49 protein-coding genes and 7 tRNA genes are annotated in these 52,181 nt (G+C 48.5%); 4 read left to right on the plus strand and 52 right to left on the minus strand.

Annotated elements, in window-relative coordinates; translation table 11 throughout:
- Window positions 1–56 precede the first annotated feature (56 nt).
- Window positions 57–1,253: an IS256 family transposase gene (locus DW757_RS08890; RefSeq protein ID WP_008399502.1), complete on the plus strand. Its 1,197-nt coding sequence runs from the start codon at window positions 57–59 to the stop codon at window positions 1,251–1,253.
- A 303-nt stretch (window positions 1,254–1,556) separates the two neighbouring features.
- Here the strand turns inward: DW757_RS08890 and DW757_RS08895 are convergent, their stop codons facing one another.
- The 7 genes from DW757_RS08895 to DW757_RS08920 all read right to left on the minus strand — a co-directional run bounded on the left by DW757_RS08895 (window position 1,557) and on the right by DW757_RS08920 (window position 4,752).
- The gene (locus tag DW757_RS08895) at window positions 1,557–1,676 is read right to left on the minus strand and encodes a homoserine O-succinyltransferase (protein ID WP_008397418.1); all 120 of its coding nucleotides are present in this window, start codon (window positions 1,674–1,676) and stop codon (window positions 1,557–1,559) included.
- A 31-nt stretch (window positions 1,677–1,707) separates the two neighbouring features.
- Window positions 1,708–2,934: a site-specific integrase gene (locus DW757_RS08900; protein ID WP_008397419.1), complete on the minus strand. Its 1,227-nt coding sequence runs from the start codon at window positions 2,932–2,934 to the stop codon at window positions 1,708–1,710.
- Window positions 2,935–3,017: 83 nt separating this feature from the next.
- Window positions 3,018–3,215 carry a helix-turn-helix domain-containing protein gene (locus DW757_RS17920; protein WP_227910184.1) on the minus strand — a complete coding sequence of 66 codons (198 nt, stop codon included), beginning with the start codon at window positions 3,213–3,215 and terminating at the stop codon, window positions 3,018–3,020.
- 120 nt (window positions 3,216–3,335) lie between these two features.
- A complete protein-coding gene (locus tag DW757_RS17240; protein ID WP_147355633.1) occupies window positions 3,336–3,551 on the minus strand; it encodes a hypothetical protein in 216 nt (71 codons plus the stop codon).
- Window positions 3,552–3,585: 34 nt separating this feature from the next.
- A complete protein-coding gene (locus DW757_RS08910; RefSeq protein ID WP_118751517.1) occupies window positions 3,586–4,074 on the minus strand; it encodes a zinc-ribbon domain-containing protein in 489 nt (162 codons plus the stop codon).
- Window positions 4,075–4,093: 19 nt separating this feature from the next.
- Window positions 4,094–4,435, minus strand: a complete 342-nt coding sequence (locus DW757_RS08915; RefSeq protein ID WP_118751518.1) for a hypothetical protein — start codon at window positions 4,433–4,435, stop codon at window positions 4,094–4,096.
- Between the two features lie 119 nt (window positions 4,436–4,554).
- Entirely contained in the window at window positions 4,555–4,752 is a 198-nt protein-coding gene (locus DW757_RS08920; RefSeq protein ID WP_147355634.1) for a hypothetical protein, read from the minus strand.
- A 156-nt stretch (window positions 4,753–4,908) separates the two neighbouring features.
- Between DW757_RS08920 and DW757_RS08925 the strand changes: the two genes are divergently transcribed.
- Entirely contained in the window at window positions 4,909–5,127 is a 219-nt protein-coding gene (locus DW757_RS08925) for a helix-turn-helix transcriptional regulator (protein ID WP_118751520.1), read from the plus strand.
- 54 nt (window positions 5,128–5,181) lie between these two features.
- Here DW757_RS08925 and DW757_RS08930 read toward each other — a convergent pair whose 3' ends face one another.
- From DW757_RS08930 to metA, 4 genes are all read right to left on the minus strand, one after another.
- On the minus strand, window positions 5,182–6,228 hold the full coding sequence (locus DW757_RS08930) for a hypothetical protein (RefSeq protein ID WP_147355635.1): 1,047 nt from the start codon (window positions 6,226–6,228) through the stop codon (window positions 5,182–5,184).
- Window positions 6,229–6,967: 739 nt separating this feature from the next.
- Window positions 6,968–7,456 carry a BRO family protein gene (locus DW757_RS08935; RefSeq protein ID WP_347559980.1) on the minus strand — a complete coding sequence of 163 codons (489 nt, stop codon included), beginning with the start codon at window positions 7,454–7,456 and terminating at the stop codon, window positions 6,968–6,970.
- Between the two features lie 707 nt (window positions 7,457–8,163).
- A complete protein-coding gene (locus DW757_RS08940; protein ID WP_118751523.1) occupies window positions 8,164–8,358 on the minus strand; it encodes a hypothetical protein in 195 nt (64 codons plus the stop codon).
- A gap of 175 nt (window positions 8,359–8,533) precedes the next feature.
- On the minus strand, window positions 8,534–9,448 hold the full coding sequence (gene metA / locus DW757_RS08945; protein ID WP_118751524.1) for a homoserine O-succinyltransferase: 915 nt from the start codon (window positions 9,446–9,448) through the stop codon (window positions 8,534–8,536).
- 206 nt (window positions 9,449–9,654) lie between these two features.
- Between metA and DW757_RS08950 the strand changes: the two genes are divergently transcribed.
- Complete coding sequence (locus DW757_RS08950; RefSeq protein WP_008397429.1) at window positions 9,655–10,677, plus strand: ferritin family protein; 1,023 nt, start codon at window positions 9,655–9,657, stop codon at window positions 10,675–10,677.
- Here the strand turns inward: DW757_RS08950 and DW757_RS08955 are convergent.
- The 7 genes from DW757_RS08955 to dapF (DW757_RS08990) all read right to left on the minus strand — a co-directional run bounded on the left by DW757_RS08955 (window position 10,649) and on the right by dapF (DW757_RS08990) (window position 18,328).
- Window positions 10,649–10,849, minus strand: a complete 201-nt coding sequence (locus tag DW757_RS08955) for a hypothetical protein (protein WP_021966213.1) — start codon at window positions 10,847–10,849, stop codon at window positions 10,649–10,651. The two genes, DW757_RS08950 and DW757_RS08955, sit on opposite strands and share 29 nt — an antisense overlap.
- The gene (gene ligA, locus DW757_RS08960; protein ID WP_182433282.1) at window positions 10,846–12,843 is read right to left on the minus strand and encodes an NAD-dependent DNA ligase LigA; all 1,998 of its coding nucleotides are present in this window, start codon (window positions 12,841–12,843) and stop codon (window positions 10,846–10,848) included. The genes DW757_RS08955 and ligA overlap by 4 nt, the downstream gene beginning before the upstream one ends.
- Before the next feature lie 264 nt (window positions 12,844–13,107).
- Complete coding sequence (locus DW757_RS08965; protein WP_118751525.1) at window positions 13,108–14,007, minus strand: N-acetylmuramoyl-L-alanine amidase; 900 nt, start codon at window positions 14,005–14,007, stop codon at window positions 13,108–13,110.
- A gap of 132 nt (window positions 14,008–14,139) precedes the next feature.
- Window positions 14,140–14,949, minus strand: a complete 810-nt coding sequence (gene dapF, locus DW757_RS08970; protein WP_008397434.1) for a diaminopimelate epimerase — start codon at window positions 14,947–14,949, stop codon at window positions 14,140–14,142.
- Between the two features lie 84 nt (window positions 14,950–15,033).
- Entirely contained in the window at window positions 15,034–15,585 is a 552-nt protein-coding gene (locus DW757_RS08975; protein ID WP_008397435.1) for an ANTAR domain-containing protein, read from the minus strand.
- Between the two features lie 76 nt (window positions 15,586–15,661).
- A complete protein-coding gene (locus tag DW757_RS08980) occupies window positions 15,662–17,020 on the minus strand; it encodes a glutamine synthetase family protein (protein WP_182433284.1) in 1,359 nt (452 codons plus the stop codon).
- Window positions 17,021–17,461: 441 nt separating this feature from the next.
- Window positions 17,462–18,328 (minus strand): diaminopimelate epimerase, encoded by an 867-nt coding sequence (gene dapF, locus DW757_RS08990; RefSeq protein WP_021966209.1) that lies wholly within the window; start codon window positions 18,326–18,328, stop codon window positions 17,462–17,464.
- 303 nt (window positions 18,329–18,631) lie between these two features.
- Here dapF (DW757_RS08990) and DW757_RS08995 point away from each other — a divergent pair, with 303 nt between their 5' ends.
- Entirely contained in the window at window positions 18,632–19,492 is an 861-nt protein-coding gene (locus tag DW757_RS08995; protein WP_021966208.1) for an AraC family transcriptional regulator, read from the plus strand.
- A gap of 14 nt (window positions 19,493–19,506) precedes the next feature.
- Here the strand turns inward: DW757_RS08995 and ytvI are convergent, their stop codons facing one another.
- The 34 genes from ytvI to DW757_RS09175 form a co-directional block, all read right to left on the minus strand.
- The gene (ytvI, locus tag DW757_RS09000) at window positions 19,507–20,646 is read right to left on the minus strand and encodes a sporulation integral membrane protein YtvI (protein ID WP_015572941.1); all 1,140 of its coding nucleotides are present in this window, start codon (window positions 20,644–20,646) and stop codon (window positions 19,507–19,509) included.
- 97 nt (window positions 20,647–20,743) lie between these two features.
- Entirely contained in the window at window positions 20,744–21,934 is a 1,191-nt protein-coding gene (locus DW757_RS09005; RefSeq protein WP_118751527.1) for a pyridoxal phosphate-dependent aminotransferase, read from the minus strand.
- Window positions 21,935–21,991: 57 nt separating this feature from the next.
- Window positions 21,992–23,311 carry an O-antigen polymerase gene (locus DW757_RS09010; protein WP_118751575.1) on the minus strand — a complete coding sequence of 440 codons (1,320 nt, stop codon included), beginning with the start codon at window positions 23,309–23,311 and terminating at the stop codon, window positions 21,992–21,994.
- 350 nt (window positions 23,312–23,661) lie between these two features.
- Window positions 23,662–25,383, minus strand: a complete 1,722-nt coding sequence (gene ptsP, locus DW757_RS09015) for a phosphoenolpyruvate--protein phosphotransferase (RefSeq protein ID WP_118751528.1) — start codon at window positions 25,381–25,383, stop codon at window positions 23,662–23,664.
- A gap of 30 nt (window positions 25,384–25,413) precedes the next feature.
- Window positions 25,414–25,677, minus strand: coding sequence for an HPr family phosphocarrier protein (locus DW757_RS09020; RefSeq protein WP_015572938.1), 264 nt, complete (start codon window positions 25,675–25,677; stop codon window positions 25,414–25,416).
- 63 nt (window positions 25,678–25,740) lie between these two features.
- Window positions 25,741–27,126, minus strand: a complete 1,386-nt coding sequence (locus DW757_RS09025) for a CdaR family protein (RefSeq protein WP_118751529.1) — start codon at window positions 27,124–27,126, stop codon at window positions 25,741–25,743.
- On the minus strand, window positions 27,107–27,979 hold the full coding sequence (cdaA, locus tag DW757_RS09030) for a diadenylate cyclase CdaA (protein WP_118751530.1): 873 nt from the start codon (window positions 27,977–27,979) through the stop codon (window positions 27,107–27,109). The genes DW757_RS09025 and cdaA overlap by 20 nt, the downstream gene beginning before the upstream one ends.
- A 27-nt stretch (window positions 27,980–28,006) precedes the next feature.
- Window positions 28,007–28,954 (minus strand): hypothetical protein, encoded by a 948-nt coding sequence (locus tag DW757_RS09035; protein ID WP_008397452.1) that lies wholly within the window; start codon window positions 28,952–28,954, stop codon window positions 28,007–28,009.
- A complete protein-coding gene (locus DW757_RS09040) occupies window positions 28,951–29,379 on the minus strand; it encodes a hypothetical protein (protein WP_015544985.1) in 429 nt (142 codons plus the stop codon). The genes DW757_RS09035 and DW757_RS09040 overlap by 4 nt, the downstream gene beginning before the upstream one ends.
- A 234-nt stretch (window positions 29,380–29,613) precedes the next feature.
- On the minus strand, window positions 29,614–30,834 hold the full coding sequence (locus DW757_RS09045) for an ABC transporter permease (protein WP_008397454.1): 1,221 nt from the start codon (window positions 30,832–30,834) through the stop codon (window positions 29,614–29,616).
- Window positions 30,828–31,730 (minus strand): ABC transporter ATP-binding protein, encoded by a 903-nt coding sequence (locus tag DW757_RS09050; RefSeq protein WP_015572934.1) that lies wholly within the window; start codon window positions 31,728–31,730, stop codon window positions 30,828–30,830. Before DW757_RS09050 ends, DW757_RS09045 begins: the two co-directional genes overlap by 7 nt.
- The gene (locus DW757_RS09055; RefSeq protein WP_243033546.1) at window positions 31,727–33,187 is read right to left on the minus strand and encodes an efflux RND transporter periplasmic adaptor subunit; all 1,461 of its coding nucleotides are present in this window, start codon (window positions 33,185–33,187) and stop codon (window positions 31,727–31,729) included. Before DW757_RS09055 ends, DW757_RS09050 begins: the two co-directional genes overlap by 4 nt.
- A gap of 286 nt (window positions 33,188–33,473) precedes the next feature.
- Window positions 33,474–34,109, minus strand: coding sequence for an endonuclease III (gene nth, locus DW757_RS09060; protein WP_008397458.1), 636 nt, complete (start codon window positions 34,107–34,109; stop codon window positions 33,474–33,476).
- 248 nt (window positions 34,110–34,357) lie between these two features.
- Window positions 34,358–34,428, minus strand: a tRNA-Gly gene (locus DW757_RS09065).
- Window positions 34,429–34,759: 331 nt separating this feature from the next.
- On the minus strand, window positions 34,760–36,124 hold the full coding sequence (locus tag DW757_RS09075) for an NCS2 family permease (protein ID WP_015572930.1): 1,365 nt from the start codon (window positions 36,122–36,124) through the stop codon (window positions 34,760–34,762).
- A gap of 118 nt (window positions 36,125–36,242) precedes the next feature.
- The gene (gene hypD / locus DW757_RS09080; protein ID WP_118751532.1) at window positions 36,243–38,618 is read right to left on the minus strand and encodes a trans-4-hydroxy-L-proline dehydratase; all 2,376 of its coding nucleotides are present in this window, start codon (window positions 38,616–38,618) and stop codon (window positions 36,243–36,245) included.
- A gap of 120 nt (window positions 38,619–38,738) precedes the next feature.
- On the minus strand, window positions 38,739–39,668 hold the full coding sequence (locus tag DW757_RS09085; protein WP_118751533.1) for a glycyl-radical enzyme activating protein: 930 nt from the start codon (window positions 39,666–39,668) through the stop codon (window positions 38,739–38,741).
- A 74-nt stretch (window positions 39,669–39,742) separates the two neighbouring features.
- Window positions 39,743–39,815 (minus strand) — tRNA-Lys (locus DW757_RS09090).
- Window positions 39,816–39,826: 11 nt separating this feature from the next.
- A tRNA-Gln gene (locus DW757_RS09095) sits at window positions 39,827–39,899 on the minus strand.
- Between the two features lie 20 nt (window positions 39,900–39,919).
- Window positions 39,920–39,993, minus strand: a tRNA-His gene (locus tag DW757_RS09100).
- Between the two features lie 41 nt (window positions 39,994–40,034).
- Window positions 40,035–40,108, minus strand: a tRNA-Arg gene (locus DW757_RS09105).
- Window positions 40,109–40,213: 105 nt separating this feature from the next.
- Window positions 40,214–40,284 (minus strand) — tRNA-Gly (locus tag DW757_RS09110).
- Window positions 40,285–40,291: 7 nt separating this feature from the next.
- A tRNA-Pro gene (locus DW757_RS09115) sits at window positions 40,292–40,366 on the minus strand.
- Between the two features lie 401 nt (window positions 40,367–40,767).
- Window positions 40,768–41,262: a metallophosphoesterase gene (locus tag DW757_RS09120; RefSeq protein ID WP_008397469.1), complete on the minus strand. Its 495-nt coding sequence runs from the start codon at window positions 41,260–41,262 to the stop codon at window positions 40,768–40,770.
- Entirely contained in the window at window positions 41,259–41,867 is a 609-nt protein-coding gene (gene rdgB / locus DW757_RS09125; protein ID WP_015572927.1) for an RdgB/HAM1 family non-canonical purine NTP pyrophosphatase, read from the minus strand. Before rdgB ends, DW757_RS09120 begins: the two co-directional genes overlap by 4 nt.
- A gap of 110 nt (window positions 41,868–41,977) precedes the next feature.
- On the minus strand, window positions 41,978–43,753 hold the full coding sequence (locus tag DW757_RS09130; RefSeq protein WP_182433285.1) for a lectin like domain-containing protein: 1,776 nt from the start codon (window positions 43,751–43,753) through the stop codon (window positions 41,978–41,980).
- Window positions 43,743–44,915 (minus strand): class I SAM-dependent RNA methyltransferase, encoded by a 1,173-nt coding sequence (locus DW757_RS09135; protein WP_118751535.1) that lies wholly within the window; start codon window positions 44,913–44,915, stop codon window positions 43,743–43,745. Before DW757_RS09135 ends, DW757_RS09130 begins: the two co-directional genes overlap by 11 nt.
- 84 nt (window positions 44,916–44,999) lie before the next feature.
- Window positions 45,000–45,350 (minus strand): rhodanese-like domain-containing protein, encoded by a 351-nt coding sequence (locus DW757_RS09140; RefSeq protein ID WP_008397474.1) that lies wholly within the window; start codon window positions 45,348–45,350, stop codon window positions 45,000–45,002.
- Window positions 45,351–45,680: 330 nt separating this feature from the next.
- On the minus strand, window positions 45,681–45,884 hold the full coding sequence (locus DW757_RS09145; RefSeq protein ID WP_015544992.1) for a hypothetical protein: 204 nt from the start codon (window positions 45,882–45,884) through the stop codon (window positions 45,681–45,683).
- Between the two features lie 331 nt (window positions 45,885–46,215).
- Entirely contained in the window at window positions 46,216–46,923 is a 708-nt protein-coding gene (locus DW757_RS09155; RefSeq protein WP_015572925.1) for a C40 family peptidase, read from the minus strand.
- 228 nt (window positions 46,924–47,151) lie between these two features.
- On the minus strand, window positions 47,152–48,018 hold the full coding sequence (locus DW757_RS09160) for a carbohydrate ABC transporter permease (RefSeq protein ID WP_021965437.1): 867 nt from the start codon (window positions 48,016–48,018) through the stop codon (window positions 47,152–47,154).
- Window position 48,019: 1 nt separating this feature from the next.
- Entirely contained in the window at window positions 48,020–48,973 is a 954-nt protein-coding gene (locus DW757_RS09165; protein ID WP_021965438.1) for a sugar ABC transporter permease, read from the minus strand.
- A 154-nt stretch (window positions 48,974–49,127) separates the two neighbouring features.
- Window positions 49,128–50,462, minus strand: coding sequence for a sugar ABC transporter substrate-binding protein (locus tag DW757_RS09170; protein WP_243033549.1), 1,335 nt, complete (start codon window positions 50,460–50,462; stop codon window positions 49,128–49,130).
- A gap of 273 nt (window positions 50,463–50,735) precedes the next feature.
- Window positions 50,736–51,884, minus strand: a complete 1,149-nt coding sequence (locus DW757_RS09175) for a double-cubane-cluster-containing anaerobic reductase (RefSeq protein ID WP_008397487.1) — start codon at window positions 51,882–51,884, stop codon at window positions 50,736–50,738.
- Window positions 51,885–52,181: the final 297 nt, after the last annotated feature.

Genomic DNA, 52,181 nt, shown 5'->3' on the forward strand with positions numbered 1-52,181 from the left:
CCGTTTGGTAAAATTAAGTCACCACAACCAAATCTATCAAAGGAGGCTATAAAACCATGTCTGATAAGATTATACAGCTAAATGAGGACTTAATAAAGCACGATTTAAAGGATCTTGTCCGCAGCAGTGTTGAAGAGACTTTAAATGCCCTGCTTGATAAGGAAGCCGACGAATTAGTTAACGCTGAAAAGTATGAGCGTTCTTCTGATCGCCAGGGATATCGTTCCGGCCATTATAAACGGAATCTCCATACAGCTGCAGGCGAAGTGGAGCTGAAAGTTCCAAAACTCAAGGGCATTCCTTTCGAGACGGCCATTATTGAAAGATATCGCCGCAGAGAATCTTCCGTGGAAGAAGCTCTGATTGAGATGTATCTGGCCGGTGTTTCTGTACGCCGCGTTGAGGATATCACCGAGGCTTTATGGGGAACAAAAGTATCTCCTGGAACCATCAGTAACCTGAACAAAAAGGCTTATGAACATATCGAAACCTGGCGTACCCGTCCGCTTTCTGGAAGCTATCCTTATGTTTACGTAGATGGCGTTTACCTGAAACGCAGCTGGGGCGGCGAAATCCAGAATGTTTCTGTTCTTGTTGCCATTGGCGTCAGCCAGGATGGCTGCCGGGAGATCCTTGGTGCCGCTGAAGGGATGAAGGAAGATCGTGAAAGCTGGCGTTCTTTCTTCGTATGGCTGAAGGAACGCGGGCTTACTGGTGTTCGATTGATCATTGGCGACAAGAACCTCGGCATGCTTGAAACGATTCCAGAAGTCTTTCCGGATGCCAGATATCAGCGTTGTACAGTTCATTTTTACAGAAATATATTTTCTGTTACGCCCCGTAACAAGATGAAAACAGTAGCGCTTATGCTCAAGGCAATCCATGCACAGGAGAGCAAGGATGCTGCTCGTGAAAAAGCGCTCCAGGTATCGGAAAAACTCCGGTCTATGAAGCTTGCCAAAGCTGCCAAAAAGGTGGAGGACGGAATCGAGGAAACCTTGACCTATATGGATTTTCCTACGCAGCATTGGACCCGGCTCCGGACCAATAACGCGATTGAGCGTCTCAACCGTGAGATTAAACGCCGTACAAAAGCGATCGGCGCTTTTCCTGACGGGCAGAGCGCCTTGATGCTCGTATGTGCCAGACTGCGTCATGTAGCAGCAACAAGCTGGGGAGCCAGACGTTACATGAATATGGATCATCTTTTCAATCCAGAAGAGGATCAGCTGTCTGATATCATAGCCGGCTGACTACCGGCTGCCAAACGGCAAGATTTTAATTTTGCGAAAAACTATTGACACAATCGAAAAAAGTGCTGCTGTTTCAGGGCTCCATCTGTTCTGAGCTGTTCCCGCTGATCAGTATAACTGACAAATCCCCCCGGCAGGACTGGCATTCTCCTTTCCTGCCGGAGGGACTGATTTTCTGGCGTTTCCCTTTTTTAATTTTCTGCTTCCTCTTTCTCTGATGCCAGCTCCGCCTTTACCTTTTCCATCTCTTCAGACGGCAGCCTCTCCCGTATTCCACGGAACTCAGGGAGAAAAACGTATTTCTCAATCCTCCGACAAAAGATACGGAGTCACCTGATATACATAGAAATTCAGCCAGTTGGTGTAGAGAGTGTTGGCCACGTTGCTTGTATTTACAGGAATTTCAACCTTTACTACCCCCATATTTTTTCCCTCTACCCCATTTTTACCCCATTTATATCTGCTTTTCAAATTCTCTTTCAATATTTATTTCTCTGCTGTCTTCCAGAGAAATAAAATATTCACTTAGCCTGCTGATTGCCTTCTCTTCACAATGTTTAAATACGGAAGTATACAAATCCATTGTCATTTGTAATGTAGAATGTCCCAAATACGTCTGTATTACTTTTGGTGATATTCCGGCTTCAAAACATCGTGTTGCAAACGTATGCCGAAAGCAATGCGGAGTAAACATTTCAAACTGCTCAATCTCGCTTCTGACTGAATTAATCTCGTTTACAATTTTCTTAATGGCATCAATTAGAATCTGGTCACAAATAGGCGTTGCGTATTTTGTAGTGAACAGTAGATTTTCAAACCCCTTTTCCGGCTTTGCTGACTGCCTCGAGATAATATTATTTCTTTGAATCAACTGTTTTTTCAATGCAATTTCACATTGTTTATTTATTGGAACTTTTCTATTGCTTGTTTTTGTTTTTGGGGGATTAATATGAAATGTCTTTCCGGTATCTCCCTCTAACTTCTGATACAGCAGAGTCTTTTCTACATTGATTTCTTTCTTCTCTAAATCAATATCATCCCATGTTAAAGCACATAGCTCACCTTGTCTCAGTCCCGTATTGACGGCAACAGTAAAGAGATTATCATAAAATGTACCTTTACAGCAATCAAAAAAATCTATCTGTTCTTCCACTGAAAATACTCTTTTATTTCTTTTGTTGTGCTTTGGAAGCCTGATACCTTTTGCAGGATTCCGAACAGCATAATTGTCAAGAATTGCTTTATTATACATATCGAGCAACATAACCCTGACTTTGTTTTGTGTTTGAAACTGTAAGCCCTGCTTATCTAACTCTTTTAATAATGCCCTTATGTGCAGCTGTGTTATGTCTTTTAACCTCTTATGTCCTAATAGCGGTTCAATATGCTTTTTAAAAACCTGTTTATAATAGACTCTGGTATTATCACGTATTACATTGTATTTATAGATTTCCAGCCAATTATCAAACCAAACAGATAAAGTTAAAGAATCATCTAATATCACATTCCCGATTGCATCATTATATTTGGCTTCGTTTAGTTTTCTTTTTAAAGAAGACAAATTTCTATCATATAATTCTTTACGCTTACCAAATTTATCTACATATCTTGCAGAATAAATACCGTCTACTTTTTGCCTGATTCCAACTCCTAATTCTTTACCTTTTAAATCTTTTCCCATATTAAATCCTTTCTAACAGATGAGAAAAGACCTATATAACATAACTTATTTTAAATCTTCTTTTGCACCGTATCAATACTTATTTATTTAATATTTCTTAAAATCCGGTTAACTGTACTTCTGCTCAATGCTGTCTCCTTACAGATGTCCGCAATTTTCATCCCCCCCTTATACAACAATAGAACTGTTTCTCCTTTTTCATTTTGCTTAGATGGCCTTCCCCCATTTCTGCCTCTGGCTTTTGCTGCTTTTAGTCCTTCCTTGGTTCTCTGACTAATCAAATCTCTTGTGTCAAAAAGTAAATAGATTATGATACGTTTTTTGATACTATTTTGAGTATAAAAAGAGGCATACTTACGTACACCTCTGATTTATATCTGAATCATTTATTATGAATTTAATTATTCTTTTATAGTTGGATTATAGGCTTCATTTGCAAGCTTCCGATTAAGATTAGAATGAATACACTGTGAAGCATATATACACGTATTTTCATTTGAACAATATGTTGTATTAAATCCCTCTAATCTATTTTTATAAGTCATTCTAACTGTTCTAACAGTAACATTTTCTGCTGTTAATGAACATCTTCCATTTTTCTCTGATATTTTTCCCATTCTAGCACCCCCTATCAACTGAATTTCAATGATTTTAAAATTTAAATTTACAGTTCATACAAACCCTATCTACTTTATTCGTTAAAAATCCTGTAGCTAAAGACCATTTTCTTGGAACCATCTGAATCTGAGTTGATCCACATTTAGGACATTTAACGATAGTATCATTTATTTTATCACTATTTTTAAATTCAAAATAAGGGTCTGTTTCTGGTCTAAAAGAAATTGTATCATATATAGAATGACATCGAGGACACATTATAGGCAGTCCTCCTGCTTCAAATTTGTAATCTCCATTATCAAGAATATTTCTTTTATACATAGTATTGATATACTTAAATTCTTGCCCACAGGAACACCTTAAATACAAATTTTGTATGCCTTTGTTATAGCAGTATACGATATTAGTATTTTCCTTACTTAACTTTTCTTGAGTTTGATTTAAAGGAAAACCACAATAAATACATTTTTCTGCTCTGTCACTTACTTCTTTTCCGCACTCTGGACATTGAATTAACGCCATAATTTCCCTCCATATTTTTCTATTTCATTTCTACCTGTTCACTCATAACATAGGCTATTGCACCTTTGTTTGCACCCTCAAGTAATTCTACCTTTGTTACAGCTATTCCTACATCCTTAACATAGACTTTTGTTCCATTTCCCTCTAATGCAATCTTTCCCCCCTCTACCATGGAGTTCATCATATTTTCATCGTTATTTTCGATAGCTTTAAGCCATTCATCTAACGCATCTCTCGATATAGCCAAAACAACCGATCCATATCCGTTGTCTTCTAATGTTGCATCATATGTTTTTATTTCATTTTTAGCAGTTTCTCCACTGTAATATTTTTTAACTAAATTCGTATCAGTCATAATCATAAAAATATCGTTTTCTGATACATTAAATTTTTTCTCTGCTTCTGTCCATATCTCATCAGCCTTTTTTTCAAGGTCTGCATCTGATATATCTGTATCGTATAATGGGGCAATTTGACCATTTATAAATGCAATATTTCCAATTTTTTACTTTCACTTAAATCTTCTTTTTCAATCGCTTTCTTAGTTTCCGGTTCCGTCGTCTCATTTATGGTTGTAGTTTCAACCGCTGTAGTTGCCATTTCTGTCGTCTGACTACTACATCCAATAAGTCCTACACTTGCTAAAAGCCCTATCAATAACATTTTCTTTTTCATCATTTTTTCTCCTATATTATATTCTTTTTAACGAATATGTATCTATACTACAACATTTATATTACACTTTCAACCAGAATCTTCTTTATATCGAAGATATTCGTATAAAAAAATAGGCTCTATGCTAATACTATCAACTAAGACAGGAGCATAAAACCTATGATTTTATTTGATCCCTTCTGGAAAATATGTGAAGAGTCTGGTGAAAACTGGTACACCCTTCATAATAAACATGGAATTTCTTTTTCTACTCTTCATAGATTAAAACATAATAAACCTATCTCTACTACCACTATCAACGACTTATGCCGGATTCTAAATTGTGATGTAAAAGATATCGCCACATATGTACCATGTGATGATGACCAAATTTTATAGAGTCCTGTTACACTATAACAACGACACTGGCAGCAGGACTTTATACACAATTCTTTAACAGACAGTATATAAAATTTCTTGTTTTTCTTTCATAATATCTTCTTTATTCTCAATTTTATAACGTACTTTATATCTATCTTCCGCTTCTTCAAAACTTTTCAATCCAAACAGTTTACAATAAACTTCTAGAACATCTGATCTTTCTTTTAAATCAAACGGATGTAAGTACAACTTACTACCTTGTCCAAATCCTCTCACTCTTCTTTTCCGATTTTTTTTGTAACTTTTATCTCTGCTTTCCATTATTTGTTTATATATGTAATATGCAACTTCCTCTTTTAGTATTTTTTGACTTTCTTCATACTCCTCTTTTGACAATAAGTATTTTTTCCCAATTATAACTTTATGTGCCTGAAAAGGTTTAAAACCGTATTTTTTTATCCTATTCTCAAATCTTTTTTTATATTTGGGAAATTTCTTATGGTTTCTCAAAGCATTCTGTAAAGAGCACTCTAATTCTTTACAAATTTCATTTTGAAGGTTTTCTACTATTGCTAATTCATCATCATCTAACTCAATTATATTATTATCTTTACTTTTTACCCAAATCAAATTATGTTCAATAATTCCTTGATTAGTTAACGATTTAAAGGCAGAATCATTAATTGTATTTAATTTATCACGAATCATCTGCTTAAAATACCAAATCACAGGAGTATCTTCTTCATTCCTTTTCCAAAATTCTTTATCTCCAATACCATATAATGCACTGAAAATTTCCCATGAAACTTTTGTAAAACTTCCTGCTTCTAAAATTAACTTTTCTACATATTGGATATATTTAGTATTATTTCTTCCACCACGATTTTCTTTTCTGAATATCGGTTCTGAATATTTTTCTGTTATTTTAATTCTATGTCCGGTTCCTATCTCTTCAAATTTTAAATATCTTTCAATTTCTTGTCGCATATATCTACGGGCAATTTGTCCATCTGGCTTCATTCCAAGTAAAAGCTGATATAAACTTGACTTCGATGGAAATTCTTGGTTCACATTAATTTCTGCTAAATTTTCTAAATTTACTATATATCTACTACTCATATTTATCCTTTCATATCAATTTAGGGTAGTTTTGAATTATATATATTTTTGAATTGTTTATACGCATTTCAAAACTACCCTATTATTACTATGCCGCTTCTATTCAGTCGCGGCTTAAAATTCAAATATTTATTGATTGTCTGATATGTTTCACAAATTTATTTAAACACATACATTTTGAAGAGTGATTTACGGCTTGTCCGTCAAAGCACTCGGAAAAATGCTTTATGTTTTAAATAAATTTTGAAATATATTAGACAAAGATTTAATTTAAATATATTTATATAAGATTGCGTAGCTTGCAAAAGCGAAGCAAGATTATTAAATTATTTAAATTAAATCTCCCTTAAAGGTAACGTATCTGCTACCATCTATTTCTAATTTTTTCCATTCGCATTTTTTGATAATATCCCCCCTTATAAAATACACTAAAATCAGTGATTTCCTTTGTTCCTGCATATATACACATATACTTTAGTAATATTATCTTTCCTATAAATATACCGTAATCATAATAAGTGTTTTTATCCTGTCACTATATTTTCCCTCCTCTTCCATTCTATTTTTTCTTTGGTAATCGCCTATCCCCTCCCTTCCTATTCCGTCTCCTCTAAACTTTACTTTTTCACGCCGTATAATCAGCTAGAATCCATTTTTATTTGTTCCATGATATTTTTATCCCCTTCCTTTACAAATTGAAAATATGCCTTTTATTTGTGTAAATTTAATTACTCCATCTCTACGATTTGTTGATTTTGTGTGGCAATCTTTCTTTTTGAGATTCAATAATTTCATTTTGTCTACGAACAGTTTGTAAAGTTACTTTAAATAACTGTTTTGTCATATCGTCAGCAAATGGAAGATAAGTATTAACAAAAAGTTCGTCATCATTTACATATCCACCTGTTTTACGAATTGAGGGAAGGACTTCTGATGTTACCCAATGTTTAAATCTCTGTGCTGATTCAAGTTTACTTCCAAAGATTAAAGCATATAAGCCTGATTCATTAATAATAATTGTTTTTTGTTTTCCTCCAGGTGTCATTATTTCAGTGACCCCTTTATCTTCATTCGTTACATGATTTGATACAGCATTGTTTAAAGATTTCCCTTTTCCATACCCTAATGCATTTGCTACGTCTTTCCCAACAAACCAAGGCTCATTGTTAATTATTAATGTTTTTACCTGACCAAACTCCTCATTATTAAAAATTTGTAATTCATTCATAATCATTTCTCCTTTTATCTTTATTTAATATATAAACTTTCATAGACAATAGAATTATTAGATTTTCCTATTATCCTTTTAAAACTGCTATTGACACAGCTTCCAAAGTTCTGAGAAACTATCTCATATGTTTCGTAATACTCTAATATCTATCTTTCTTTTCTCTAAAAAACAAAAAGACGCTAAATCAACAGACAGATTATGCTCCATCTAAATGATTTAACGCCTTTTCCTATTACTTCCTCTTTCGAGGGTTAGCAGTCCCCGGTATATATCAAATCACATGATATAACAAGACATTACGGTTTCATAACGGCTTATTCAATTTTCAGCATGGTTCTGCTACCTTTTCTTCACACCGCCTTTCCGTATTATATCTATCTTTAAAAGTCCACTATATTTCATCATACTGGGTTTTCTCCTTCAGATTTCAATTCTGTATGTGTTTGGTTGTAAAATACATTATATCACAATTTCATCTTTTTTAAAGTCCCCCAAATTTGCTCATGGTATAGCAAAAGTGGCTCTAAAAGCTCATAATAAGCCTTTAAAGCCACTTTACCTGTTTACCTTATATTTTTCCCATTTTAATTCTTGAAATGGATTTTCGTCTTAATAAACATCATTTTTACCAAATAATCCAGAGTAAAAAATTCTGCTCCAATGGAATGGTTCAAAAAATAAATTGTATTTTTTTTAATACAATCTTATTCTATAAACTCCGATAACTGATCATCTAAGTCAGTAAGCAGTAATTTTAATACCCTCATAACTGATTCTCCCTGTATATTCTGGCTCATTGCAAAGGCTTCTTCTAACAAGGCGATAAGGTTTAAAATTGATTCCATTTTAACTAACAGAACGTCTAAATCTACCTGTATAGCATCATTCATACCATTCATAATTATACTCCATTTCATAGTCTTTTTTGATGTTATATAGGTCTTTTCACTGGTTATATTTACTGCCCCATTTCTACCCCATTTAACTATCAAAAATGGGGTATTTTCGCCATTTTCCCGCAAAGTACTTTCATTGGATAAAGTGTCATTTTTCCCTTATTTTACAAGCCTTTTCTCAATCCTCCGACAAAAGATACGGAGTCACCTGATATACATAGAAATTCAGCCAGTTGGTGTAGAGAGTGTTGGCCACGTTGCGCCATTTCAGCGTCGGAACTGAAAACGGATCGTTGTCTTCATAGTAATTGTACGGTATCTCCGGATTCATTCCCTTGCTCAAATCCCTGTGATATTCATTGTTCAGCGTCATCCGATCGTATTCCGGATGTCCCTGCATAAATATCTGCCTTCCGTCCCGGCTCATCACCAGAAAAACGCCTGCCTGCTCAGAGCTGGACAAAAGCATCAGCTCCGGGTGCTTTGCCACATCCGCTTCCCTCACCTCTGTCCATCTGGAATGGGGGCAGTAGAAGTAATCATCCAGGCTCCTGACAAGGGGAACCTTCCTGTTCAGCACCTGATGCCGGTAGATGCCGGAGAGTTTCCTCTCCCTCTTATATTTAGGGATTCCGTAGTGGTAGTAAAGTCCCGCCTGAGCCCCCCAGCAGATGTGGAGGGTGGAGGTCACATGGGTTTTGCTCCACTCCATAATGTCCGTGAGCTCCTCCCAGTAGTTGACCTCCTCATACTCCATATTTTCCACAGGAGCCCCTGTAATAATCATTCCGTCATATTTTTTCCGTCTCACCTCGTCAAATGTCACATAAAACTTATTGAGATGGCTGGCAGATGTATTTTTCGAGACGTGGGACGAGAGCATCAAAAAAGTACAGTCCACCTGCAGCGGAGTGTTGGAAAGAGCCCTCAAAAGCTGTGTTTCCGTTTCCTCCTTGATCGGCATCAGATTCAGAATCAGGATTTCCAGCGGCCTGATGTCCTGTCTTAAGGCCCTGTCCTCATCCATCATAAAAATGTTTTCCGCTTCCAGAATCGCCTTTGCCGGCAGATCCTTCTGTATTTTAATAGGCATAACATCCCTCCATTTTACTGTCAGTAAGGCAGCTCTTCCTCCTGTCTGCGTTTTGTCTTTCGCTTCGCAAAAAGGCGGACTGCCGTAGGGTATCATATCACATTTTAAACATAATTGCCAGCGTGACTCATAAAATAGAATAAATAAAACCCGAAAGGCGTAACAGCAGAAGCTGTCCTATCTGCTGTTATGGAAAGGAAATTTTCATGCAGGAATCGGATTTTTCCAATGTTCAGGAACAGAATGAGGCTCTTACCGCCCAGTCTGCCTCAGGTTCGTCAGACCATATGAAGCAGGTCTCTGTCAGACAGACGGTTTCGCAGACAGGTCAGCCTCTGAAAGGCCAGGTCATCTATCAGAATCATATCAGAAAGCAGCCCTCCAAGGGCCAGGATAGCTGTCAGCCGAACGGCTCCCCAAGCCAAGGAAGCCTGTCTTCCTTTTCTTCCATGCACATTCAGGACGCCGACCCACGCGCCAGAAACAGAGCGGACAAAAACCGCTTTGACAGCTGCAAAACGGAGGCTGAGATGGAGGAGACAAACCGATCCGAGATAAACCGGGCTGAAAAAAACGGCGAAACGGCTGAGGCTTCAAGATCTCAGCTCAAAAGTCAGGGAATCAGAAAAGACAGTCCGTGTGCGCCCGGAAACTCAGGCCCGGGAGAGGCTTTTCCCGGCGGGCCCCGCTGCGGCGAATTTCATCCCCATGGCCTTCGCCCCGGCGAGCAGGCCTTCCGCGCAGCCACCCCCTACCCTCCCGTCAAGGCCGGATGCCAGAATCCCCGCTATGCCTCTGCAATGCTTGACAATCTGGGCGGCCAGTTCTCAGAGATGACGGCTGTGGGACAGTATTTTTATTCCTCTCTTCTCTCCGCCGAATGCCCGGAAATTTCTGAGACCTTCCACCAGGTCAATATCGTGGAAATGCATCACCTGAAAATCTTCGGTCAGCTCGCCATGCAGCTAGGCGCAGATCCCAGGCTCTGGACCAGAAGCCTGCGCACCGGAAGGTATATGTACTGGGATGCCGGTTATCTGCACTACTCCTCCTCTATCAAGAAACTTCTCTCTGCTGCCATCGCCTCAGAGCGGGAAGCCTGCAGCAAATACCTGAAACAGGCATCCTGGATTCAGGATCCCAATATCTGCGACAATCTGAAACGAATTGCCGCAGACGAGCAGATGCATGCAGAGCTGTTTACACGTCTGTTTCACAAATACTGCTGAGAACCAGAGAGCGCATCAGAAGTTTCCCCGGGCCGGTCAGAGCGCATCCCTCCAGGATGCCCTGACCGCAGCCCTCTGCTGTTCTTCTGGTGCGCTCTGCCAAACAGTCTGTATTTATCTTTCCCGGGAGAGCCTGCTTTTCTCTCTCCCGCCAATCCTGCTTCTTTCTCACTGCTCCTCAGAGTCTGTTCCCAGCATTTCTATAAACTGCTCCTCTGTGATAACAGGAATCCCAAGCTCCCTGGCTTTCTTATTCTTAGAAGAATTTGATGCGGCATCATTGTTGATCAGATAGCTGGTTTTTGCTGTGACGCTTCCCGTCACCTTCCCCCCTCTGGACTCAATGATCTCCTGAACCTCCTTGCGGTTCTTAAAGTGCTCCACCGAGCCTGTGATGACAAACACAAGCCCTTCAAAGAGCTCTGTCCTCTCCCCTTCCTCCTTTGGAGCAGCCTCTATGGTCAGCTCCTCCATCAGCCGGTCCACCATCTGGTTATTCTTTTCATCTGCGAAGAACTGGATCCAGGCGTCGGCAAGCACCTCGCCGATTCCGTCCACCGCTGTCAGCTCTTCCTTTCCCGCGCAGCGCATGGCATGAAAATCATACTGGAAATGGCGGCACAGCATCTTGGCGTTGGCAAGCCCGATTCCTGCCACACCCAGGCCGTACACGACCCGGGGAAGGGTTGTGTCTGCGGCCCTCTTCACCGCCTCTGTCAGCTTATCGAAGGATTTCTTCCCAAAGCCCTCCATATTTACAATCTCCTCCTCATGCCTGTCCAGATGAAAAATATCCGCATATTCGTGAATAAAGCCTCTGGCGATGAACTTTTCCAGGGTCGCCTCGGACAGTCCCCCTATATTGAGGGCGTCCCTGCTGGTAAACAGGGTAAAGCTCTTGATCTTCTTAGCCTGACAGTCCGGATTGGTGCAGTACAGCGATTTGACATCGTTTACCTTCCGCACCTCTGTCTTTCCGCCGCAGACCGGACAGGTTTCGGGAATGTCCCTTACTCCGCTTCTTGTAAGGTTGTCTGCGATCTGGGGGATAATCATATTGGCCTTGTAAACGGTGATGCGGTCTCCCTCTCCCAGCTCCAGGGCCTCCATGATGCTGATATTGTGGACGCTGGCCCTGCTTACTGTCGTGCCCTCCAGCTCCACCGGCTCAAATACTGCCACCGGGTTGATAAGCCCTGTCCTGGACGCGCTCCACTCAATATAGGAAAGGGTTGTCTCCTGGATCTCATCCGCCCATTTAAAGGCAATGGAGTCTCTGGGAAATTTGGCAGTCCTTCCCAGGGACTGTCCATAGGCAATATCGTCAAACAGCAGAACCAGCCCGTCTGACGGCACGTCATTCTTCTCCACAGCCTCGGAAAAAGATGCCACAGCCGCCTCAAGGGTATCTGCCGTCACCAGCCGGTATTCCACCGTTTCAAAGCCCTGGGACTTAAGCCACAGGAACTGTTCCTCCCTGGAATTTTTAAAATCCACTCCGTCGGCAGACACCAGGCTGAATGCGAAAAATCTCACCTTTCTCTGAGCCGTAACCTCACTGTTCAGCTGCCTCACAGACCCGCTGCACAGGTTTCTGGGGTTTTTGTATCTGGCATCCACATCCTCAATCTCCTCATTGATTTTCAGAAAATCTGAATACCGGATCACTGCCTCCCCGCGGAGCACAAGCTGCCCCTTGTAGGGAATGGTCATGGGAACGTTGACGAAAGTTTTCGCATTGTTTGTGATCACCTCGCCGATCTCTCCGTTTCCTCTGGTAACCGCCTTCACAAGTTTTCCCTCTTCATAGGTCAGGACAATCGTGAGACCGTCCATTTTCCAGGAAAGGAGCCCGCTCTGCTCTCCCAGCCATTCCTTCAGCTCCTCCACGCTCTTTGTCTTGTTCAGTGAGAGCATAGGACTTTCATGTCTCTCCTTCGGAAGGGAGCTGACCACCTCATAGCCTACATTCTGTGTCGGGCTGTTTCCAAATACAGTCCCCGTCTCCCGCTCCAGCTCAAGAAGTTCATCGTAGAGCCGATCGTACTCAAAGTTACTCATGACTTCCCGGCTTTCCTGGTAATAGGCCCGTCCCGCCTCCCGGAGAATCCCTATCAGCTCCTTCATTCGCTCCAGCTTTCCACTCTGCTTTTCTTCTATCTTCATCTGTCTTTCCCGGCTTCCTTTCTCACTTTTTGCTGACTGCCAGGCCGTCTGCCCCATCCTCTTTCGCAGGCTTGCGGCCTTAGCTTTCTGTCTCTGTTCTCTTTTTCTGATTCCCTTTCTATTCTTCTTTATACGTATGATTCATTTTACTAAAAATTGCCTTCCCTGTCCAGTTTGTCCTCCTTCCGGGCAATCCATTCCGCAAGATCCGTCCCGGCCATCGAAAAGGGCGCTGCCGCCTCATTTTGCCGCAGCGCCCTCCTTTTACATGGAAGACTCCATCTTCTTTTTGTCCTCTGTGCTGTAATCTCTCACTATCATGGTGGCATATCCGTGATCCCTAAGCTCTGCTTCGAGAGCCGCCGCGTAGTCCAGATTCCGGAAGGCGCCGACTCTCACCTTGTAATACCCATCCTCGTAGACGAGATAGGCGGGATAGCCCTGCGACTGAAGCTGAATGAGCTGCTGCTCTGCCAGGGCCCGCATCCGGTAGGCCCCTGTCTGTACCATATAGTAGACAGGCGGCTTCTCTCTCTCGTCTCTGGCGGCAGCCTTCTCAATTCCCGCGGCGATTGCCTCTGCGATCTCCTCAAACTTTTCATCAAACATGCGGTTATCCTCCGGATTGTCTATAAATCCTGCCTCCACAAGGACCGCCGGCATCTGTGTCCTTCTCAGGACTACCAGTCCCGGCCTCTCCACCACTCCCAGATCCTGAAAACCAGTTTTTTTCAGTTCCTCATTGATCTCTCTTGCCAAAATTCCCCGGAATCCCTCATCCGCATAAACAAGTGTCATAATCCCTGATGCATTTTCGGGCACTCCGGCTGCATTTCTGTGGATGGAAACAAAATAATCGGCCTCTGCGTTGTTCCCCATCTGGGCCTTCTCGTAAGGCGTATCATACACGTCGCTGACTCTCGTATAAACTACCTCGAACCCCCGGTCCTCCAGGAGCGAGCCTACCGCCAGGGCAAGCCGCAGCGCATCATCTTTTTCCTGTCTTCCAAAATATACAGCCCCCGGATCTCTGGTTCCCCCGTGTCCCGCATCTATCACAACTCTCTTTTTCATATTAAGAAAAAGGCTCCTTTCTGTTCTGTGCCGGAAGAAGATACCGGAATGTACGCTGCTGCAGTCTTCAGCCTCTTTTCTCTTTCCCATTCCTTCCTCTCTGGCAGCTCTGTTCCTTTTCTGAGCTAAGAAACATAAGATGCCAGCCGGCAGTTCTACTTTATTCTATGAAGAACAATAAAAAAAGTGTAGCCTTTCCCCGGAAAGAAGGATCTGTAGCTTCTAGGGGATCGCAATCTCGCCGTTAAATACCTCCACGGCCGGTCCTGTCATATACACCGTATCCTTTTCTCTGTCCCACTCGATGGTCAGGCAGCCTCCCAGAAGCTCCACCTCCACCAATGTGTCGGTATACCCGGACAGGATGCTGGCCACTGCGCTGGCACAGGCCCCTGTTCCGCAGGCCATGGTCTCCCCTGACCCCCGTTCCCACACTCTCATTCTGATATGTCCTCTGTCTATCACCTGGACGAACTCCGTATTGGTGCGGTCAGGGAATCTCCTGTGGCACTCAAATTTCGGTCCGATGCTCTCAAGAGGGACAGCGGCTGTGTCATCCACAAACAGCACTGCATGGGGATTTCCCATAGAAATCCCGATAAACTGATATTCCTTTCCATCCACCTCAATGGATTCCGGAATTTCTGAGGTCTGTTCCGGCCTTCCCATATCCACAGTCAGCTGGACAGCCTTCCCATTCTCCTCCTTTACCGTAAGGGTTTTGATCCCGGAGGCCGTCTCCACGGTGAGAACCTTCCTGTCTGCCGGCACAATCCCGTGATCGTAAGCGTATTTTCCCACACAGCGAATCCCGTTTCCGCACATGGCTCCCCTGGAACCGTCCAGATTGTACATATCCATCTGGCAGTCTGCCACCTTGGACGGTTTGATGAGGATCAGGCCGTCTGAACCGATCCCGAAATGGCGGTTGCTCACAAAAACGGCCGTTTTTTCCGGGTTTTCCACAGTCTCCTTAAAGCAGTCCACATATACATAGTCATTTCCAAGTCCCTGCATCTTTGTAAACTTCATGTTTCTTCCTCCTGTTGCTTCCTTCCTGGTATAATTTCTTTTCTATCATTATCTGTATGCCTGGTTTTTCAATATCCTGATTTGTCAGCTCTGCCGGTACAGGCGGATCACCATGGCCGCAGACTCCGGCAGGCTGGTGCCGCTGTCCATGCTGCATTTCTGCAGGTAGCGGTGGGCCTGGGGCTCCGTCATCCGGTTTCTGTCCATCAGTATCCGTTTAGCCTCAGCCACCAGGCGCTTTTCCTCCTCGCTTCTCTCCCGCTTCAGGCTTCTCAGCCGTCTCTCCTTCTGCACAGCTATCTGCTCCATCATCCTGACCGTGCCGACCAGATCCTTCACTGTAAACGGCGCAGGAAGACAGACGATCTCTCCCATCCTCTCACCGCTCCAGAGGCTGGGCGAGGCAGCTAACAGCATCTCGAACCGGTCGGACAGCTGTTCCCTCAGCTGTCTGCAGTTCATATCCCCGAACCGGTAGCCGCAGACGACGATGCCTGAACCCAAAAGTCCTGACTGGCTCAGCACCTGGGCTCCGCAGGTACAGACAGTCACAGCCAAAAATCCGCTTTTTACCAGTATGCTCTTTATTTTCCGCCCATCCTCCTGTCTTGCAAAAGCCACAATTATGTTCGTCACGTCCTCCGCCTTTCTGTCCTAAGCCTGTATCCTGCCTTCCCGGCTGTCCCGTTTTCCAGCGCCCAAAATCTGTCTGTCAATATCTGGAAAGATACTCCCGAAGCTCCCAGTCGCTCACCCAGGATATATGGCGCTTCCACTCTTTAAGCTTCATTTCTGCATAAAAGGAGAACAGTCTCTCTCCCAGCAGCTTTCTCATCCCTGCGCTCTCTGAAAACACGGAGACTGCCTCTCCCAGCGTAGAGGGAAGTTCCTGCCTTTTGATGTCCTTTTGTATTTTGGCCCTCTCCTCCTGCTCCCCAAATCCAGCTGCCAGCACAGCCGCAAGGGCCAGGTAGGGATTTACGGAGGAGTCAGCCAGGAAAAACTGAAGCCCCGTCTCCGAACTCCGGACAAAGTCCTCCCTGTCAGCTCCCTCTTCTCTGAGAGCCGCAAGACGCCGGTAGGAATTTACCAGTGGATTTGTTAAAAGAGCCATCTCCCCCAGACTCTGTCTGAGACGTTCTGCTGCCTCCAGGCACAATGCCTTCCTTTCCTTTTCCTCTCCCCGACTCTTCTGTATAAGCTCCGGCAAAACCTCTATCTCAAGCCCTGAGCCCCCGAATCCATTCAGCGGCTTTGGCATAAAGGATGCGTGAAGGCCATGGCTTTTTGCAGTTCTGCGTATGATAGCCCGAAATGCCAGCAGCTCATCTGCGGCCTGCACTCCTCTCCTGGCCTTCAGGCGGAAAACATGCTGTCCGGGCGCGCACCCGTGGGTCACATACTCCACCTGGATTCCCGCTTCCTCAAGTCCTAGGAGCATGTCGCGGCGCACGCTTTCTGCCAGGTCAATGGTTCCTCCGTCGCAGTATCCCGCCGTCTCGTGGGTGACAGTCGTGGCCCTTCCTTCCTCATCGGTGTGAAACAGGAAAAACTCGCAGCCAAAGGCAAACTGAAAGGTGCGCCCTCTTCTCTCCTGGCGGAGAAGTTCCCTTTTCAGCACCTCTCTGGAATCGCTCCACATGGGATTTCCCTCCCGGTCTGTCACCTGGCAGATAACCCGGGCCGCATCTCCCGTTCCCGTCTCCCAGCTCATGGGAAGCCACGTATCCCACTCCGGTTTTAGGAAAACCATCTCTCTGCGTTTGCTTCCCCTTTTCCTGCCCTCTCCTAATTCAGGCCGCTCCTCTGTTTCCCCTGTCACCGCCTCTGCCTCCACGGCCTCCAGCCTCTCCCAACCGGGTTCTGCCCTTCCGGGAATTTCCACAGATTTCAGCCGTCCGCACAGATCAGAAAACTGCAGTTTAATAATATCAGCCGTTTTCTCATCCAGTTCCAGAGCCGTCTCCCTGTCCATTTCGGCCGCTTCTTCCCCCTCCAGCTCTATGAGCTCTTCTGCCTGTCCGCTTTCTCTTTTCTCCCCTCTGCTTCCTTCCTGTTTTTCTAACTCCACCTTTTCTCAGCTCCTTCCCTTCTGATTTTATCATTTTTCTGAATTTAAGAATATCATATCTGAGCGCTTTGGCACCTTTCACAGGAAATCCGCTTCCCTGTGCAAAAAAGTGTGCGCCTTGGCGCACACTCGCGCCGAGCGCGGTTGCCTTCAGGCAATTTTTACCTTGCGCGCGAGTGCGCATCAACGGCATTCTTCCTTTCCAACCCAGTGCGATCCCCGCGGAGCGTTATTATATAATGGGGAACGAAGTTTCCTGTTATATAATAACAAAAGAGAGAGCTCCCTTTGCAGAAAGCTCCCTCGCTCTTTTTTTACTATAACAGCGGCGTCCCTGTTTGTCAATTTCTATTTGTCAATTTTGGTCTTCCGATTTTTTATCTGTCGTTTTTTTGTCTGCCGGTTTCTGTCTGCAGCTTTGCCAGAATCTCCCGATGCAGCTCAGCTCCGATCCGCCTTCCTGAGCTTCTCCACCATCTCGCAGCCCAGAGTCATATTTCCGATATAGCCGACCTCTCCGGTCATGTACACCACTCCGTCCTCCTTTATCTCCACCTCAAGGATTCCTCCGGGCATGTGCACATACATATTTCGGTCTGCAAGACCCAGCCGGTTTGCCGCACAGGCAGCAGCACAGGCGCAGCTTCCTGACGCCAGTGTATATCCTGCGCCTCTCTCATAGATTTCAATCTGAATGTTTGTCCTGTCGAGAACATTTAAAAGCTGGGTGTTCACCTTTTCCGGGAAGCAGGGGGCGTTCTCCGAGTGTTCTCCAATCCGGCAGACCAGTTCTTTAGAGATCTCATTCATCCAGATGACACAGTGAGGATTTCCAATGGACAGGCAGGTAGTTATATAGGGGATTTTCCCGAACACCATGGTCTGATTGACCATCTCTCTGCGCTCTCCCGTCACGGGTATCTCATCACTCCAGAAAGTAGGTTTTCCCATGGAAATTTTAACGCGGGTTCCCTCCTCATTGAGGTAGTACACGGTCACCGGACCGCCCAGCGTCATCCAGGATACCTTTGTCTTCTGCACATATCCCGCATCCCTCAGATATCTGGCAAAAATCCCCATGCCGTTTCCGCTCTTCGGGGCCTCGCTTCCATCCGGGTTATAGATCTTCACATACATCTGCTCTCCGTCCAGTATCGGCCCCTCCAGAATTCCGTCTGAACCGATGCCAAAATTTCTGTCACAGAGCATCTTCACCTGCTCCTCCCCCAGCTTCATCTCATTTTTATTTGGATCAAAAACCAGGTAATCATTTCCCATGCAGTGATATTTTTCAAGTACAGCCTTCAATGATAACTCCTCCCTTCAGCCGGAAATCTGATGCCCGCCTTCCTGCGGCGCGGCATCTTAGCTCTCCATTATTTTTATTTTACACCGCACTATCCGCAAATAATATAAGTTTTCTGCTCTTTATCTTGCATTTAGTGCTCTGTTTCCATTATAATTTTGGTAACAGTTCAACCATGCGAAGATTGGGACAGGAAAATGCCAAGGCGGACGCCAGATGCTTCCCCGCCCGCTTTAAGCGGGCAAGAAGATACATGGCTTGGCTGTAACTGATTTTACTATTATGAAAAACAGGGAGGTTTTTGCTTGAGCTCATTTTGCCATTTATCAGAGGAGGAATACGAAAAGCGCGGCTATCTGTCTGAGGAATTCCGCCTGTTCCACCTGACTCAGCCAGTCAGGGCTCCCATTGCCTACCATTATCACGATTTCGACAAGGCAGTCGTCTTTCTTGGCGGCGCCTCCGGCTACAGCATCGAGGGCACCTCCTACACCCTGGAGCCCTATGACATCGTGCTGGTTCCCCACTACTCGATCCACAGACCGGAGATAGAACCGGGAGCCCCTTACAGCCGGCTGATTCTCTACCTTTCCCCTGAATTCCTGGCCTCTGAGGAGGGGGGAGGGGGAAAGCTCTCACGGCTGTTTTCCTCTGCAGGTGAAACCAGCTCCTATGTTCTGCGCCTGCCTTCCATGAAGAACAGTCTCCTGTTTGAGTCCCTTTTAAGGCTGGAAAAGGCCTGCTCAGAGCAGGGCTTCTGCGATGTTCTCCTGCGCCGCCTGCTGCTTATGGAATTTCTCATCTATCTGAGCAGAGCCGCGCTGTCCGGGGAGGCCGTCCCTCTGACGGCTGCCTGTCCCAACGCCGCCGTCCTCTCTCTGATGCGCCTGATCTGCGAAAATCCTGCCGCCGATTTTTCCATCGACGCTCTGGCCTCCCGCGTCTTTTTAAGCCGCTCCCACATGATGCGGCTTTTTAAACGGGAAACCGGCTGCACCCTCATGGAATACATCAATGAGAAGCGGCTCTTAATGGCCAGGGCTCTGTTAGATTCCGGTCTTTCGGTAACGGAAACCTGCTACCGCTGCGGCTTTAAAAACTATTCCGCCTTCCTGAGAGCCTACAAAAAGTCCTTCGGCTCTCCTCCAGGGCGCAGAAAACTGTAAACAGCACAGGCATCCTATTGCTGCCCGTCTCTTCCTCCCCGGCGGAACTCGTTTATATCCCGGATCAGGATTTTAACATTTTCAATCAGGGAGTCAAAAGCCCCGTATTTATAAAAATTGATAAAGATAAGCCCAATCGGCACAGCCAGGATCATGCCGGCCAGCCCCTTCATCTTAAATCCAAGATACAGCAGAAACAGCGTCATCAGAGGCGGCAGTCCCATGGAATCTCCGACTATCTTCGGCTGAATGAGCTGCCTTGCCACCTGAGTGACCACATAGAGGATCAAAAGCCCTGCCGCATAGCCGTAATCGCCGGTAAAGAGCTTTACCGCCGCCCAGGGAAACAGCGCTGTCCCTGTCCCGAAGACAGGCAGAAAATCCAGTATAGAAATCAGGACAGCCAGGACGAGGCCATAGCTTACATCGAGAAACAGAAAGCCCACGGCCAGGATTACCGCAACCACAAACATAATCCGAAACTGTGCAAGAAAATAGCCTCCAATCACTCCCCTTGCATCCTTCTTCAGATAGGCTATATACCGCAGGATAAATTCCGGCAGGATTTTTCTCAGCCATTCCATGATCCGCTCCTGCTCCGCGATGAAAATATAGGCGGACAGAATCGTGATTACGGTATTCACCAGCGCATTGGGAATGCCCTTTGCCACATTTCCTGCGATCTCCACCGTCGGAGCAGCTGCTTTCGATACAATCTCTCCCATGTAGCTTCCCAGATTTTCCGTGAACCTTACCACTGTCTCCTGGAACTCATCAGGCAGAAATTCAAAAAGCCGCCCTCCATTTTCCAGGGCTCCGCGTATCTCCAAAGCCGCGTTCTCGTAGAGAGCCGGCAGATCTCCGATGAAGTCTCTGATTTCCGTATACAGTTTTCCGATCACCAGATAGAGGAGCAGGATAATGAGTGCCAGAACTCCCACGATAATCAGAGCAGAGCCGTGTTTTCTCACAATCCTCATCCTTCTCTCGAGAAACCGGACCAGAGGGTTGGCTATCAGCGCAATGACCCAGCCGATGACAAAGGGGATAAAAAATCCCAGCAGCTTTGGTCCCCAGAAACACACCAGATAGATTCCTGTCAGAGGAATCAGAATATTAAGAATTGTCCTCAGATATCTTTTTGCCTCTTCCATATGCCAGCCTCCTGACTCTGCCAATCCCTCATGATCTGCCTATGCTCAGACACTCCCTGTTCTCTTATTTTATCCTGTCCTTTTCCAGACTCCCCGCCTATTTCGTCAGTCCGTAATACTCTGCGATCGCCCTGAAGGCCGGAAGGGATCTCTCAATCATCTCATAGGATACACAGTAGGCAATCCTCACATAGCCGGGACACGCAAAGGAACTTCCGGGAACCACCAGCACGTGATGTTCCTTGGCCTTCTCGCAGAACTCCTTCTCATCTGCCGGAGTCTTCATAAACAGGTAAAACGCCCCCTCCGGCTTAATGCACTCAAAGCCGCATTCCCTCAGCCCGTTATAGAGGAGGTTTCGGTTTCTGTCGTAGGCATCCACATTCACCTCGGCGTCCACACATCTCATAATCACCCTCTGCATCAGAGACGGAGCATTGACACAGCCCAGCACACGGTTTGCGATAACCGCCGCTGAGAAGACGGCCTTCGCCTCCTCCATCTCGTCCGGGATGAGCAGATAGCCAATCCGTTCTCCGGGAAGAGAGAGAGATTTGCTGTAGGAGTAGCAGACAGCGGTGTTTCTGTAATACTTCGTAACAAAGGGAACCACCGCCCCGTCGTAGGCCAGCTCCCTGTAAGGCTCGTCGGAAATCAGCACGATGGGATGGCCGAACTCTCTCTCCTTTTCTTCCAGAATGCCTGCCATGGCTCTCAGCGTTTCCTCCGAATAGATCACGCCCGTGGGATTGTTGGGCGTATTGATAATCACAGCCTTTGTCTTTTCCGTGATGCGCTTCTCAAACTCCGAAAGGTTCGGCTGAAAGTCCTTGGTATTCGGCGGGATCACCACCAGCTCCCCGTCATAATTGCGGACGTAGGAGCCATACTCCACAAAATACGGGGCAAAGGCAATCACCTGCTCACCGGGATTTAAGAGAGTTTTCAGGAGCACGTTCAGCCCGCTGGCCGCCCCCACTGTCATCAGGATGTTGTCCTGGTGAAAGGCTGTGCCAAAACGTCTGTTTAAGGACTGGGCAATGGCCTCCCTCACATCCTCATACCCTGCATTGCTCATATAGCCGTGGACAAACAGGGAATCCTCCTCTCTCAGAATATCCGAAATGGCCTGCTCCACCTCCTTCGGCGCCGGAACGCTGGGGTTTCCCAGGCTGAAATCATACACATTCTCTGCCCCGTAGACAGCGGCCATCTTTTTCCCTTCCTCAAACATCATCCTGATGGCTGAGTTGTTTTTGAGCAATGGCTGCATTTTTTCTGAAATCATAACCTTCCTCTCCTCTCATTGTTTTTTTGCTGCAGATGTTTTTATCTCCAGGCTCTCTTACTGACGCCACTCCACGTACACTGCCGCGGCCCCTGTCAGGACCAGATAGAACCAGGTGGCCGGGTTGCTGAACCAGGTGGTGAAAAAAGACAGGCCAAAGTACACGGCAATCTGGGCATACAGAAGATACCCGATCGGGTTCCTGATATGCTTCACCATATCGGTCAGATAGAAGGCCAGCGCTCCCAGCGCACAGGCCAGAAGCACGACGCCGATGAGCCCGAAGTCGTAGTAGGCGTCATAGAACAGGGTAACTGTTGTCAGTTCCTTCTTTGTGGTGAAAAGCTCAAAGGCTGTCAGCTGCGGAAAGAGAAATTTAAGGCCCGTCAGTGCCCAGAGCGGGAAGAGCATTCTGAGTCCGAAGCTGTGGCTGTGCCCTGCCGCCAGAGCCTCCACCAGACAGTCAAAGTTATCATAGTTATTTGCAATATACATATAGGGCTGCGTAATAAAAATCGGCATCCTGCTGTTTTTCATCTCAAAAATTCCGTTCAGATACTCCACATCGTGGCTTCTGGCAATGGTCAGAATCACATAGACGATCACCATGACCACAAACAGCCCCGCTGCCCCTATCATCATCTGCAGAGGATCAATATGAATATCCATCATCAGATAGGTGAGCACCGCCAGGGCCACTGCCAGGATCAGCTGAAACCTGGAAACGCAGAGAATCGGAATCAGCAGGGCTATCACGTCCATACCTATCAGGATCCCTGTCTTTAACCTGTCCCGCCCTCCATTGGAGTGAAAGAATATAACCGTAAGGGCCGGTACCAGCACACAGGATACGGTAAAATAGTGGACTCCCGTAATGTGAAAATAGGAATATGCGTGAGGCACTCCCCTGAGGAAAAACGGCACATATCCGAGAATCACCGCCTCTGCCGCGAAGCAGAGCAGGGAAACGACCGCTATGGCCACGGCACACACAAACACCGGCTCCTCGCAGGAACGGAAATCGTGCCAGCGCTTCTGCCCTTTCCACCTAGCAGCGTAGCTGTTATAGTTATTCCGGCCTCTCCTCTCAAAAAACTCATAGGCAAAATAAAAACCCAGGAAGGCAGCCAGAAAGCAGAGCCATGTCATCAGGCTCCAGTCCCTTGCCAGGCGGCTCAGCTTCAGACAGGAAATTCCCTGCCCGCCCACCCAGGCCAGAGAAAAAATTCCTCTCAGATGGATGCAGTTCCCCGTTCTTCTGAACTCTCTCACGTAGAGGTAAACGGCTGCGCCTATCAGGAAAATTCCTGAAAAATAGTAATGACCCATCATGGCCGTCAGAAAAGAGGCCAGATAGCATATCAGGTAAACAATCATCTTCTTCATCCTCACGTACATGATATTCAGGAAACCTTCGTTTCCTCCGGGCAGTCCGCCCCCTGCCGATGACAGACTCTGCTCCTCCTAAAGCGTCTGCTTCCTGCGAAAGCTCTGTCTGTTTCCAAAGAGTTTTTTTGGAAAATCCTTAAATTTCCCCCCAAAGCAAAAGGCTGCATAATTATAGTTGTACCAGTTACAATCATAATTATGCAGCACCTCTTTTCTTTCATCCCTCATCCAGGCAGATTTTTGCAGGCCGCTTTCAGCAGGCCCGAACCTGCCTGTTCTCTTTCGTCAGGCAGCTCCCGTCATGTTCTGCCAGACTTTGTCTGGCAGATTGTCATCCTCTACAGGAAATTCTTCTCTGTGAATTCCCTCATAAAGCTCTCAATCTCGGAGGCAGTCACAAAACTCATAGCCTTGTCCGCCATCTCCTGAAGCTTTCTGCTGTCGCACTCTGTGATCATCTTTCTGGCCTTCAGGACGGCAGAAGCGCTCATGCTGAACTCATTTAATCCGAACGCCACTAACAGCGGGATCATCAGCGGATCGCTGGCCGCCTCCCCGCACATTCCGACCATGATGCCCTCTTTCCTTCCGCACTCGATAATATGGCGGATGCTTCTCAAAACAGCCGGATTGAAGGTGGAGTACAGGTAGGATACCTTATCGTTTCCGCGATCCACAGACATGGTGTACTGGGTCAGATCATTTGTGCCGATACTGAAGAAATCTACCTCCCTGGCAAACACGTCAGCCATCAGAGAAGCTGCAGCCGTCTCTACCATGATTCCTACCTGAATGTCTTTATTGTAAGGGATTCCCTCCTGTTCCAGCTCGTCCATAATCTCGTGAATCAGAGCCTTTGCCTCACGGTACTCCTCCACGCAGGTTACCATCGGAACCATAATCTTGATGGCTCCGAATGCGCTGGCACGCAGCAGGGCGCGAAGCTGCGGACGGTAAATGTCATCCTTCCTGTCAAGGCAGAAGCGGATTGCCCGATAGCCCAGGAATGGATTTTCGTCCTTTTTCAGCCCCATGTAAGGAATCTCCTTATCGCCGCCTATATCCAGCGTTCTGATAATTACCGGCTTTCCGTTCATGGCAACAGCTACTTTCCTGTAAGCCTCAAACTGCTCCTCCTCTGTGGGCATGGAGGTGCGATCCATAAACAGGAACTCTGTGCGGAACAGTCCGATGCCCTCCGCGTCATAGGAAAGCACACGATCCACATCCTCCGGCCGCCCGATATTGGCTGCCACCTCTATCTTTACGCCGTCCTTTGTGATTGTCTCCCTGCCGACATATTTCTTAAGCTCCTCCTTCTCAGCCAGGTAGGAAGCCCTCTTTGCCTCATACTCTGCCTTTACGGACTCTTCCGGCTTCACGAAGATCTCTCCGCTCTCTCCGTCCAGGATAATCTCATCGCCGTCGGCTGCCTGGGACAGAATGCCTGCGGCAGCCACTACAGCCGGGATCTCCAGCGCCCTGGCAAGAATGGCTGAATGGGAGGTGCGTCCTCCCAGCTCTGTCACGATTCCCGTTACATTTTCCGGATTGATTCCGGCTGTAACAGAAGGAGTCAGATCCTCTGCCACCAGTACACTTCCCTTGGGAAGCGCCGATACGTCCACAGACTTGACGCCCAGAAGCACCTTCTGCATTCTGGTCTTGATATCTCGCATGTCGGCAGCCCTCTGCTGCATCAGTTCATCGTCCATAGATGCAAACATATCCGCGTACATCGTGCATACGTCCTCGATGGCCGCCTCACTGCACAGCTTTTCGCTGTCGATCTTTCCCTCTATCTCCATGGTCATCATCGGGTCCTGCAGAAGCATCAGATGACCATTTAAAATCTCAGCTTCTTTTTCTCCGATTCTCTCTGCCATATCGGCAGCCAGGGCCTGTGTGTCCTCGATGCTCTTTTCCACAGCCTTTTTAAAACGCTCCTTCTCTGCCGCAGCATCAGCCACTGTATCGCGCCTGATTACGAGAGCCTCTTCTTTAAGAATTACAACCTTTCCAATGCCGATGCCGGCAGATGCTCCTGTTCCTGATGCCATTTTCTTTTTCCTCCTTCTATCTGAGGGCTGCTATTCGCCCAGACCGTCGTTGACTGCCTTTAACATGGCGGACAGCGCCTCTTCCTCGTCTTTTCCCTCACAGATGAATTCAATCTCATCCCCGCATTTAATGCAGGCCCCCAGAACACTCAGCACGCTTTTTGCATTCGATGAACTGTTTTTATAATTGAATGTTATCTGAGACTGGTATTTCACCGCCTCGTTGCAGAGAATTCCCGCCGGTCTCAGATGGAGCCCGCTGGTATTCTTAATTTTTACTTTTGCTTTAACCATAAAACTTCTCCTGTGTTATTTCCTTCCGGCCTTTGGCGAAAGTACATGACTTTCGCCGCCGCTTTATTCCTGTCCGGCCTCTGTGCCTCTGTCTGCGCCTGCTGTCCCGGACTGTTCCGATTCCTGAGTTCCCTGTTCCTCTTCATCTTGCGTTCCCGATGCAGTGTCTGCCGAGGAATGAGCCGTCCTCTCTGTGACTTCCACTGTCACCGAAGGAATTCCTATCATTTCATAGGCCTCGTCCAGCTGATACTTGAGAACTGCCGTATGGATTCCCGGCGTCATGCCCAGCACATCCAGCGACAGGTTCATCTTATCCGGAGACAGACTGTCCAAATCCTCTTTCAGTCCGCGCACGGTAATCCTGACCTCAGAGCCCTGCAGCTCATAGCTGTAGCCGTCAGAAGCTCCTGTCATTTCAATATCTTCCTGATCTACCGTGTAAACTCTGTTCTGCAGAGGCTCTACCTGGAGCGTTACCTTCACAACCGTGTTGTCCAGTCCGGCCAGCTCAAGCCCTGCCGGAAGATAATCTGCCAGATCAATCTCGCATTCTTTGTCGGCTGTGGCTCCTTCCACAGAGAGCTCCGGACTCTGAATTGGAAGGGTGTTCATATTGGCCAGCACGGAGCGCAGGCCTGCCACGGAAACGCTCGTCACACCGCAGTCAATTCCCGTCATCCTGTAGCCGTCAGCCACCTCCCCTGACACCTGGAAGTCAAGGGCAAGGGTCTTTACCCTCAGCATCGTCATCTCATAAGAGATATCTCCGCCCAGGATTGTAACCGTATCGCCTAAGGGCAGCTCATTATCATTGGCATCATAGAATTTCGGGGATGCCGTTCCAGACACGTCACTGTCCTTTCCCTCCACATCAATCTCAATTCCCACACTGCTGATCTGCCCGATCAGGGATACCGGGCCTCTCACATACACATAGTCGGGATTCATTTCCACCTGGCCAGGGGCATATTCTCCGTCGCCAGCCGGAGTTCCCGTTATGTGATAGGTCAGAGAAAACCGTTTTGTCTGAAGCTCTTCAGTCTTAATATGGACAACTCCTGGCGCCTTTACCTCATACTTGGCTCCTGCGAAGGCCGCATTCCCCACCAGGTACTCCTCGTCGTTCAGAATCTCTACGGTAACCGGAACGGCTCCCGTCACCGTGTAGAGATCGGCCAGATCCGCATAGGCCCTGAAGTCATCTGCGCTGAACCGGTAGATATCACGGGCCCTGGCGCTCACCTGCACCGTCACAGTGCTCTTTCCGTCAATCTGGTACGTCAGATTGGAGCTTTCCAGAACTGACTCATTTGTGATCGAGACAGGCACTTCCACACTCTTTGTCTGAACCGGGTTTGCCACATTCACAACGGCGAGCCACACCAGGAAGGCACAGAGCAGCGAGATCAGCTTAAGTCCTGCATTTTTAGTCAGCTTTTCTTTCATTCTTCCGCCTTCCCTTCCAAATCTTAAACCTGGCAGCAGTCGTCTCCTCCCTCTTCACTGCTCTGGACAGAATTTCCTTCAGCTGTTCCGCATCAGAGACACGGATCAGCCTTCCTCCTGAGGCTACGGACACACGGCCTGTTTCCTCTGAAACTACAAGAGTCAGGCTGTCAGTCACTTCGCTGATTCCTACAGCCGCCCTGTGGCGCGTGCCCAGATCCTTGCTGATGTCCATATTGTCGGACAAAGGCAGATAACAGGTAGCAGCTGTCACCCGGTTTCCCCGGATCACCACTGCTCCGTCGTGAAGAGGGGTGTTGTGCTCAAAAATATTGATCAGGAGCTGGCTTGTGATGATTCCGTCCACCTCGATTCCGGTGCGCTCCACATCGCTCAGAGGGGTTTCCATCTCAATTACCATGAGAGCCCCTGTCTTAACCTTGCCCATCTCAAAGCAGGCCCTTGTCAGCTCATTGATTGTCTTCTCGCTGAAGTTTTCCTTCACCTTGCCGTCGTCATTGGCAAACAGACCGGTCAGAACATTCTTGCTCCCCAGCTGTTCCAGAGCGCGTCTGAGTTCCGGCTGGAATATAATAAGCAGTGCGGTGATGGCAATATAGGATGCCTTACCCAGCAGCCAAAGGATGGTGTCCAGTTCCAGTACGGCAGCCGCAAACGCAAACGCACAGATAAAAAGGATCCCCTTTAAAAGTGCCCATGCCCTTGTGTTCTTAATCCAGACCAGAACCTCGTAGACTACAAATGCAATAATTACAATTTCCAGAAGGTTTTTTAATGTCATATTCGGGACAAACGCGATCCACGAATACAGCTCTTTCAGATATTCTGCCATACTCTCACCTCCTTTTTTCTTCCTTCATCAATCCCTGCGCTTTGGGGTTCTTCTTGTGTTAATTCTCTGTACCTTCACATCCGGCTTGGAAACTGCGATTTTCGGCACAGCCTTCACATAGTAGTAGTAATCATCGTCCTCAAACTGGACATACTCCGTCCGCGTGTAATCCACCGCAAAGACAAAGAAGTGATAGACCACTGCGATTAGAGCCGATACAGCCATGCCCACTGTAATCTCCAGTATGGACACTGATACATTGAACCGGAAGTCCCCGATAAAAATTACCAGAAGCTGGGCAATTATACCGGCCGCGATTGCGATCCCCCATGCGTAATTCACTGACATGCTCTTTATAATATGCACGATCAGGATGCAGAGTGCCAGTGCAGCCATCATCACCAGCATGGCCTGATTGGTGACAATACTCTTTACAAGCTGTATCACAAGCTGTGTAAGCTCTGTCTGAGCACTGCCGGCCAGAACGCTGGCATTCTGCTTTACGTAAAGGATCACGTAGTAGATAAATGTTCCGCAGCATACCGGAATAACCGAAAGCATGTTTCCTCCCAGTCCCACCAGAAGGGGAACCGCAAACGGGATCTTCAGGAAAAACATAATCGGCGTCACCAGCAGCAGCACGCTGTCCCCCGGCTGAAAGCCATAGTATAAGAGCACCACGACCATCAGGAAAATCAGCGTGATCACCGCCACCTCAAGGGAGATGGAAAAAAGCTGGGCCATGAGGAAGCCTCCGGCCAGAAATGCCGTCACCCCATATGGTACAGCCGCTCCTACAAGCCCCATTACCACCGCCACAAGGGGAGAGCTCAGTTTTTCCACGAATCCGGTGTTCTTTCCTATCAGATAGAAAGCGGTAAACGCAACGATAAATTTCAGGATCGGAATCACAATCTGGCTGTTCTTCGCATAAAATATCCTGAGGCGCTCCTTGAATACAAGCAGTCCCATCATACCCTCCTGTCCTCCTTTGCCAGAGTTCTCGAGCGGTTCTGATAGTCGTACCGCTTGTCAAGATGTTTCAGTTTTGCCGTGTAAAGCCTGATATTCTTCGACGCGTAGTCGTAGCGCCTCGAATAAACGGCATACACCAGCCCCATATACAGGGCCAGCCCAATGACATAGTAAATCACGAAGCCTCTGATAAGACCAAGCATCCCCTCAAAGGAGAGAGTGCTCAAAAACTCTTCCATGCTGTAGATCAGCCAGATGCAGAGAATTGCCGCGCAGCTTATGGTGTAGCTGAAAAAACCGCGTATCATATTGCGGCTGATATAATCGCTCTTGAAATAGTTTTTGCCGGAGTTCATGGCCTTTCCGTTCTTTTTTTCAAACATGGCCATATTTGTCATAAGTCTGATTTTCTCTTCATTGAGCATATACCCACTCCCTGCTGTAATTAATTATATCGCTTTATTATATCATACAATTTTGTAAATATCGAGTGGCTATAAAAATTTTCATAAATTCGTAAATTTCCTTTCATTCGTCCCACATAAAAAAATCTGGGGTGGCGGGTCTCATGCAGCCTGCAAAAAGCGGCAGGCCAGAATCTTCTTTCATCTTCTTTCGCCTGCCGCCTCTTCTATAAATTTTAGCCGTTCTCTGGGTCCCTATTCATAGCGGAGTGCGTCGATGGGGTTGGCCAGCGCCGCCTTTCTGGCCGGGTAGAGGCCGAAGAAAATTCCGACCACTGCAGAAAACGAGACGGCCAGAATCACCACCGTCGGTTTTACCACCGCCTGAACTCCCAGAGCTGCTCCGGCAGCCATGACAAGACCGGAGCCAATCAGAATCCCGATCATCCCTCCGCAGGCTGACAGGATCGCAGATTCCGTGAGAAACTGTACCATAATATCCCGGGTTCTGGCTCCCAGAGCCTTCCTGATTCCGATTTCCCTGGTGCGCTCCGTCACTGACACCAGCATGATATTCATAATGCCGATTCCCCCCACTAACAGGGAGATCGCAGCGATTCCTCCCACTGCCGCCGACAGCCCTGACATGAGAGAATCCACCTGACCCATCTCCTCCATGGCAGTCTGCACCAGCCAGTCCTCCGGCTCCCTGTTCTTAAGCTTTGCCACATAGAAGGCCAGATTGTCGTAAAACCGGGTCAGTTCCTGGGAGGTCATGGACTCATCCGCATACAGACGGCAGCCGTAAAACCGGTCATTGGGCCAGGTCAGAAGCGTCCACGGGATAAAGGCCGCCCCTCTCTCCTCGCTCACCCCCATCATCAGCTTCTGGAAGGGGCTCATCTCCTTCTCATAGACTCCCACCACCGTAAACTCCTTTACCTCCCCGAACAGTACAGTCCGAAACTGCCTTCCCACCGCATTGTCTGTGTGGAAGAAATTTCTGGCCGTATCAACGTCAATCACTGCGTTTTCCTTTCTCCCCTTAACGTCAGCTTCGTTCAGATATCTTCCATATAAAATATCTACCGGCTGGACATCGATGTAATTGCAGTCAATTCCCTCATAGTCAAACTCCATCTTGTCCGCCCCTGAGACGGCCTCGGCCGAGGTACTCATGGAGCTGTCAATATAGGCAATCTGGTCCCCAAATACATTCTTAATTTTCTCCAGATCATCCATGGTAAAATAGTCGCTCTCCCTCACATCATCCACCCAGTAGCCGATGGACACATAGGCCTGCGTCACTCCCACATCTCTGTACAGGCTGGAAAACAGCTCTCTCATGGTGTCTCCGATGGAAACGATGGAGATAACGGAGCCGATTCCTATAATGATGCCCAGCATCGTAAGAAAAGAGCGCAGCTTGTTGGCCCGCAGGGCAGAGAAAGCCATCTTCATATTTTCAATTAACATTCCTCCACCTCCTTCGGCGTATCCTCCCGGCCGGTCCTTCCTCTCCTCTCGTCGCTTATGATCCGCCCGTCCCGGAAGCGGATAATGCGTTCCGTGAAGGCTGCTATATCCTCCTCATGGGTGACGACAACCACCGTAGCCCCCTCCCTGTGAAGCTCTGAAAAGAGCTCCATAATCTCCAGAGAAGCCGCCGTATCCAGGTTTCCGGTGGGCTCATCCGCCAGAATCAGAGGCGGATCATTGGCAAGGGCTCTGGCAATCGCCACCCGCTGGCGCTGGCCGCCGGACATCTCATTTGGCATGTGCTCCGTCCTTGCCCCCAGCCCCACACGTTCCAGCAGCCGTATAGCCCTCTCCCTTCTCTCATGCTTGGGTACATGGGCGTAGGTCATGGGAAGCTCCACATTCTCTCTGGCCGTGGTTCTGGAAATCAGGTTGAAAGACTGGAATACGAAGCCTATCTTCTGATTTCTGATCCGGGAAAGCATCCTGTCATCCATGGCGTTGATATCAATGCCGTCCAGGTAGTAATGGCCGATCAGAGGCCGGTCCAGACAGCCCAGGATATTCATAAAGGTAGATTTGCCCGAACCTGACTGTCCCATGATAGCGACAAACTCGCCTCTTTTTATGGTCAGGTTTATATTTCTGAGGCCCACAACCTTCATAGCTCCTGTATCGTATATCTTGCACAGATTTACAACTTTGATCAGCTCATCTGTCCCTGTCCCGGCTGTCCGTCCGTTTTTTCTCCCGGCTGCAAACAGCGTCCCGGCTTTCCGGGCCGCTCTCTCTGCTGTCTGGCTGAGCTTAAATCCCCTGCTTCCAGGACAGAGCTGTCCCGCCGTATTTTCTCTTTTTTTCTTTTCCTCACAGCTCTTTTTTGCTCTTATCATACCGGCACCACTTCCATTCCCTCGGAAAGTCCCTCAGGGGACAGAAGCACGGTCATTCCCTCTGTCAGCTCCTCCCCTGCAGCTGCAGCAATCTCCGTTTCCAGATCGCTCTCAACTCCAGTGGTCACAGGGATAAGATGAACCAGGTTCGTCCCCTCCTTCAAAACTGCAATCTGTTTTCCTCCATCCTCCTCCGTAAGAATCGCAGAGGAGGGAATTTTAAATACATCTTCAGCCCTCTCCGTCACCACCGTGGCCCTGGCTGTGATCCCGGCAATCAGTCCGCTCTTCGGATCATCAATGGTCACAGTAGTGGGAACTACACGTTCCGTGGACCCGCTTCCCACCTTCTCCTCTCCTGTGGGGGAGATGGAGGAAACCGTTCCCTTAACCGTCCTTCCGTCCAGAATATCAGCTGTGATTTCTACCGGAAGTCCTACAGAAATATCTCCCACCGAATACTCGCTGACCTGGAGCTCCATCTCAAGCTGATCGAGGTTTTCCACAATGAACATGGGCTTTTCATCCTCCGGCTTGTCCGCAAACTGTCCCACCTTGGAATTCACACGCACCACCGTTCCGGCTATGGGACTTTTCACCTCTGTTTCCTCCAGATCCTTCTTCTTCTGATCCAGCTCAAACTGGGCAGACTGTACCTTCAGCTCATAGGACTTATCCGGCACTGCCTGGCCGTTTTCCACAGTATAGCTCTCCATCTCTCTCCTGGCATCATTCAGCCCATTGCTTACAGCCTCAAACTCAGCCGAGGAGACAGCGCCTGACTCAAACAGCACCTTGTTTCTGTCGTAATTCAGCTTGGCTGTGTTGTAGTCCTGCACCGCCTTCTCATAGCCGTTTCTCGTGTCGCGGATATTTTCATTGTACTCGCTGACAGCCAGCTCATAGGAATTCTGGGCAATATCCACTTCCTTCTGGGCATCTGTGCGGTCCAGAACAGCCAGAACCTGGCCTTTCTCCACGCGATCGCCCTCCTTTACCCGGATTTCCAGAACCTCGGCGTGGAGATTGGAAACCACATCTGCGCTGTCTGTACCGGAAATCGGCCCTGTCAGAGACAGGGTAGAAACCACATCTCCCCTCTCCAGCGGCATAGACGCCACCGCCGGCGCGCTGCTTTTTCCTCCTGCCAAAGCCCGGAGCACGAGAACTGCCGCTGCCACGGCCAGAACTGCCGCACCGCACTTTTTCTTTTTCGGAGACCAGTTCCTGATATTTTTTACAGCTGCCAGAGGAGAGCGCCTCTTCTTTTTTTGCTCCTGGGGCTGATTCAGGAGCGTCTCCAGCTCCTGCTCCATCTCCTCCTCACTTTTTTCTTCTGCAAACATGGCTTTCTCTGTGCCGGGTTTCATTTCTGTGCCTCTGTCCTTTTCTGATTTATCCCTGCTGTCCGCACGGCCCTTATTCTTTATTTCTTCCATCTGACTTTTATACCTCATTTCTGCTTCCTGCCCCTCCAGCTGATTCTGCTCCTTCAAATGATTCTGTTCCTTCTGGTTTTCCTGTTCTTAAGAAAGCTGCCCTCTGCCCTGCCTCTCATGGCAGTCATAAGCCTTCTATTTTTTGAAACGAGCCATGTGAGCTGATAACTTCAAAAAATTTGCAGTTTGATCTGAAAAGTCTTCGCTGGCAAAGTTTCACAGGAGGGGAGCTGTTCCTGCTTTAAATGAAAGGCACCAGTTCTATCCTCAGCGTGCCGTCCTCTGTCAGCACTGCCCGTTTTCCCTATACGCCGTTCTTGGCACATATATCTGCCAGACAGCACCTGTCGCAGTGGGGCTTCGTTCTCGCTGTGCATATGTCCCTCCCGTGGTAGACAAGGCGGTGGCAGAAATCGCTTCCCTCCTGAGGCGGAACCAGCTTCCAGAGCGCCATCTCCACCTTTTTAGGCTCCTTGATTCCGTCCACAAGTCCCATGCGGTTCACCAGCCGGATACAATGGGTATCGGTGACTATCGCCGGCTTCCCGAACACATCTCCCATAATCAGGTTCGCGCTTTTTCTCCCCACGCCGGGCAGAGACAGCAGGGCGTCAAAGCTGTCGGGAACCCTGCCGTCAAATTGATCCCTGAGCATTTTCATGCAGGCGCTGATATCCTTTGCCTTGCTGTGCCCCAGGCCGCAGGGCCTCACAATCGCCTCAATTTCCTCCACCGGCGCCTCTGCAAGGGCGTTCACATCCGGAAATTTCTCATATAAATCCTTTACCACCACATTCACTCTGGCATCTGTGCACTGGGCTGCCAGACGGACGCTGACCAAGAGCTTCCAGGCGTCATTGTAGTCCAGTGTGCAGTCCGCATCCGGATATTCCTTCTTTAACCGGTCAATGATTTCCAGAGTAAGTTCTTCTTTTGTCATACTATGGCTCCTTTCAGAGTATTTTTAATTTTTTCTATTTTACGACAATCTGTGGAGAAAATAAAGAATTTTCACATGAATCTTAAAAAACAAGAACCGGTACTGAGAGGCATGTGGCTGCACCCTGCATCCGTGCTGCAAAAGTGCCGAAAACATACTCCTTAATACTGTAATATTTTTTCAGGCTGCAAAAGCAAAACCCCTGTAAATAAAGGAAAAATCCAGTATTTACAGGGGCAAATAAAAAGAGCAGATAACGGGAGTCGAACCCGCCTTTCCAGCTTGGGAAGCTAGCGTTCTACCGATGAACCATATCTGCATAGTGCTAGTATACCACTTTTTCGCATTTATTCAAGCAGAATTTTCAAATTTTTTATGCTTTTTACCAAATTTGTTTGCACTGTCTGTCACAGCTGCTCTCTGCAATATGATATGATACTGTTTGCAAAAAAAAGAACTCTTTTTTCTCATTTCATCAGCAGCACGATTGAGCATAACGTGGATTTGTCTGCTTTTCCTGCCTGTACCTGCTCTGCCCTGAGGAGAGCCCGGCCGGACAGTCATCCGGACGGGTCCTCAGCCAGAGCCTTCCCTGAAAAGTAAAGCAAAGCTTTTCCTCTGCCTCAGGAGACAGCCGCCGCAGCTCCATTTTAGAGGAAAATATACTTCAGCACAAACAGAAGCGCCAGCACATACATCAGCGGTGTATTCTGCCTGGCTTTTCCTGCCAGAAGATGAATCAGCACATAGGAGATAACGCCCATGGCGATTCCCTCGGAGATGGAGTACATGAACGGCATGGCAAAAATGGCAATAAAGGCCGGGATGGCCTCCACCAGATTCTCCCACTCAATCTTTACCACCTGCTGCATCATCAGGAATCCTACCACTACAAGAGCCGGAGCTGTGGCAAAGGACGGGATCGCCAGAAAGACCGGTGAAAGGAACAGGGCAATCAGAAAGAGTCCACCTGCTACAATCGAGGTCAGTCCCGTTCTTCCTCCCTCCGCAATGCCGGATGAGGATTCCACAAATGTTGTGATGGTGGAGGTTCCCAGAACAGCTCCCACTGTCGTTCCGACGGCATCTGCAAACAGAGCTCCCTTGATTTGCGGCAGTTTTCCATCCTTATCAAGCATGTCTGCCTTGGATGCGCAGCCGATCAGAGTCCCCAGGGTGTCAAACATGTCCACGAACAGGAATGCAAACATAACAACCACAAAGTTCAGCGTTCCCACAACGGAGAAGTCCAGCTTCATGAAAGTGGGGGCCACACTTGCCGGCATGGAGAACACTCCGCTTGGGAAAAGGCTGTAGAATCCGGCCTCCGGATTCGGAACGTAGAGCCCCACAGCCTGGCAGATCATTCCCAGAATCCAGGTGGCGAGGATTCCGATCAGAATGTTTCCCTTCACTCTCTTTATGAGAAGCACCGACGTAATGATAATTCCGACTAAAGCCAGAAGAACGGTGATCCCCTCTGACTGAAAGGTTCCGGCCTCCACAGAGCCGCGGAAAGAAAAGACCGTGACAAGGGTGGAAGAATCCACCACAATGTGGGCATTCTGCAGGCCGATAAACGTGATGAAAAGGCCGATTCCCACTGCCACTGCGATCTTGAGGGTGGCCGGAATCGCATTGAAGAGAGCCTCCCGGACATTGGTGAGGGAGAGGATGATAAAAATAATTCCCTCCGCAAACACAGCCGTCAGGGCAACCTCCCAGCTATACCCCATGCTTCCGCAGACCGTATAGGCAAAATAGGCATTCAGTCCCATACCGGCAGACAGCACAAAGGGCAGATTGGCAAACAGCGCCATCAAAAATGAGGCAAGGGCTGAAGCCAGAGCCGTCGCAGTAAATACTGCCCCTGAATCCATCCCGGCGCCTTCCGGGCCCAGCATGGACGGATTCACTGCCAGAATGTAGGCCATTGTCATAAAGGTGGTCACTCCGGCAATCACTTCTGTCTTGACATCCGTTCCATGCTCCTTGAATTTAAAAAACTGTTCCATACTCCTATCCTCCTGTGAAATTTTCCGTATTCTCCCCTCTATTCAGCAGAAAATACGGCGTATTAAAGGAAACGAACTCTATTGTAACAGATTTCACAGGAAATTGACAGCACATTCTCTAATTAAAGCTCTGCTCCGTCCTCGCGATGATCTCGTCCTGAAGAGCCCTGCTGAGATTCCGGAAATGGTCACTGTAGCCGGCAACCCGGACGATGAGATCCCTGTAGTCTTCCGGATGCTTCTGAGCCTCCAGAAGCGTCTGGCGGTCAATGACATTGAACTGAATGTGGTGGCCGTCCAGGTTGAAATAGGTGCGCACCAGGTTTGCCATGTTGTCGAGCCCCTTCTCCCCGGCCACATTGGAGGGAGTGAATTTCTGGTTCAGCAGAGTTCCTCCTGTGCTGATCTGATCCATCTTGGACGCTGAGCGGATCACGGCCGTCGGCCCGTGGACGTCTGCTCCCTGGCTCGGTGAAATTCCCTCTGACAGCGGTTTCCCAGCCAGCCTTCCGTTTGGCGCAGCCTCCATCACCTCCCCGAAATAGACATGGCAGGTGGTGGGAAGCATGTTGATCCTCCACTGGCCTCCCCTGCTGTTGGGCCTTCCGGTTACGGCTTCCCGGTAGCTTCTGAACACTTCCTTCATAATTTCGTCTGCATAGTCATCGTCATTTCCATACTTGGGCGAGCGGTCTGTGAGCAGGTGGCGGATCACCTCGAAGCCTTCGAAATTGCGGTGGAGCGCCTCCATCAGCTCTCCCATACTGATGTCCTTTTTCTCAAACACATGGTACCGGATCGCTGCCAGAGAATCGGTGATGGTTCCGATCCCCACTCCCTGCAGGTAATTGGTGTTATAGCGGGCTCCTCCGGCGTTGTAGTCCATTCCCTTTTTAATGCAGTCGTTTGTGATGATGGACAGGAAGGGAGCCGGCATGTAGTTGGCATAGATGGCCTCGATCACGTTGGATCCCTTCACCTTTATGTCAATAAAATACTCCATCTGCTTTTTGTATGCCTCAAACAGCTCCTCGTAGGAGCGGAAATCCTCCGCATTTCCCAGCTTCAGGCCCAGCTGTTTTTTCGCAACCGGATCCCAGCCATTGTTCAGGGTAATCTCAAGCACCTTCGGGAGATTGAAATAGCCGGTCAGGATGTAGGCCTCATTTCCGAAGGCTCCTGTTTCCACACAGCCGCTGGTGCCTCCCCGCCTGGCGTCATCGATGGATTTTCCCGCATTTAACAGCTCCTGGATAATCTCCTCCGTATTGTAAAAGGCTGGCTGTCCCCATCCCTTCCTGGAAATCTCACAGGCCCTTTTCAGAAATTTCTGAGGGGTCTTCCGGCTGATCTGCACATTGGAGCTGGGCTGAAGCAGGCGCATCTCATCCATACAGTCCAGAATCAGATAGCTGACCGGGTTTACCCCATCCTCTCCCTCCGGCGTGATTCCCCCTGTGTTGATGTTGGCAAAGTCGGTGTAGGTTCCGCTCTCCTTCAGAGTCACGCCCACCTTGGGAGGCGCCGGCTGGTTGTTGAATTTTACCCAGAGGCATTCCAGAAGCTCCTTGGCTTTCTCGTCATCCAGGATTCCTTCTTTTACATCCTTTCTGTAGAACGGATACAGATGCTGGTCAAGGCGCCCCGGGCTGTAGGCGTCCCACGGGTTCAGCTCTGTGGTCACTCCCAGGTGGACAAACCAGTACATCTGGATCGCCTGCCAGTAGGTCTCTGGCCTGTGAGCCGGAACTACATCGCAGTTTTCAGCGATCTGAAGAAGCTCCTGCCTCCTTATTTCATCCCTCTCCTGCTTTGCCATCTCTCTGGCAAGGGCCGCATACCTTCTCCCCAGAGTCATAATCGCGTCACAGCAGATACTCATGGCAGTCAACTGCTCCCGCTTTTTCAATGCCTGCAGATCGCCGGCATAGTCCAGAGCATCCAGGGCATCCTGAATGTCCTTCTTATAGTCCAAAAAGCCTTTCTGATAGATTTTTTCCGAGCCAACTGTATGTCCCGGCCCTCTCTGCTCCATAAATTCTGTGAAAATTCCTGCGCTGTAGCATGCCTTCCACTCCTCGGACATAGACGAGAGAATCCTGTGTCGGATGGAGCGCTTCTCCCAGAAGGGAATAATCTCCTCCTCCTGGATTTTCAGATCCTTTTCCGTCACCTGAAAGGAAATCAGCTCCCTGTCGTTCATGATCCTCATGTCCTCCACGGTGTGGCAGCACAGCTCCGGGAAGGTGGGCGCAGACTGAGGGCCGTCCCCCTTCTCCCCTACGATCAGCTCCCCGTCGCTGATGCACAGCTTCCGGTTCTCCATAAAATGCAGAAAAGCCAAAGCTCTCATCTCCGGCACAGAGACAGAGCCCTCATACTTTTTATAGGCCTCTGTTTCCAGCACTGCCCGCTCCAGGCAGATTCTCGGCTCCGTGTTTTCGCTCTGTCTTCTGAGCATTCTGATGCGCTCATTCATTCCTCTCTCTTCCATTCTGCTCCTCCTCCACTGTGTATGATCGATTCTTTCTTTATATAAAAAGCCTTTTCAGGATAATTCTGTGTGCAGTGTTTTTCCTTTATGAAAGCATCCTTCCGGACTGTCCCTTACGGCCTATCCGCCGATCTGTACCTCTCCCTCCCGAAAGCCCGCCTGCAGCCAGAGGGCCTTCAGCTCCTCCATCCGCTCTCCCGTAGGAACGGAAAATTCCATGCTCTCGGCTCCAACCCGCACAGCCTTGTCTTTTCCTGTGTTGTGGTAGGGCAGCAGGCTGATCTTAACGGGCTTTGCATATTCCTTTACGAAACGGATGATTTTTCCCATCTCCTCATCGTCTCCGTTGACTTCGGGAATGACGGGAACTCTTGTATGGACTCTGGCTCCGGCAAGGGTCAGGTTCTTGAGATTTTCCAGGATTCTCTCGTTGGAAACGCCTGTGTATTCCCGGTGAAGCTCAGGCGTCACAGCCTTAATATCGTACAGGAAGGTATGGATATAGGGAAGCACCCGCTCAAACCTCTCGAAGGGAGCCTCCCCGCAGGTATCCATATTGACAGGGATTCCCTCGGACTGCAGCCTCACAAGAAGGTTCTCCATATAGTCCATATCCTGAGCCATAGCCTCCCCGCCTGACAGAGTGACTCCGCCGCCGGAATCCTCGTAAAACTGGCGGTCCTGCCTGAGGATTCTCACCAGCTCCTCCGCCTCCATCTCCTCCCCGACGATGCTCCTCGCATTGGAAATACAGAAGTCGGTACAGCTTCCGCAGGCCGTGCAGAGAGCTCTGTCTGTGACAGCGATTTTCTGCATTCCGCCTTCCTGTACTTTTACTGCAATACCCTTCTCCGGACAGACCGCAGCGCATCTTCCGCAGCCGGAGCACCGCTCGGAAAAGAACATCAGCTCCCTGTTCCAGGATCTGCTCTCCGCATTGTGGCACCACCTGCAGGAAAGGGGACAGCCCTTGAAAAATACAGTTGTCCTGATTCCGTCTCCGTCGTGGACGGAAAACTTCTGAATATTGATAATAAGAGGTTTCTTCATATCTGCCCTTCTTTCACCGTGATACAAAAATAGCGGAAAACCTTTTTTAAAGGTTTTCCGCTTACTTTCAAGGATGAGGCATCGGGGATTCGAACCCCGGACAACTTGATTAAAAGTCAAGTGCTCTACCGACTGAGCTAATACCCCATAGCTGTAAACTGGGCTAGTTGGATTCGAACCAACGTGATGCAGGAGTCAAAGTCCTGTGCCTTACCGCTTGGCGATAGCCCAACAAAACCCTGTTCAGGGAAGGTGGGTATAGGGATTCGAACCCTAGGCCTCCAGAGCCACAATCTGGCGCGCTAACCAACTGCGCTATACCCACCATAAAATGAATCCGAAGGGAGTCAATCCTTTCGGATTCGACGAGCCTGAAGGGATTCGAACCCCCGACCCACGGCTTAGAAGGCCGTTGCTCTATCCAGCTGAGCTACAGACTCATATTTTTAATTGTGTAGACTGCCAAACCAGTTGACATTTTCACTTTTTCCTGCCGCTGACGAACCGCCAACTGCTTTTGTGCATCTGCTTTCGCTTCTGCACAGAGCGGGTGATGGGAATCGAACCCACGTATCCAGCTTGGAAGGCTGGTGTTCTACCATTGAACTACACCCGCATATCCATCGGGGTGACAGGATTCGAACCTGCGACTTCCTGGTCCCAAACCAGGCGCTCTAGCCAAACTGAGCCACACCCCGTCATCCGATATGGATGCTTTTTTATGGAAGCTTTCTTTCAGAAATTTTTTCTGAACCGCTTCGTTTCAAGCAAGGATTATTATATACTATGGCAACCCTAATGTCAACATTTTTTGCAGGTTTTTGCGTCTAATTTTAACCCATATTTTACCAGTTTTATCTGAAAATTGTAGAGTCAATTTTCAATATAGCTCCTTTTTTCATGTTATACATGACTGTTTTCATAAATTATTCTTTTTCCTGTTCTCATCCTCCCGTGCCCGTCAGGAGACTTTTTTCTTCAATTTTTTCTCCTCTATCAAATTAAAAGAGGAGAGCTGTGCGCTGCGCTCCCCCCTCCTGTTTGCTTCTCTGCCTGGCAGATCTTCTTTTTTCCTTTTTTTACTTTCTTTACGCATGTTCTACAGAAAACAAATCTGGAAAGAAGCCTTTCCCGAGCCGTCCACTTCCATAATCATGTAGCTGGGCCTTCTTCCCTCCTGGCGGGGGAAGGACAGGCTGCCCGGGTTCAGAACCGTGATGCCGTTCCTGTCTTCCAGAAAAGGCTTGTGGGTGTGTCCAAACATGGCGATATCCACGCCTCTGGAGCGCGCTTCTTCCTCCAGACGCTCCGGCCCGACCGACACACTGTAGAAATGGCCGTGTGTGAGAAATGCCCGATACGGCCCTATGGAAATCTCCTTTTCCCTGTCAAGGCAGGAAAAAAAGTCGTTGTTCCCGAGAACCATGTGCACCTCACAGTTCTGGTTCTGCTCCAAGCACCAGGATGTAATCAGTTCTTCACTGCCCTCGCCGTCCCCCAGATGAATCAGCATATCAAACGGAGCTGTCTGTTCTATCACCTCCTGTAGATTTCCGTTGCGGCGGTGTGTATCGCTCACAATTAAAATTTTCATTTCTCCATTCCCCCAAGTGCCTCTTTCAGTTTTTCCTTCATCAGCTCCAGGGCCTTTCCCCTGTGGCTGATCTTGTTTTTTTCTTCTATGTCAAGCTCTGCGGAAGTTTTCTGATATTCCGGCAGATACAGAATCGGGTCATAGCCAAAACCGCCGCTGCCGGCAGGCTCATAGGCGATCCTTCCCTCCATGTACGCCTCTGTGAGAAGCTCCCTGCCGTCCGGCAGCACAGCTGCGATGGCGCAGGCAAAGCGCGCGCTTCTCTCCTCCTCCTTTGCCCCCGCAAGGCGCTCAATCAAAACACGGTTTTTCTCCGAATAGGAGGCATCTGCCATATACCTGGCAGAATAGACGCCCGGCTCCCCGCCCAGATAATCAATGACAAGGCCCGAATCATCCGCCAGAACCAGCCCTCCTGTTTTCTCCCACACTGCTCTGGCCTTGATAGCTGCGTTTTCCGCAAACGTCTTTCCGTTCTCCTCAATATCGCCGTGAAATCCGGCCTCAGCCATGGAAATAACCTCCATTCCCAAATCTCCCAGAATCAGGCGGATTTCTCTCAGCTTTCCCTGGTTGGATGTCGCAAAAATAAGTTTTTCTGCCATGTCTCTCCTCCTGTACTTTACTCCATATTTTTCCGCAGATTCCAATTTACTGTCTCTGCTTTACGGCTCTTTTGCCTTTATTTACTGTTTTTCCTTTGTATCGCTCCCGTTCACTGTCCCCTGACAGTCCTGGTGTAGGCTTTCAGGCACACATTGCAGCTCTGCTCGGTTTCCACCCGATCCCAGGCAGTTCCGCGAAGGCTGATATAGCCTTCCCCATCGCTTAAATCCACCTGCGTCGGCAGGTCAGGCCCATTGTACTCGATGGCAACGGGATGGACAGAACCCGGTGTGCGGATACTCACAATCACTGCGTAGCGCTCTCCCTTTTTCAGATCCACAGGGTGTTCAATATCTATGGTATAAAAGCCGGCGTTCTCTATCCTGCCTCTGGCCACGGATTTCCTTCGCCCGAAATCAGCGCTTCCGGAGGCATCATTTACCACATAAACCTCGTACTGGGTATCCTGATCGGTAGCATAAAAGCCGACGGCGCACAGCTCTTCATCCTCCCTGGCCTCATAGATATTTGCAAAGAAGGCCTCCTCTTTCCCGTATCCAAGCTGCCCTACCCAGCCGCACAGATCGGTCTGGTAAATGTGGTCGTAATTGTCCGGGGTGTCCACGCGGCTGTAAAGAATATTGTGAATTCCGATGTTGGAATCATAGTAAGACACGTAAAAGTATCCCTCGTCCCCGAACGCTCCTCCCCAGCTGTTGGCACAGATAAAAGCCCCGTCTCCTTCCGGAGGAACCGGAAAATTTTCTTTCGGATAGCGATCATCCCAGCCGATAATTACAACATCGTGGTTGGGTTTTCTGTTTCCCGCATAGCAGTAGGCTCCTTCTTCCTTATTATAATACTCTGAGTTTTCCTCCCCATCGGCCATGGAAGTATAGAGAGAACTCTGCACCCCTCCCGTAAAATAGACGGCTCTCTTGATTGCCTCATAATCCTTCTTCGGCAGGACCTGTATCTCCTGAACGTGGCGCACCGGAGTAAGGCCAGGCGGCGACCAGCTGTCCCCGTAGGGATCGTCCTGTTCCAGCACCGGTCCCTGCCAGGCCAGAAGATAGGCCATGGACATGGTGTACTCCCCGCCGTCGTTCTGGTTCATGCGGAAACTGTTCCTGATGGACATGTGATCCTCAGAAAAGTCAAAGGATTTTTCCGGCAGCAGCCGGCTCTCCAGAGCCATCAGTGAGGCAAAAGCCCAGCAGGTTCCAAGGCTTCCCTGGTTTTTCACCGTCGGTGCCCTCCCTCTCAGCCTGTAGTCGTAAACCTCCGGAAGCTCCTCAAGCTCCGGCCTTAAACCGGTGAAGGAGAGAATATTCTCATCTGGCTCCCAGCTCATCTCATAAGAAAATGCTTCCGAGACTGCCTGGGCAGAAACCCACAGTTCTCCCTCCTCTTTCGTGATAGCATCAGACAGAGCCACATCCCGCTTTTCGGACTGTTCCATCCCCTCGAAAACGCCGGTCTGACCTGCATGGCTGTCCTTTTGGGAAGCTTCTGTCACTGTCATCCGCTTTTCTCCCATGATGATTTCTGCCCTTACCATATTTTTCTCCATAACCAGAGAGGTCTGTCCGTAAATGTGTGCAGTGCAGGAAAAAACCTCTGTAAGCTCTGAGACAGGGAGCAGAAAGCTGCCGGTGGCCGTCATGACAGCAGGGTGTGACATCTTTTTCTCTTCACCGTCCACAAAAATTCTGATTCCTTTTCTGTTGGCCTCCTCAGACACCATTTCGTACCATTCCTCCGGATAACTTCCGGCAGTTTCTCCCTTCTTCACATCCTCCACAGAAGAAAGAACGCTGAAATTCAGCGCACAGAAAGCTGTAAAAATCACCGTCAGCAATAGTACAAACTGTTTACTCCTCAATCTTCTCTCCCGCCTTCCGCCTCGGCGGCTTCGGCCCCAGGAACTGATAGAAATACGTTTTCATCATTCCATTGTAAATCTTCCTGTTTTTGTCCGCCTTCCTTCCAATATACTTTTCTGTATTTTCATAGGAAGTAATCAGGTACATGGACCAGGAATCCAGTTCCCTGAACCTTTCTCCAATCTGGCGGTACAGCTCAGGCAGGTTCTTTTTCTCCTCAATTCTCTCGCCGTAGGGCGGGTTGGAGATAATAAAGCCGTATTTTTTCGGATGGCTAAGCTCTGACACCGGACGCTGCTGGAAATGAATCAGGTGATCCACTCCGGCCCGCTTTGCATTCTCCCTGGCAGCCCGCACGATCTCCCCATCCACATCGTAGCCCTGGATGTCCACCTCCACACTGTCATCAAGCAGCTCTGTGGCCTCGTCCACAGCATTGTACCAGTGCTTCCTGGAAACCAGGTTTCTCCAGCTCTCAGCCAGGAAGGAGCGGTTCATTCCCGGAGCCATATTGGCCGCAATCATGGCAGCCTCAATGGGGAAGGTTCCGCTTCCGCAGAACGGATCCACTAAAATTCTGTCCTTTTTCCATGGAGTCAGAAGGATCAGGGCTGCAGCCAGCGTCTCCGTGATAGGAGCCTTGCTGGTCAGCGTCCGGTACCCCCGTTTGTGGAGTGAATCACCGCTGGTGTCAATGCCGATTGTCACCTGATCTTTAAACAGAAATACCCGAAGCGGGTACTGGCTCCCTGTCTCCGGCAGAAGCTGCTGCCCCAGATCATACTCCTCCTGAAGTCTCCTCACAATAGCCTTCTTCATAATCTTCTGAATATCCGAAGGGCTGAACAGCTTGCTTTTAATGGAAGACGCCTTGGCCACCCAGCACTTGCCGTCCCTTGGTATGTACCGCTCCCACGGGAGTGCTCTCGTCTTTTCAAACAGCTCGTCAAAGGTCACTGCCGTAAAGCTGCCCACCTTTAAAAGCACTCTCTCTGCTGTCCTGAGAAATACATTCGCCCTGGCGATGGCCTCCGCATCCCCCTCGAAGGTTACGCGGCCATCTTCCACCAGGGTGATCTCATAGCCTAAATCGGTGATCTCTTTTTTTAAAACTGCCTCCAGGCCGAAGTGGCAGGGGGCAATCAGTTCAAATCGCTCCAAAACTGTTTCCTCTTATCTTTCTTATTTCAATACTTTCTTATGGTTTATCCGCAACTCTTATTCTAATTTAAGCACTTTCTCCTGTCAATGCACTTTTCCGCCGGGATCAAAGGGCTCCTGGGAAAATCCTCCGCAGACCAGATTATGTCCCCGGTAGTAGGAAAGGCCGTTGGCCACGTCAAATACCTGATAGCCCATCCGTGAGAAGCGGATACTGGCCTTTAAACTCTCGCTTCCTCTGGCGCAGTAAAACAGCACAGGTCGGTCGCATGGAATCTCCTGGGGATTCTCGAGGAGGCTCTCCAGCTCCCGGTTAATCGCTCCTCTGATATGTGAACGGCGGTAATCGGCGGGACTTCTCAGATCGACAATCGTGCCCGGAAAGCCCCGGTCGAGAAACATGTCAAGCCGCCTGACTGGTATCATCTGATACATTGCCGTTTCTCCATGTCCTCTTTACCCTATTATATTCACAGCCTGTACTCTGTGTTCCTCCCTCCTTCAGCCCCTTCTGTGCAGGAAAAAGCCGTCCCGCAAAAGCTGCCAAACAGAGGCAGAGTCTTTGCGGGGCGGCCTTCCCCATTTGTGCTTCGTGTCCGATGATGCCGTATTTTTTCAGCAGTATTTTCCTTCAGTCCTGGTATTTTTCTAAATTTCTCAAACCGATGGTACACACTTCCTGCATCTGCCCATACCTTTTCGGGAAATTGCTTCAGCCCTTCTTCAGACTGCAGACTCCTTACAGCAGAAACAGGCTTTCAGCTCTTAATAATTATTGCGGCTGCTGTTGTCGCAGTCATTGGAGCTGTTTCTGCTGCTGTTTTTTGAGGAATCTCTGTAAGAATCCCTGTAGCTGTCCCTGTAATTGTCCTTGCCGGTATTCTGGGATCTGTTCTGTGACTTATTCTGGCTGCTGTTCTGAGAATTGTTTCTGCAGTCGTCTGCATTGTAGCTGTTTCTGTTTGCCATGTTCATTACCTCCTAACTTTAATGACTACACAGTCAGTATGGCTTTTGAAATGCTCCTTTATGCAGAAAAAACTTCCATTTTTTTCCGAAAATAAAAAAGTGTGCGCCTTGGCGCACACTCGCGCCGAGCGCGGTTGCCTTCAGGCAACATCTACCTTGCGTGCGAGTGCGCATCAACGTCATTTTCCTCTCCAACCCAGTGCGATCCCAGCGGAGCATTTTTCTATAACAGGGAACGAAGTTTCCTGTTATAGAAAAAAAGGACAGCGGCCCCAGTCCGGTTCGTCTCCGGAGGGCCGCTGCCTTTCTATTTCTTCTGTTTCCAAAATCATTATCCGAGAACATTGACAATTTTCACCGGATTTCTGTAAGTCCACGGTGAAATCTTGATGCCTGTCTTTTCTGTGGATGCATGGACGATCTGGCCGTCTCCTATGTAAAGGCCCACATGATTGATCCGGCTTCCGTTTGCGTAGAACACCAGATCTCCCGGCTGCATCTGCTCTGCGCTCACCGGAGTCCCCTGAGTAGCCTGGGAGCGGGAGGAACGGTTCATGTCAACGCCTCCTGCATGTTCCAGCACATAGCTGGTAAAACCGGAACAGTCCGTTCCTGTGTTCGGATCAGAGCCGCCGTACACATACGGATTTCCGAGGAAAGTAAGGGCATAGTCCACCACGTCCTGCCTGATGTCTGACTCTTCCTCCGCAGCCTGTCCGTCTTCGCTGATCACTGCAGATTTGCCGTCTGCCAGAAGATATCCTTCCGTTCCGTCCTCGGAGCAAATCTTTACCCAGCCGTCACTGCTCTCCTCAACTACTTCGTATGTATCACCCTGAACTGCCTGTCCGACTACTTCGGATTCCTGGCTCTTCCCTGAATAGAGGGAGAGCTCCTGGGCTTCCACCGTCACCACCGCAGAGCCTTCATCTGTACCCGTCTGTGCCTCATCAGCTCTGGCTGCAGCCGGATTCATCAGACACACAGCAGAACAAACGCAAAACATTCCCAACAGCTTTAATCCTTTACTTTTAATCATCCCGAAACTCCTGACATCTTTATTCGGCCCGCAGCCGTGACTTTTCTCTCACACCGTCTTATCTTCTAATGCTTTCGTTTCCGTCCACTTGTATTTTTCAAAAGTTATTAACTTTTTCTTTCTAATTGTTACATAATTGTTAAATATGTTACGGTGTTATTATATTTACTTTTTTTACTGCTGTCAAGAAAATTGGGACGGTTTATATTTATTTAATAATTTCACTCATTATCCCTTTGCAGCTCCTCCCATCATTCCGCTTACCAGAAATCGTCTGAACAGAAGCGCCAGGACAGCCGGCGGGATGATGGCGATCAGACCTCCGGCAGCTGTCAGACCATACTGAATGGAATCCTTTGTCATAAATTCGCTGGTAACGATGGCAGCCGGCTTTGTCTCCAGGGAGGATGCCAGAATCAGCGGAATCTGGAACTGGTTCCACGCGCTCAGAAACATAATGAGCGAGCAGGCCAGAATCACAGGCCCGGAAACGGGAAGTACAATCCGAAAAAATGTTCCCAGATTTCCGCAGCCATCCACTCTGGCCGCCTCCAGAATTTCTCTGGGTATGGTGGAAAAATAATTGCACATCAGCCAGGTGCTCATGGGCAGAAAGGAACTCACATAGACCAGAGCCAGCCAGAACTGGCGGTCTAACAGATCATGCTCCACAAAAATCCGGAACAGAGGAATGATGGTCGCAAATACAGGAATCACCATCGTGATCAGAAGTGCATTCTTGAACCATTTTCTCCCCGGGAATTCCATCTTGGTGAGGGTATATGCCGTGATCAGCGCCAGGGGAACTCCGATGACAAGGGTCACCGCTGCCGCCGTCAGGGAATTTTTGAGACCTCTGAACAGGCGGATACTGTGGCTTGTAGTCATGCTGAACAGGTTTTCGTAATTGCTCCAGACGAAGGTTTCAGGCAGCATATTTTTTGTATTGGTAAACATCTCATACTCCGGTGTAACGGATACGATAAACGCCCAGACAAAGGGCCCCAGCGTCAAAATAAGAAGAACGGCCGCTGACGCCCAGTAATACCAGGGCTGCCGCTTGAGGGAGCGGCTCTTTTGGGACTGTCTTTTCACGTTACCCCTCCTCTCCCCATGGGCTGTCCGAACCGGCATGGGCTGTTTTCTTTCTCTTCTTTTCTTCCCCTCTGTCTCTGCCCTGTTCCTCCTGGTTCATACTTCTGAGATAGAAAAAGCCCAGCACTGCAGCGAGAAGCATAATCAGATAGGTATAGGCACTTCCTCTTCCATAGTTCATAAAGGAGAAGGTGGTAAGATAGTTTTGAATCAAGAGGTTCTTTCCCAGATCACTGTAGCCGGACAGGGCCACAATCTCGTCAAACAGGTTGACGGCGGTGATGGAGGCAGAGGTAAGACCGATAAGCACAAAGGGTCTGGAAAGCGGAAGCGTTATGTGAAAAAAGGATTCGATCCGTCCGCATCCATCCAGTTTTGCCGCCTCGTAAAGTTCTTCCGGGATGGTTCTTAGTCCTGAAAGACAGACAATAGCGCAGAAGGGAATGCTCCGCCACGCAGCTACAATTCCTGCTACCGTAAGAAGCAGCCAGCGGTCAGCCAGCCACTCGATGGGAGCATCTATGAGGCCCAGCATCAGCAGGAGCTTATTCATGAACCCGTAGCCGGAATGAAACACAAACCTCCAGATTATGCCGTTTACAATGGGCGGCATGGCCCAGGGAAGAATGGCAGCGGCTGTGAGAAGTCCGGAAATCTTTGTGTCCGCATTTAAGATCAGGGACACCAGAAGTCCAAATACAGTCGTAAGGCCGGCTACCAAAACGAGCAGATAGGCTGTGTTCTGAAACACATACCAGAATTCCTGGGATTTTAATATCTCAATGTAATTTTCCGCACCTATAAAGTGGGTGTTCTGGGGAGCTGTCAGCTTCATCTCCTTTAGGCTGTACGTAAAGGTCACAGCCACCGGATAGAATACCAGCATGATCATCAAAAGCGCAGCAGGAAGCAGCAGCGCGTAGGGGAGAAGGGCATCTGACTTCTTTTTCCTCATTCTGTTTTCTCCTTCAATCAAAAGGGATGCCGTAAAAGCCTTCCTGAAAGGCTCTCACAGCATCCCCTTTTTTCGTGTCAGTATCTTAAAACCAGTTTCTTATGTGTCTGGCATCGCCGTTTTGCCGTGCCTTTCCATTATACTCCCGATTCTTTTATTTTGCCAGTTCATTTACCTTTTCATTCATGGCTGCAAATGCCTCCTCAGGCGTCTGCTCTCCCAGCACCATACGGTTGATGTTGTTGAAGATCGTATTGCTCATCTCTGCATAGTAGTCCGGCACACCGTTGGGGAACGGGGATTTGATGAGCTTGGCCATATCGAGCATCGCTCCAGGATTTGTGATAGTTCCGTCCTCGATCAGAGCCTCCAGCACGCTGTTTCTGGTGGGGATGGAGCCGTTGGCTGTATAGAGAGCCTTCTGTGTTTCCGGTGAGCTGTACCATTTTACAAACTCCATGGCTGCTTCTTTGTTCTCAGAGAAGCTGGAAACACCGATAGCCTCCGGAAGGGGCATTGTCTGAGCTGCCGTTTTGTCCTTTCCGGGAAGCATGATCGGAACCACATCTCCTACCACACTGCACTCGTTGGGATCAGAGGAGAAGCGCACAAATTTTGTGGGGCCCACCATGAAGCTTGCTTCCCCGGATGTGATCTTTCTGTAAACATCCATTCCTGTGGCTGTCTTGATGGCCGGATCCGTGTATCCCTCCTGAACCATCTGGTTTTCAAAGGTAAGAGCGTCTAATACAGACTCCTCATTCAGTGTATTGTCGTCGTTGAACACAACTCCGTTTCTCGCAAATGCCATCCACATCATAGAGGTAGTCGCAGACTCGTCGGCATTCATCGGCATTGCATAGGGATATTCTGTGATTCCCTGCTCCTTGATAGCCTTCATGGCCTCGTAAACCTCGTCCCATGTCTCTGGAGCCTTGTCAATCCCGGCCTGTGCGAAATGCTCTTTATTATAGTAGGCAATCCGGTAATCATTGGCATAGGGAACAGCCAGAATCTGTCCGCCAATCATAAAGGTTTCCATGGACGGCATGTCGGCCATGTCCTCCTCGCTCATCTCAATCGGCTCTAACCAGCCTGCACTGTTCATCTCGCCGACCCAGGACCAGTCTACCTCGATTACGTCAGCTGCCGCCTTGCCGCCAACTGCTGCAATGGATACCTTATCCCGGATGTCATCCCAGCTCACTTCGTTCATCACTACGCTGATTCCCGTTTCCTCTGTAAACTGGGCAAGCAGCTCTTCTCCTGGATTTCCCCAGTCCGGAACCATAACGGTAATTTCCGTTCCTGCCAGATCGCTTTTTTCCTCTGCTGCATCTGCGCTCTCAGAGGCCTGTGCGTCTGTCTCTGCCTGTGTCTGAGCTGCTGTCTCTTTCGTTTCCTTTGCAGTATCAGCGCTTCCTGAACAGCCGGTCACTGCTGCCGCCAGAACTGCCGCCGCCACTGCACCTGCAAATTTCTTTTTCATAGTACTTCTCCTTTTGTCTGTCTCCTTTGTTTCCTGACGGCACAGAAAACAGTCCTTCTGATTCCTGTGCTTCTCACATGACTGCATCTGCAGTCCATTCTCTCCCAGTATAAGCAGGATGCCCTGCAAATTCAAGATTCCTGCAGCGATTCGCCATTCAAAATTTGCATCTGCAGAGATTATCTATCGTTTTTTTCTATAAGCCTCAGCATCCCGGCCTTCTTTATCCCTGTTCCCATGAGCTTTGCATTTCTGTTTCTGCCCTCTGCTTCTTTATCCGTGCAGCGTTTCCAGAAGTGCCTCAAGTCTTGTGGCAATCTGGCCCTGATCAGAGCGTGAATAATCTGTCTCAAGCATCAGATAAGGAATATTTTCTTCCTCCACTGCCCTTTTGACAAAATGCGCCTCGATATTATAGGTATGGCAGGACTGAAGAATGATCTCAATTACCGCATCAGCCTGATAGTCCCGGATCATATCTTTTATATAACCCATACGGCTGGTATTGGGGCTCATGACAGAGCAGTTAATATTCAGATACTTCTTTGCCAGGGCATCAAATACAGGAAGATTTTCATCTACCAGCTCCACTTTTTCTCTCGTGCCGCTGCAGGAATCAAAAGCCACCACATCAGCGCCCATCTCTTCCACTGTCTTTATAATCTTGTCTCTGACTCCTGCATTGGGGCAGCCTGTCACAAGAATCCTCGGGCGATCCGACGGCTTTCCTTTGTAGTTCTCTTCCCAGTCCCTGAGAACCTCCTCTGTTCTCTCATCTACCAGGCGGATTCTCTCCTCCATATCAAAGTTAAAGGCCAGGGAATCGGCCCGGGTTCCGATCTCATAGCCGGAAATAGGAGCCGGATTCAGCTTGCCAAGCTCCATAAACCGCAGCATGGAGCGGCGCTCCCTGTTTTTTATACGGATTGCCTGGCGAATGTCCTCCTCTGTGATTTCAATTCCGTAAAAATCCTCCAGCTTCTCCTTCAGTGCGATGATTTCTTCCTTCCATGCCTTGAGCGCTCTCTCATTTCTCCCCGACGGAAGCTGCATCACATAGGTTTCCTTCAGCTCGTTCATCAGCTCAAACATCTTCGTCTTTCCGTCGCAGGTCGTTTCACCTACAATCAGATCAGCGAAATAGAAATACGGACAGGTATCTGTCAGAGCAAAGCCATAGCTGGCCTTAATCAGAGGACAGAGGTTGCGGGGCAGCTTCGTCTCAGCCGCAGTGATCGGCTGTTCACTGGAGGCGCAAAGAGATGCGCTCACGGCCCCCGCTGCCATCAGGATTTCTACCGGCACGAAGGAACAGAAGATCCCTACCACTCTCGCCCCCTGTTCCTTTAACTCCTTCATCTTTATAAATCCTGCTTTTCTCGCCTCATCGTATGTAACAAAATTTTCCGGCAGTTTCATCATGCTGTTTTCCCCTCCCTGGTATCTTTTATGAAACAGCTGTTTTCACAGCTATCTTATTTCCCCTCTGTCTTTAAAATTCCATCTGGTGCCGGAAGCTCAAAGCTGCAGCCTCCGGCAAAACTTAGGCGCCCGGCTTTCAGCAGTGAATGCTGAAACCGGTTTGCGCAGGTATCATGCCCGCTCTGCGGCCATTATGTCATATCCTTCGGATATGCTATTCTCTCCGAGGGTTGCGCACTCGCCGCAGTGGTGTTTTGGCTCCCTTCGGGCGCCAGCGGCTCGGCGCAGGTATAATGC

The sequence above is a fragment of the Clostridium sp. AM29-11AC genome, from assembly GCF_003480545.1.
Lineage (GTDB): Bacteria > Bacillota > Clostridia > Lachnospirales > Lachnospiraceae > Otoolea > Otoolea saccharolyticum_A.

Coding starts and splice junctions, on each gene's coding strand:
- DW757_RS08890 (WP_008399502.1), top strand. CDS start 57: ATGTCTGATAAGATTATACAGCTAAATGAGGACTTAATAAAGCACGAT.
- DW757_RS08895 (WP_008397418.1), bottom strand. CDS start 1,676: ATGGGGGTAGTAAAGGTTGAAATTCCTGTAAATACAAGCAACGTGGCC.
- DW757_RS08900 (WP_008397419.1), bottom strand. CDS start 2,934: ATGGGAAAAGATTTAAAAGGTAAAGAATTAGGAGTTGGAATCAGGCAA.
- DW757_RS17240 (WP_147355633.1), bottom strand. CDS start 3,551: ATGGGAAAAATATCAGAGAAAAATGGAAGATGTTCATTAACAGCAGAA.
- DW757_RS08910 (WP_118751517.1), bottom strand. CDS start 4,074: ATGGCGTTAATTCAATGTCCAGAGTGCGGAAAAGAAGTAAGTGACAGA.
- DW757_RS08915 (WP_118751518.1), bottom strand. CDS start 4,435: ATGATTATGACTGATACGAATTTAGTTAAAAAATATTACAGTGGAGAA.
- DW757_RS08920 (WP_147355634.1), bottom strand. CDS start 4,752: ATGATGAAAAAGAAAATGTTATTGATAGGGCTTTTAGCAAGTGTAGGA.
- DW757_RS08925 (WP_118751520.1), top strand. CDS start 4,909: ATGATTTTATTTGATCCCTTCTGGAAAATATGTGAAGAGTCTGGTGAA.
- DW757_RS08930 (WP_147355635.1), bottom strand. CDS start 6,228: ATGAGTAGTAGATATATAGTAAATTTAGAAAATTTAGCAGAAATTAAT.
- DW757_RS08935 (WP_347559980.1), bottom strand. CDS start 7,456: ATGAATGAATTACAAATTTTTAATAATGAGGAGTTTGGTCAGGTAAAA.
- DW757_RS08940 (WP_118751523.1), bottom strand. CDS start 8,358: ATGAATGGTATGAATGATGCTATACAGGTAGATTTAGACGTTCTGTTA.
- metA (WP_118751524.1), bottom strand. CDS start 9,448: ATGCCTATTAAAATACAGAAGGATCTGCCGGCAAAGGCGATTCTGGAA.
- DW757_RS08950 (WP_008397429.1), top strand. CDS start 9,655: ATGCAGGAATCGGATTTTTCCAATGTTCAGGAACAGAATGAGGCTCTT.
- ligA (WP_182433282.1), bottom strand. CDS start 12,843: ATGAAGATAGAAGAAAAGCAGAGTGGAAAGCTGGAGCGAATGAAGGAG.
- DW757_RS08965 (WP_118751525.1), bottom strand. CDS start 14,007: ATGGGAAAGAGAAAAGAGGCTGAAGACTGCAGCAGCGTACATTCCGGT.
- dapF (WP_008397434.1), bottom strand. CDS start 14,949: ATGAAGTTTACAAAGATGCAGGGACTTGGAAATGACTATGTATATGTG.
- ytvI (WP_015572941.1), bottom strand. CDS start 20,646: ATGGAAGAGGCAAAAAGATATCTGAGGACAATTCTTAATATTCTGATT.
- DW757_RS09005 (WP_118751527.1), bottom strand. CDS start 21,934: ATGATTTCAGAAAAAATGCAGCCATTGCTCAAAAACAACTCAGCCATC.
- DW757_RS09010 (WP_118751575.1), bottom strand. CDS start 23,311: ATGATTGTTTACCTGATATGCTATCTGGCCTCTTTTCTGACGGCCATG.
- ptsP (WP_118751528.1), bottom strand. CDS start 25,383: ATGGCATCAGGAACAGGAGCATCTGCCGGCATCGGCATTGGAAAGGTT.
- DW757_RS09020 (WP_015572938.1), bottom strand. CDS start 25,677: ATGGTTAAAGCAAAAGTAAAAATTAAGAATACCAGCGGGCTCCATCTG.
- DW757_RS09025 (WP_118751529.1), bottom strand. CDS start 27,126: ATGAAAGAAAAGCTGACTAAAAATGCAGGACTTAAGCTGATCTCGCTG.
- cdaA (WP_118751530.1), bottom strand. CDS start 27,979: ATGGCAGAATATCTGAAAGAGCTGTATTCGTGGATCGCGTTTGTCCCG.
- DW757_RS09035 (WP_008397452.1), bottom strand. CDS start 28,954: ATGATGGGACTGCTTGTATTCAAGGAGCGCCTCAGGATATTTTATGCG.
- DW757_RS09040 (WP_015544985.1), bottom strand. CDS start 29,379: ATGCTCAATGAAGAGAAAATCAGACTTATGACAAATATGGCCATGTTT.
- DW757_RS09045 (WP_008397454.1), bottom strand. CDS start 30,834: ATGTTAATTGAAAATATGAAGATGGCTTTCTCTGCCCTGCGGGCCAAC.
- DW757_RS09050 (WP_015572934.1), bottom strand. CDS start 31,730: ATGATAAGAGCAAAAAAGAGCTGTGAGGAAAAGAAAAAAAGAGAAAAT.
- DW757_RS09055 (WP_243033546.1), bottom strand. CDS start 33,187: ATGAGGTATAAAAGTCAGATGGAAGAAATAAAGAATAAGGGCCGTGCG.
- nth (WP_008397458.1), bottom strand. CDS start 34,109: ATGACAAAAGAAGAACTTACTCTGGAAATCATTGACCGGTTAAAGAAG.
- DW757_RS09075 (WP_015572930.1), bottom strand. CDS start 36,124: ATGGAACAGTTTTTTAAATTCAAGGAGCATGGAACGGATGTCAAGACA.
- hypD (WP_118751532.1), bottom strand. CDS start 38,618: ATGGAAGAGAGAGGAATGAATGAGCGCATCAGAATGCTCAGAAGACAG.
- DW757_RS09085 (WP_118751533.1), bottom strand. CDS start 39,668: ATGAAGAAACCTCTTATTATCAATATTCAGAAGTTTTCCGTCCACGAC.
- DW757_RS09120 (WP_008397469.1), bottom strand. CDS start 41,262: ATGAAAATTTTAATTGTGAGCGATACACACCGCCGCAACGGAAATCTA.
- rdgB (WP_015572927.1), bottom strand. CDS start 41,867: ATGGCAGAAAAACTTATTTTTGCGACATCCAACCAGGGAAAGCTGAGA.
- DW757_RS09140 (WP_008397474.1), bottom strand. CDS start 45,350: ATGTATCAGATGATACCAGTCAGGCGGCTTGACATGTTTCTCGACCGG.
- DW757_RS09145 (WP_015544992.1), bottom strand. CDS start 45,884: ATGGCAAACAGAAACAGCTACAATGCAGACGACTGCAGAAACAATTCT.
- DW757_RS09155 (WP_015572925.1), bottom strand. CDS start 46,923: ATGATTAAAAGTAAAGGATTAAAGCTGTTGGGAATGTTTTGCGTTTGT.
- DW757_RS09165 (WP_021965438.1), bottom strand. CDS start 48,973: ATGAGGAAAAAGAAGTCAGATGCCCTTCTCCCCTACGCGCTGCTGCTT.
- DW757_RS09170 (WP_243033549.1), bottom strand. CDS start 50,462: ATGAAAAAGAAATTTGCAGGTGCAGTGGCGGCGGCAGTTCTGGCGGCA.
- DW757_RS09175 (WP_008397487.1), bottom strand. CDS start 51,884: ATGATGAAACTGCCGGAAAATTTTGTTACATACGATGAGGCGAGAAAA.